Genomic DNA, 56,231 nt, shown 5'->3' on the forward strand with positions numbered 1-56,231 from the left:
CTACGAACGCAAGCCCGAACACTTCCTCGCCTTCACCGCCATCGCAGCGACCCTCATATGTCACCGCCGACTCACCAACTGAAATGACGTCTAAGGAGCTCCATCCCACCGATGACCTCGCTGAAAGAGCGAGTCCGCCGGAGTCCGAGGGCGGAGCGAGGGCCTCCGCCGGTCCGCCCGCTGCCCACGCGCAGGTCTCTGGGGTCGGTGACGCCAGCAGCGCACCGGACCGTGCCGCGTCACCGTGCTGGATCTCGGACGGTTCACGTTCGGCGCTGTCAGGGTGGTAGCGGCACTGATCGGGCTGATCCCCGGCGTTCGGCCAGGTGTGCGACCAGCCCGCGTCGGTGCCCTGCGTAGCAGCAGAGTGGTGCGTTACAGCGATCGTGGACGCGCTGCGCCACCGCGCTCCGACCCGCCACATCTCGCCGTTCCGACCGAGGCAAGGCAACCCGGGCCGACGGGGGCGGACACGCCACGTCGTCGCACAACGGCATGGCGAGGCCGTGCGTCAAGCCGCATGGGAATTTCCGCCGACGGGCAGGACTCATCACCAAGCGTGACAGCCTGAGGTGCGCGGGGGCGGCGGGCTGGTTTCTTGGAGGGACGTCCGACGCCATCGTGCAGGCTGTCGACAAGGTCTGGGGCCGCTTCGACCGGTCAGAGGCGTCCTGCGGCCCTAATGCTGTGACCAGCAAGGTTCACGGGGTTGGTGGTCGCATGGGTTGGATATGGCGTGGCATCCGATCCGACTGCTGGAGGTGTGGTGGCTGAGCCTGTCCGTGTGCGCAGGTTGACCGACGAGGAAGGGCAGAAGCTGCAACAGATCGTGCGCCGGGGCAGCACCAGTTCGGTGCGGTATCGGCGCGCGATGATGCTGCTGGCTTCGGCTGGCGGCAACCGGGTGCCTGTGATCGCAAAGCTGGTGCATGCCGATGAGGACACCGTTCGCGACGTGATCCATCGGTTCAACCAGATCGGCCTGGCCTGCCTGGCCCCTCGGTGGGCGGGAGGCCGTCCCCGCCTGCTCAACCCTGACGACGAGGACTTCGTCGTGGCGACGGCCACCACCCGCCCGACCAAGCTCGGTCAGCCCTTCACCCGCTGGTCCATCCGCAAACTCGCCGCCTACCTGCGGAAAGTGCACGGCCGCGTCATCCGGATCGGCCGTGAGGCATTACGGTGCCTACTCACCCGCCACGGCATCACCTTCCAGCGGACCAAAACGTGGAAGGAATCGCCCGACCCCGAGCGCGACGCCAAGGTGGACCGCATCGAAGAGGTGCTGGAGCGTTTCCCGGACCGGGTGTTCGCGTTCGACGAGTTCGGGCCGCTCGGGATCCGACCCACCGCCGGGTCATGCTGGGCCGAGCAGGGCAGGCCCGAGCGGCATCCCGCGACCTATCACCGCACCCACGGGGTGCGCTACTTCCACGGCTGCTACTCGGTCGGCGACGACACCCTCTGGGGCGCCAACCGCCGCAGGAAGGGCGCCGCGAACACCCTGGCCGCGCTGAAGTCGATCCGGGCCGCCCGGCCCGACGGCGCCCCGATCTACGTGATCCTGGACAACCTGTCCGCCCACAAAGGCGCCGACATCCGTCGCTGGGCGAAGAAGAGCAAGGTCAACCTGTGTTTCACCCCGACCTACGCGTCCTGGGCCAACCCGATCGAAGCCCACTTCGGACCGCTGCGGCAGTTCACCGTCGCCAACTCCAACCACCGCAACCACACCGCGCAGACCCGTGCCCTGCACGCCTACTTGCACTGGCGGAACGCCAACGCCCGACATCCCGGTGTTCTCGCGGCCCAGCGCAAGGAACGTGCCCGCATCCGCAGCGAGAAGGGCATCCGCTGGGGCGGCCGGCCGATGTCAGCGGTGGCCTGACCGCCCAACCCGGCACCGCTAGGAGTTGGCGGCCTCCGCCAGGACGCGGGCGAGTTCGCGGGGGCGGGTGGCCATGGGCCAGTGACCCGAGTCGAGGTCCATATACTCAAGGTGGGTAGCGCGAGCGAGTTCAGGACTCTCACCGGCGGCGATCCACTCCTTAGCCTGAGCCGGGGTGAACTCGGGGCAGACAACCACCACGGGGACGTCGAAGCGGCGCTCGTTGGTCAGGCGTACGACTCCCCTGGCGACCGCCTCAGGGACAGCAACCGCGGCGGACGCGACGCGGTCGCGGGTCTGCTGGTCCAGGTCGGCGGCGTCCGCGCCCTCGAAGGGATCCCAGCCCGGGAAGGGCATAGCACCGGCCTCGATCGCGAAGTGATCGGCGTAGGCTCGCCCGTCGGCGGCGGGGAAGCCGCCGATCAGGGCGACCTTGGCCACCTTCTCCGGTCGCGCGTCGGCGGTCAGCCAGGCCAGGGTCGATGCTGCGGAGTGACCTACCACCAGCGGCTTTCCGGGCGCGGCGTCAACCGCGGCAAGCACTGCTTCCAGCTGGTCGTCAAGCGTGGCGGAGGCGGCGCCGTCGCCTTGGCCCGGGAGGGTGAGCGGCACGGGATGGTGGCCGAGCGCGATGAGTTCCGGCACGACGTCGTCCCAGGCGGATCCGTCAAGCCACAAGCCAGCGATGAGCAGGATGTCCACGGTGGTTCTCCCGAAGAGGAGTTGGATCTGGTTGCCGGCACGCTATCGGGAGGCTCTGACACCGGGCTCTGGTCAGAGCCCGGTCCGTGAAGACGGCTCGCCCAACCCAACCCGGCGAACCTACGCGGTCACAGCACTAGCTGGATACCCCGCGCTGCCCGCGAACTGCTCACCACCGAACCCGAGCAGCTTGCCGCGATTCTGCGTCACCACCTGGCCGAGGAACCCCCGATCTCCCTCGGCGTCATCAACGGGCCGGCCGGACCGCTCTACAACGTCTCCTCGGGGGTGCTCATCGCACCCACCTCTTTCGGATCCTGGGCCTGCCCTGGATGATCGCGAAGCTCTATGCCCGCATCCCACCCCGCCGCTTTGTCGCGGCCGAAGTACTTGCGGTTCGTGCCGCAGGGGTTCGAGACGGGTGAGAACGGTCAGTTCCGGCATGTTCGAGCCCGCACGCTCAAGTTCAAAGTCGACGATCCCGGCATCGAGCGCTTCACGCCGGAGCAGGTCGACCTCATGATCCGCCTGGCCCGGCACGCCCGGGACAAGTTCTTGATCGTGCTGATGCGGGCGACCGGGATGCGCATCGGCGAGACCCTTGGACTGCGCCGGGAGAATCTCCATCTACTGTCCGATTCACGGTCGTTGGGCTGCCACTCCAAGGGGCCGCACGTCCACGTCAGGCGGCGTCCGGACAACGTCAACAACGCACTGGCCAAGTCGGTTAAGTCGAGGGTCGTTCCGGTCGGTGAGGACGTGACGCTCGCCTACCGCGATTACCAGTGGGAGCGGGCGGAAGTGCCCGCGGCCGATGAGTGCGACATGGTCTTCGTGAACCTGTTCCGGGCTCCGCTGGGCCGGCCGATGAGTTATCCGAACGCCAAGCAGCTCTTCGATCGGATCGCGAAGTGGGCGGAGATCGTTGCCCGTCCGCACATGCTGCGGCACACGGCGGCGACCGAGTGGATCGCCGCGGGGGTTCCGCAGGACGTGGTCCAGACCCTGTTGGGACACGCTTCTCCGGCGTCGCTCGCTCCTTATCTGCACGCCAGCGACACCCGCAAGCGCGAGGCGGTCGAGCGCGTCGCACGGGAGGTCCGGTGACCATGCAACGGCCGGAAGCACAGGTCATCTCGCTGCCGCCGGCGGCTCGTGGTGATCGAGACGGCTGGCTTCGATGGCTCACAGACAACGTCCGCCAGGGTTGGCGTCCGGGCGAGTGGGACCAACAGGCTTGGCTGTTCACCGCCGACCCGGACAGTTCTCGCAATACGATCTGGAAGTGCCTGGTCGCTGCCTGCCCGCGGGGCACGAATGCGCGTCGTCAGGGGCTTTGTGATGGCTGCAGGAAGGCTTTCAAGACCGGCAACCATGCATGCGCGAGCCGCGAGGAGTTCATCGCCACGTTCGTCCCCGACCGCAGGATCAGGGGCGTCGACCCGGTCGACTGCATGGCCGAGCGGGACGGGGTCCGCTGCGGCAGAGTGCAGCAGACGCACGGGCTCTGCCTGAGCCACTACACGCTCTGGTTCCGGTCCACGGATCTTCCGATCTCTGAGTGGGCCGTGTCTGGTCTCACCCGCCCGTTTCCGGTCCCGGCTGCCTGCACGGTGCTCCGTTGCCCGAACAAGTCGCTTCACGAAGCGATCCCGGTCTGTCACCTATCACGTGCGGCGATGGGAGGCCGAGTTCCCGTCCCGCAGCCGTGAGGAGGCCGCGGCGATCCGCAGCTGGGCCACCACCCAGTCCCCGGTCCTGGACACCTACAAGTTCTCGCTCATCTCCTTGAGTCCGGTGCTGCGGCTGGAGTTTCTGCTCGGCCTGCAGCGGCGGGACGACCTCGGATGCAAGATCGAGCCGCGGCAGGTTCGGCGGGTGGTCCGCGAGCTGGCGATGCGTCCGGAGGCCACCTTGGCCAGAGAGGCCTGGCTCGAAGAGCGTTTCCCCAGCGCCCCCAACGCCCGGGCGATGGCACGGGAGGTGACCTGGGCGGTTCAGCACGCCTACGCACGGTTCAACGGCCGCGATCCCTGGGCCGATACGCGTCTGGACCTGCGCGAGGCCGGGCTGAAATCCACCTCCCGCACCGGCCGGCGACGCAAGGCCGGGGTCGTCGACCTGTCCTGCATCTCGCAGCTGTGGTTACGGCGCCTGCTGCGCGAGCGCGTCCAGGCCGAGCGGCCCAACAGCGCCCAGTTCGGAGCCTGGTTCAGGACCGTCGAGCTGGCCTCGGCCGCGCTCAACCGGCTGCCCGGAGGCGGCCACGAACTGTCCGGTCTCGGTTTCACGCATGTCCAGGCCGTCTATGACGAGATCCGCTCCGCACGCAGGCAGGACGGGCGGATCTATGGCTGGAATCAACGCCTCTGCTTCCTGGGGCACTTCTTCGCCCTGGTGGAGTTCGGGCGCCTCGCCGAACTCCTGGAAGGGCTGCCCGGCACCTTCGCCCGGCATCCGTCCCACCGCATCGCGGCTGAGGACGACAACGAGGACGAGCTCGGCAAGGCCGTACCCGAATACGTCATCCGCCAACTCGATGCCCACCTGAACGCGCTCGCCGTCGGCCTCACCTATGGCGATCTGCACCCCGACGAGATCCAGATGATGTTCCACACCCTCTACGTGATCATGAGGGACTCCGGCCGACGTCCTCTGGAGATCATCTCCCTGCCCCGCAACTGCCTGGAACGGGACGGAGAAGAGGTGTCGTTGATCTGGAACAACCACAAGGGCCAGCGCATGAAGCGCCGCCTGCCGATCACCGCACAGACCACCGAGACGATCGCCCGCTGGCAGCGGACGCGGGACCACATCGCCGCCCCGGCCACCAGCGACGAGTACCTGTTTCCCGCGATCACGGACCGCAGCGGCTGGGACCACATGGCCAGCAGCACCTTCAACGGCGCCCTGCGCACTTGGGTGGACTCGCTGCCTGCCATCAACAGCGACGCCCTCGACGCCGACGGCAAGGTCATCCCGTTCGACCGCTCGTTGATCTTCCCCTACGCGTTTCGTCACGCCTTCGCTCAACGACACGCCGACGCGGGCACCCCGGTCGATGTCCTGCGCGACTTGATGGACCACGAGGACATCTCGACGACCATGGGCTACTACCGCGTCACGCTGGAGCGGAAGCGGGCCGCGGTCAAACTCCTCAGCCAGCAGGTCATCGACCGAAACGGGACGGCCCGGCCCTGCTCCTCACAGACCTACGAACACCGCTCGATCGCGGTCCCGTTCGGCGGCTGCACCGAGCCCTCGAACGTCAAAGCCGGTGGTCACGCCTGCCCGATCCGCTTCCAATGCGCCGGCTGCGGCTTCTATCGCCCCGACCCGTCCTACCTGCCCGCCATCGAAGATCACGCCAACAGCCTGCGGGCCGACCGCGAACGAGCCCGGGCCATGGACGCCGCGGACTTCGTCATCGACAACCTCACCTCCGAGATCACCGCCTACGAGGAGATCGCGGAAAAGATGCAGGACCAGCTCGCCGCCCTGCCCGCCGATGAACGCGCAGAACTGGAGGACGCCGCGGTCATGCTGCGTCGGCTCCGGGCCGGCGGCGACCGCGTCCTGCTGCCAGTCACCGTGATCAACCGCCAGGAAGGGAACCCGTGATGAGCGCCCGCACGCCCGCGGAGGTCCTCGCGGCCTCACGCCGCCGAACCAGCGTCACGAAACGCCAGCGGGTCTTCGGCACCCTTCAGTACATGCTCGACGAGGGCGAACAGATCACGTTCAGAGAGCTCGCCCGCCGGGCCCGGGTCTCCACCTGGCTGGTCTATGCCGACGGGGTCCGCGGACACGTTCAGGCCGCCATCGACAAGCAGGACACAGGTCCCGTCCGCGCCCGTTCCAACGGAGAGCTCGCCTCCTCGGCCAGCCTCAAGGCCGACCTGGCCATGGCCCACGAAGAAATCAGAGCCCTCCGGGACAAGTGCGAGCGCCTGCAGTCCGGCATGCGGCACAACCTCGGCCAGCAGCTCGACCAGATCACTCAACGCCCCTTGGCGGAGCGGATCACCGAGCTCACCGATGCCAATCGGAAGCTGGAAGCAGAACTCGCCGAGCTGCGGCCGCTGAAGAAGAAGGCCCGCGCCCTGGAGGCCGACTTGGCGGCCGCCCGCACGAGCCTGCGGCAGATGATCCGCGACACCAACCAGGGCGACAAGGCATAAGTGCCTGTTTGCGATGTCGGCTGATCCATCGTGGCAGCGAGTACCGGTTCTTCGCGATTCATCGCATGAAACGGTCCGCCGACGCTGTCGGCTATGGTGAAGGCATGTGTTGCTGCGCTGCCATGACCACCCGTACCGCTGCTTAGCGGCGGTACCCGCGGTTGCCCATGACCGCGGCCTCGTTGCTGACCCCGGGCCGGGGCCAGTGCCACGACGCACCGCCGGATCAGTGTCCTGCCGGCAGCCACTCGCTTGTTTCTGTGCTGCCGGGCCATCCTGCCTGATCAGGGAAGTCATGTCTCAGTCGCAGCGCTTCGGTTCACAGAACGAAACCCCATCCCCTTGCCCACATGAAGCCAGCCCCATCGTCGCGCAGGATCCGCCTGTTGCCACCTTGCTCCTGATGGTCGGGCTCCCCGGAGCCGGGAAATCCACCCGGGCCAAAGAGCTCGCCGCAACGCACCGGGCACTGCGGCTGACCCCAGACCACTGGATGATCCCGCTGTTCGGCGATTCGATGGCCTACGGAAAGCGCTGGGTGCTCGAAGGGCGGCTCATCTCGGTGGCCCTCCAGGCGCTGCGGCTGGGGACCAGCGTCGTGCTCGACTACGGGCTCTGGGGCCGCGATGAACGGTCGGCACTGCGCTGGCTGGCACGCTCGGCAGGGGCAGCATGTCAGGTGGTCTACGTGCCCGTGGACAAGGACTTCCAGCTCGCCCGCATCGCGCACCGCCAGGCGACGACACCGCATCAGACGTTTCCCATGAGCGAGACCGACGTAGACCAATGGCGGGAGCAGTTCCAGGTGCCTGACGTCGCCGAACTCGCCGGGGGCGAGATCCCCAGCCCGCCGGCGGGCTGGCCGGGTTGGCCGGAGTGGGCGGAAGACCACTGGCCCTCGTGCACCGACAGCTAAGACGTCGCGCGGATAGGTGCTCGGCGATGACGAGCTCCCCGTGTCCTGCGAACCCAGGCGAACGGATTCACGAGTGCCCCCTCCCTGGTAGCGTTCACGGCATGTCTGCTGCTTCGTGTGCGGCCGCTTGTGCCGCAGTGACCAGGACGTCCCGCTAGCGGCGGGGCGTTCGACTCACACTCTTCCTGGGCGTCCAGCCGCTTCGTGATCAGACCGGAGCGGCACGTTCGTGCTGCTCGGAGCTTTCTCTGAGCAACGGAGCACCTGATGCTTTCAGGCATCGTTTCTTCACGCGGGCACAGCCCGTCCCCTGCACGCGCATGGCTGGTGCTGTGCGCGATGTCCATGCTGCAGTTCTTCATCGCGGTCGACGTGACCGTGGTCAACATCGCCCTGCCCTCGATCGGCGCCGACTTCGACGTCGACGGGCACACTCTGACCTGGGTCGTGGTCGGTTACACGGTCACCGGTGGCGGGATGCTGATGCTCGGTGGCCGGCTGGGCGACCTGCTCGGGCGGCGGCGCGTGCTGCTGCTCGGCACCGGCCTGTTCGGCGCCGCGTCCCTGCTGGCTAGCCTGGCACCCACTTTTGCCTTGCTGGTGGTCGCGCGCCTGCTGCAGGGCGCCGGTGAGGCCATCGCGCTGCCTGCCGCGATGGCCACCATCGTCTTGATGTTCCCCGAAGGCCCGCGCCGGTCGCGGGCCCTGAGCGTGTGGGCCGCGGTGGCCAGTTGCGGTCTCGTGCTCGGATTCGTCCTGTCCGGAATCATCACCGCCCACCTGGGGTGGCAGTGGATCTTCCTGATCTCGGTCCCGTTCATCCTGATTGTGCTGCTGGCAGCCGTCTTCCTGGTCGAGGGCGGCCGGCCGGTGACCAAGGATGCCCCGCCGCTGGACCTTCCCGGCGCGCTGTTGCTGACCGCTTGCCCGCTGCTGTTCACCTTCGGCGTGGTCCAGGCTGGTGAACCCGGAACGCCCGCATGGATGGTCCCGGGGGCGCTGGCCGGGGCGGTGGCCGCCGGGGCCGGGTTCGTGCGCATCGAGGCACGCTCGCGTAACCTGCTGCTGCCGCTGCACTTTTTTGCCAACCGCACGCGTGTGGCGGCCAACCTGACCACGATGCTGCTGAGCGGGGCGTTGTCGACCTCGTTCCTGCTGTTCACCTTCTATCTGCAGGACCGGCTGGGCATCGGCCCGCTCGGTGCGGGCCTAACGATGCTGCCACTGGCTGTCTCGCTGATCGCATTCTCGATCTTCGTGCCTCGTCTGCTGGGCCGCTGGGGAGCACGTGCGTGTGTCCTTGCCGGCATCGGGTTCACCGCGGCCGCGATGGCCGCGATCGCGCTTAGTTCGGTTCTGCAGGCAGGCGGGCTGGCGATGATCCCGGCCATGATTCTGATCGCGGCCGGGATGGGGTTCGGCATCGTGGGGCTGCAGTACGTCGCAGTCAGCGGTGTCACCGAGGACGACGCCGGGATCGCCTCGGGCGTCCAGCGCGCGGCCGACCAGTTGGGCGGTGCGTCCGGGGTAGCAGTCTGTGTCGGGATCGGGTTCGCTCCGACCCTGCACTCCCTCGATCCTTTCCTGGTCGCTACCCTGCTGGCCGCCGTGGGGCTCGTGACCGGTGCGGTCGTGGCCTGGCGTATGCCAGCGCCTGCTCCCGCAGAGGACCTGCACGGACACGCTGGATAACCTTCGCCCTGCCGGGGTGTGCCGCCCTGACTGCCAAAGCGGCACACCCCGGCGGGACTTGCTGGTCAACGTCTTCCACAGCCGAGCGAAGGTCACGTGCCCGTCCTGCCCTCATCCATCAGAAGACTCACCCTCATGGCCTTCGTCTCGATCGGTGCACCTTGGTCGGAGCACATGATCAGACGAAGGCCGTGCTCACGTACTGGGAACTCCCGCACGGCGATCATGTTCGAGGCACCGTTCGAGGCCATCTGCACTGAGCCATCCCCGAGGCAGAATGAGGTCGCTATGGACATGCATACCTTCCAGCTCGCCGCTCACGACCTGGTCCTTCGCCAATGGACGAGTGACGATCTCGATGTCATGCAAGAGCTGTTCGACGACCCCGATGTCGCCTATCGGACGCCCTTGGAGTCGCCGTTCGACCAGGCCGCCGCGCTGCGATACCTGCACAACGTGCATCAAGCCCGACGCGGGAACGAGCGGATCCACCTGGCATCACCACCGACGGGCAACGGGCCCTGGGAGAAGTCCTGCTCAACCAGGTCACCGGCAGCATCGGCTACATCGTGGGCGCCGCCCACCGGGGACAGCGGCTGGCAGTGCGCGCTGTCCAGGCCGTGACCGCGTACGCGCACGCTAGTGCTGCCCTGCCGCGGGTGATCCTGGAGATCGAACCCGACAACCACCCCAGCATCGCGGTCGCGCGATCCGCCGGCTTCCGCCCCGCTGACTCAGCATCCGAGACCGTCACCGACAAGGGCCGGACCTACGAACTATTCACCTGGGAACATCACCCGATGGCCATCCGAGGTTTAAAGACAAGCTAACGAGGCCGGGTGCTGCAGAAAATGGATCGTCAAGGCGGACCAGGGCTCCTACCGTTCCGCCATGCAGATCGTCGTGACGCTGGATTGTGTCGACACCGAAGCGCAAGCGAACTTCTGGCTCGCAGCGCTCGCCCCGCTGGACTACCGGCGCGGATTCCACGGACCCCCTTACCTGAGCCTGGTGGGGCGGACTCCAGCACCAACTCTCCTCCTGCAGCACGTCCCAGAACCCAAGCAGGGGAAGAACCGCATGCACCTTGACCTGGACTTCGGGACCGTAGACCTGGCCTCCGAGGCCAACCGTCTCGAACGACTCGGCGCCGAGCGGCTCTCTGAAGAAATGAGCGAACACGGCTTTCGCTGGATTGTCCTTGCCGACCCGGAGGGCAACGAGTTCTGCGTCTTCAATCCCCCGCGCTCACGCCCGTGACCTTGCCTCCCTCGCCAGCATGACAAGCACAGAGCTTCGGTACCGACCGCAACCGCACCTCACAGATCAACGCTGTGGCCCCGCCTTCGGCGGGGCCACTGCCACAACCAATCCGCCTCGACGCAGAGTTGACGCTCCAGGTTGACCTTCCACACGTCACGTCCCTCACCACACGACACCCTGCTGACCAGCAAGTATCAGAGCGAGATCTAGATAAGCCCGCTGGGTGCCAGGTAGTAGCCCTCGCCGATCTTCAGGGGGTCGACGGAGTCCAGCGGCACGAACGCGACGATCTCGATCGCCTTGGCGGTCGGCAGCGGCAGGTCCCGCAGCTCTTCCTCGCTGATCGGGATGATCTGGTCCTTGGTGAGCTGGTAGCCCTTGCCGATCTCGCTCTGGTCGATCTCCCGGTCTTCGGTCTCGCAGTACTTGCGCACCCGCACCCGGCTCATGTCCTCCAGGTGGTACTGGTGGAATTTGATCGAGTGGTCCTCGGTCGCGCTGGCTACGGAGATCGGCACGGTGACCTTCTCTGAACTAAGTTGGCGCCCCGAACTGCCCACAGTCGTCATTTGTGTGTCCGGCGCGGCGCTTTGGGCGGGGGAGCGCAGGTGGAACGCCTCCTCGGTGGCGGCGCTGATCTGCTCCGGGCTGTGCGGCGTCGTACGGCCTTCTCGGTAGGGCCCGCGGCCCAGAGGGCGGGGTCGCATTGAGCCGATCCGATTTCGCCCGGAACGGTCCGCTCCGCCACCCCCTTCACAGGGGCCTCACAGGATGACGCAGGTCTGTGCTCTTTCCGGTTCGCCAGCCGGTTCTTCCGCTTAGCCCTTCGATTTCGGCCACGCGTTCGACTGGCGGTGTACGGGCAGCGGCGGCTGTGCCTACGGTGGCAGCCGCGCTGAACGGTCCAGACCAACGGCATGTGGCGTCCCACGACACTGGGTGACGTTCTGCCAGGCCACGAGCCGCGGATCGGCTGGACGACGAGCGCACCGCACCGGGATTCGACCCACCCGGTGCGGTCCAGTACGGCACGGAGAGCAGCGTCACGGCACTAGGCCCGCACCCTCCGCTGTCATCCCGAGGGCGCCGGCCTCCCCCTTTTAGGCCCGCGCTGCTCTCCGTGCCTCCATAGGGGCAAACACGAGGGGAAACTGTGTACTTAAGAATCAACGGTACGTCCCGTAAACGTGCCCGCACCCGGGCAAGGCGTGGCGCCGTCGCGGCCTCGGTCACCCTGGCTCTGGCAGCGGGGGTAGTCCCCGCGATGGCGGCCGAACCGGGGCCGGGCAAGCCGTCCTCGGTGTGGGGCAAGGACGGTGCGAAGGCCGAGATGCCGCCGGTGAAGGTCGGCACGACGGAGGCCCCAAAGTCCATTCGGGCGAAGGCGCCCACGGCAGAGTTTGCCCGATGGCTGGCCGCGCAGAGGGAACGCGCGCATGCCGCGACCGGTGACCCGCAGCGCGCCGGGGGTGCGCTTGCGGCAGTGGTACCCAAGGGGCAGGGGCAGGTGCCCTGGCACCTGATCTCGGATGTCCGGGTGACGGACTCCCTGGTGGCGCGCGTCAACTACTCCACCGGCAATCTCATGCTGGCGGCGACCGACTTCCAGATCGCCGGCGTCAGCCAGTCACTGCAGCTGTCACGGACGTACAACTCGATGGACGCCCCCTGGGGGAAGGTCTCGCAGCGCTGGTGGCAGGGGTATGAGCGCTACCTGCAGATCGAGAGCGACAAAGTGGTGCTCTACGACGCCACCGGCGGCTCGGTCTCCTTCGCCAAGAAGGCCGACGGCACCTTCACCACCCCCGAGGGCTACCGCCTGGACCTGAAGAAGACCTCCAGCGGCGAGTACACGCTCACCCAGCGCGCATCGGGCATGAAGGACACCTACAGCGCGGTCGGCACTCTGGTGAAGGTGAGCGACCGCAACGGCGGGCACGTGCTCGTGGACCAGCATGACGAGGGCGGCGAGCACAAGGGGTTCAAGCTCACCGAGTCCCGCTCCGGCCGCTGGATCGACCTGGTCAAGACCGACGCCTCGCAGTGGCAGGCCAAGGACAACTCCGGCCGCACCGCGGTCTACGACCTCAACCCTGCCGGTGACCTTGCCAAGACCACCGACACAGAGGGCAAGGCCACTGCCTTCGGCTATGACTCGAACCGCCGCCTGACGAAGATCACCACGCCTGAAGGGCGGGTGACCGTCTTCACCTACGACAGTCACAACCGGGTGACGTCCATGAAGCGGGCCACCACTTTCGACGGCTCGGGGGAGACCGGCCCGACCTACCTCTACGACTACTCGTCAAGCACCCCGAACACCGCGGGCACCACGACGGTCACCGACCCCGTTGGCGACACCACGACGTACAAGTACGCGGCCGACGGTGAGATCACCAAGGTCACCGATGCCTTGGGGCGCTCCCGCGACCGTACCTATGACGCGAACCGGAACGTTGCAACCGCGGTCGATGCCATGGGAGTCGGGGGCGCACCGGGCAACGTGACGACCTACGGGTGGGATGCACGCTCGAACCCGACGACAGCGAAGCTGCCGACCGGCGCTACTTCCTCACTGTCCGCCTACCAGACCGTCGCCGGCGCGGACGTGCCCGGGAAGCTCGACACGGCGGACGGCGTCTCGGTCAGTTACAGCTACGACTCGGCGGGCAATACCACCAAGGAGACGGTCTCCGGCCCCGAGGGCGGCACCCGCTCCTTCACGTACAACCCCGCCACCCCCACCTGCGGCGGCTTCGAGGGCCAGCGCTGCGAGGTGAAGGACGCCAACCAGAACGCGACGAGGTTCTCCTACGACGCCAAGGGCAACCTGTCCAAGGTCACCCCGCCCAAGCCGCTCGGCGAGACCAAGTACACGTACGACAGCCTGGGTCGCACCGAGACCGTCACCGACGGCCGTGGCCTCAAGACGGTCTACGTCTACGACAACCGCGACCGGATCACCAAGGTCTCCAGCACCAACGCGACCGTGACCTACGCCTACGACGCGGACGGCAACCTCAAGCAGCGCTCGGATGCGACCGGCATCACCAAGTACGACTTCGACCCGCTCAGCCGGGAAACGGTCCGCACCCTGCAGGACGGCTCCCAGACCGTGCTCACCTACACGGCCGACGGCAACGTCGAAACGTACAAGGACCCCTCGGGCACCGTCCGCTACACCTACAGCAAGACCAACCGGCTGGAGTCGCTGACCGATCCGTTCGGCCAGAAGACCGGCTACGAGTACAACGCCAACGACGCCCGCACCAAGATCAGTTATCCGGGTGGGACGGTTCAGTCGATCAGCCTGGACAAGGCCAACCGGGCCACGGCTATCAAGGCGACATCGCCCAAGGGCACCCTGATGGATCTCGCCTACACCTACACGTACACCAGTGGCACCACCACCAAGGACGGCACGAAGATCCGCACGCGCACCGACGCGGCGACCGGCCTCAAGCGCACCTACGACTACGACTCAGCCGGGCGCCTGACCTTCACGAAGGAGACCAAGGGCACCACGGTCAACAGCAGCTGGCTTTACTGCTACGACAAGGCGGGCAACCTCACCTCACAGGGCACCGCGGCCGGCTGCCCCGGCGGCTCCACCTACTCCTACAACGCCGCCAGCCAGATCACTGGCAAGAACGGCTCCTCGACCAACTGGTCTTACGACCAGGACGGCAACGAGACCGCAGCCGCCCCGACCCCCGAGACAACCCGTACCGGCGGCCAGTGGAGCGACTTCTCCCAGCAGACGTCGATCACTCACGGCGGCACCACGTACAAGGGCCGCTACGCCAGTACGGACAACTCCGAGCGCACCCAGTTCGGCGGCACCGCCTTCCACCACGGCCCGCTCGGCCTGGCCTCCCAGACCGCCGGCGGCGTGGACACGAACTTCACCCGCGAAGCAGGAGGCACCCTCAACTCGTTCCGCACCAAGGACAAGACGTACTACTACCTCGCGGACTCCCTCGGCACCATCGAAGCCGTGGTGAACGCCGACGGCGAGAAGGTCAACACCTACACCTACAGCCCGCGCGGCGTCACCACCGCCAACGAGAAGGTCTCCCAGCCCTACCGCTTCGCGAGCGGCTACCAGGACCCGACCGGGCTCTACCACTACCAGGCCCGCTTCTACGACCCGAACCTCGGCCGCTTCACCCAGCCCGACCCGTCCGGACTCGAAGCCAACCCGTACCTCTACGCCTCCGGCGACCCCACCAACATCATCGACCCCACTGGACTGTTCGGATGGCCGGACATTGGGGAGGGCCTCGGAGCGTTCGTCGGAGGCGTCATCGGTGTGGCAGCCGTCGCCGCCGTGTGCTCCACGGGCGTTGGGTGCATCGTCGCCGGAGCAGTCGTGGTCGGCGTCAGTTCTGGATCCGGCGCGGCCATCGGATCCGCTCTGCTCGGTGGAAACAACGAGGACCGGTCCGATGCCTTCATGAACGGAACTATGTGGGGAGCGCTCGGCTCTAGTCCAGCTGGAGCCTGGCTCGGACGCTTCCTGTGAGATAAGAGGCACATAGACGAGGGCCTGCGAGCGTACTCCGCCTCGCAGGCCCTCAGTAGCACGAGAGGAAGGCCTCTATGAGGAAAAACTGGCCCAGCCTGCGCCGCCGTTGGCGTGGCGCATTGGTAACGAGCATCTTCGGATGCATCGTGGCAGGACCGCCGGAGCTTCTCGACTCCGGTATCGGGTGGAGCGTTCTGCTGTCCGCGCTAATCGGCGGTGTCGCAGGAGGCGTTGTCGGCTTTACGTTTCCCTCGCTCCTGGCCCGCCGTGAGAAACAACGCCCCCTTCCGCCGCCGCCACATCCTCCAGTCCCGCCCCCTCCTCCATAGGCGGCGGGCAGTGTCGTATCACCCAGTTTTTACTGACGCTTCCGCTTGTCGTACGTCGGGCGGCGAGGCCCAGCAGACGTAGGGCCGCGCCTGCGCGCCCTTGGCGGACAGCGCATGCTGCGGGGTCAACACCTGCTGCACCTCGGCTGAGACATCTCAGGACACGGCCGTGAGCGTCACCGAGGCCAAGACGGCCTCGGGGTGCGGCTACCGGGACTAGCAACGGCCTCGCCTTTCTGCCCCGTCACCCGGACCGCCGAGGTGAGTGCCGTCCCGGCCGGCAATGTCCCGGAAGGTCGGGATACCGAGATCCACGGTGGTGCTCCGGCGAGCCAGTTCGGCATCCAGCTGAGCGATCTTGTCCTGGGCGCCGGAAAGGCTGACCTCAAGTCCTTCCAGCTCGCCGAGCCAGCCTTCGCGTTCGGCCTCGGTGATGCGGGCTACCAGGTTGTCGCGGATCTCGACGAGTCGGCCGCGCTGGTCGGGCTCGGGGCGGAGCATCGAGCAGCGGACGCAGGCTTCTCTGAACCAACGAGAGTGTGCCCTGTGATCAGGTGACGGGACCATCAGTCCTGAAGGGGAGGTCCGGTGTGGGGCAGCCGGAGAACGGGTGCGAACGGCGCGGGTGTTAGTTTCCTTCCCGTGTTAAAACACCAGGATGAGACCAGGGCGGCCTACGACGGGGTCGTCGAGCTGTATGCGTCGATGTTCGCTAATCGGTTGGAGACGCAGCCGTTCGCGCGGAACATGATCGGTACCTTCGCCGAGCTCGTGAGTGGCACGGGGAACCTGCGGGCAGCCGACGTCGGGTGCGGACCCGGGCATCTGACAGCCATGCTGCACGACTTGGGGCTGGACTCCTTCGGACTCGACCTCTCCCCGGCTATGGTCGCCCACGCCCGGCGGGCCCATCCGACGCTGCGGTTCGACGAAGCGCGAATGGAGGCCCTGCCGATCGAGGACGGCGCGCTCGGCGGAGTGCTGGCCCACTACTCGATGATCCATACCCCACCTGGAGAATTGCCCGCGCTGCTCGCCGAACAGGTGCGTGTCCTGACGCCAGGGGGCCTGCTCCTGGTGTCCTTCTTCGGGACCGAGGGACCGGAGCCGGTCCGCTTCGACCACAAGGTGGCGCCCGCCTATAGCTGGCCGGCGGAGCAGTTTGCCGAGTTGCTGACCGGGGCCGGACTCGTCACGGTTGCTCGGTTGCTCCACGACCCAGCGTCCGAGCGGGGCTTCCTCGACACCCATTTGCTGGCCCGCCGCCCGTAGAGCGTGGCCCGTGGCCTGGGTCGGGGTGGTGTAGATCATCCGCGTGGATGAGGCTCGGCTAACTTGAAGGTCCTCTTGCCGTACTGATTCGTGTCGCGATCTGGCTGAAGCGGGGCATGCCGAGATCAATCGCTTGGCGTTGACGGACTTGCTTTGCATCGAGCTGGGCGAGCTTCTCCTCTGCGCTGGCGAGGCTGACTTGGAGTCCTTCGATCTCACCGAGCCATCCCTCCTGTTCAGCTTCGGTGATTCGGGCGATCAAGTTGTCGCGGATCTCGGCAAGCCGTGCCCGTTGGGCCGGGTCAGGTCGGAGGAGCGAGCATCTGACACAAGCGTGCTCATGGATGCAGGGCGATCCGAAGGCGCGTGCACAGGTGCCGATGGACACCTTCCGCTTCTCGAAGTGGGCGAGGAAGGCGTCCCACTCCTCCTCCGTCGGGATCCGGTACTCCTCGCCGGGGCGGGAGGCCCGCCGACGGGCGATGAACGCCCGGTGCGCCTCGATCGTCTCGGCAGGGTAGACCGCTAATGGTGGAGTCGGGTATTGGAACTGTCCGAATGCCTCAGCCATTGCGGACCCATGAGGTGAACTCGTCGGCGACGCCTGGTGGGTTGGCGGCCTCGGTCTGCCGGGCGATCGCCTCGTAGTACTCCAGCTCGTGAACGATCACCGGCACGGTTCGGCCGACAGATCTTTCGATGACGCCGGTCGTATGGAGGGTTCGGGCGAGCTGGCAGCAGGTCTGGTTGAAGTGGGACTCGATCTGCGCGGCGAGTGGCCCGATGACTGCATCCCAGTCGGCGAGGTCGGTCGGCTCCTCGTACCAAAATCCAAGTTCGGTGATCCACTCCTGGCGGGCGACGGCGCCGCCGGGGTCGCTGGTCAGGTCGCCGACCACAGTCAGCTCGTTCTGGATCCAGAAGGCGTAGTTCCAGCGGGCTTCTGCTTGGTCAGAGGCGTCCTGGATGCTGCGTCGAGCCTGAGCTTCAGTGTTGTAGCCGACCGTCAGGGTCGGCTGACGGGGGTCGTCGTCCTCGTTGTCGATGAGGAAGGAGAAGGCGTAGATGTCGCCGGCATCGGCGGCCGGGATGGATGCGAGGGCCCTTTCAACGAGGTGCTGAAGGTGATCGTTGAACGTCATGGTCGGCGGGGTCCTGTCGCTTTGGGCCGTGAGTCCCACTGGTCGCAGTACTCGATGTGGATCTCGCGCGCGTCGCCGAGAATGCCGTCGTTGGAGTGGAGTTCGGTGCAGAAGTGCGGATAGCTCGGATGGACGGGGACGTATCCGGGGCCGTTCCGGGCGACGTCGAGGAAGTGCCGGGCGGTGTCCCTGAACACCTTCGCGCTGCCGGTCATGAACAGAGTCTCGGCGTGGAGATGCTGGTGAAACAGGTCCCGGTTCTCCCGGTAGTGCCGTGCCTCGTGATCAATCACGGCTTCGCCGGTGCGTCCTGGGCCGGGCAGCGTCACTGTCTGTGGACGCCCAGGACTGAGTCGCCCGCGCACTTCCTTCCAGCGTGAGGGCGCGAACTGGAGCGAGTGGTGCAGCAGCACGAGATCAAGCTGTCGCGTGCCCTCTTCTGGCAGCTCGCGGGAGGGGCCACGGTTCCCACGCATCGGCAGGTGGACCAGTGAGCGCGGTGAAGAGGCGGCAAGCGTCCATAGCCCGCCGATTCGCTGCGCGGCATCCTGATCGAGGTAGGCGTCCAGGTGCCGATCATGGTCGATGAGCACTGCGTGGACCAGAGGTCGGGCTGGCCGGATGACCTTGAACTCCACGGACCCGAGCCGTGCTTGGTGGATGGTGATCGGTAGCTTCATTGGTTCTCCGGGACACGACGGCTGACATCGGCGGCGTAGGCGGCCCAGTCCCCAGCGGATGCCTTCTGCCATTGGACAGCGACTTGGATGTGGATGCCGAGCATCCGGGCGAGGATGGCGGCGGGCAGCTCGGCGGCGAGAGTGAACAGGGCTGTTGAGCGGTCCTGTTGGGGCCGAATGCCGATCTTGTGCAGCCGCAGACCGACCTGACTGTCGCTGAGTGGACGCCCTGGTTGTCCGCCGGGGAAGAGCCAAGGGACGTCGTCCGGAGTGCCGATCTCGGCCTTGCCGCGTCGGGTCGCGACGAGCTCGCGGACCAAGGCACCAAGCGGCATCGGAAGGATGACGGGCGAAGCTCCGAAGGTGATCGCGACGGTCTCGCCAGTGAAGTCGACGTCCTCGACGGTGAGTTGACTGATGGTGGAGATCTTCTGCGCGTAAAGGGTCAGCAGCAGCCCAGCGACTCGGTCGGCGGTGGGCAGCGTGTCCTCGTTGAGGAGGCGTCGTGCGTCCGCCCAGCGTTTCTCGCTGTCGATGGTGCCCTGTGGGCCGGTCCAGCGGACGGCGCCGCAGGTGAGGCCGTGGGCATGGCGATGCTGTACGGACCAGCGGACGAAGTGGCCGGTCTCGTCGCGGTAGCGGAAGGCGGCATCGGTCATCCAGCGTTCCAGGTCGGCCTGTGTGCAGACGCCCAGGGTGAGACCTTCGCCGGCGAGCCAGGTGAGGAAGTTGTCGGCGGCGCTGACGTGGCAGCGCACGTTCATGTCCTGGAGTTGGCTGGTGTGCTGGTCGCCGAGGCGGCGGCGGAGACGGCGCAGGTGGTGCCAGACTGCGTAACCGTGCAGGATCCGGCGTTCGGCGAGGTCTGTGCGAGCCTGGACGGTTGTGGTGATCCATTTCTCCAGGGCGACGAGTCGTTCGTCGCGCGGCGGTAGGACGCCTGTCGCGACGAGGACGCTGCGAAGGTGAGCCAGCACCTTTCCCGGCGGGACGTCGTCGAGGCTGTCGTGGGTGACGGGATGCTCGTCGCGGCCTATGCGTTCCAGCAGGTCACGGACCTGCGATCGGGAAATCCAAGCCAGGGCGGTGTCCGGCCGCTCGGCGCTCGTCAGTGCTTCGTGGAACGGCGCAAGCTCGGGGGCGATGGCCTCCTCGGCGCTGGCGCCGAGGAGGCGGCGGAGCTGCTGGTCGAGGACGCATCGCTGGCAGGGGTGGGAGCCGAGCTGCCAGGTGGTCGCGCAGGTGGGGCACCGGCCCCAGAAATCGGGGTCGGGGTTGGCGCACTTCGCGCACAACGGTTCCTCCCAGGTTCCGCCGCGGACTTGGGCAACCGTGCCGCAGCTGCAGCAGGTAGCCCAGCGCTGCTGGCAGCGGTCGCACCAGGGCTGCCCGGTGGCCCGGGAGATCTCGCAACGAGCGGTGCGGCCGCAGAGCCCGCATTCCCTGACCGTCTTCGGCACGCAACTCGGGCAGCGGACGCCGTCGTCGAGCCGGACTGCAACAGGCTGACGGCGCCCGCAGCCGACGCAGACCTCCAGGTTGGCCGGGTCGCGGATCAGGCAGGTGGGACACAGCGGCTGACCGGCAGCATCCCGGGTGGCAGGTTCACGGACCGCACCGCAACGGGTGCAGGGGACGGCCGCGTGTCGAGCGAAGCAGGCCCGGCAGACCCGCTTCCCGTCCAGGAGCTTCGACAGCGCCTTCACCCCGTGACAGCGCGCGCAGGCTGGGCTGACCACGGTGGTGGCGCCGCTGGCGACGAGTTCACCGATGAATCGCAGCACTGCCGGAGTGGGGGCCTCGTGGCCGATGCTGGTCAGCAGTTCGGGGCGGGCGATCACCGCCCAAGCCAGTCGACGCTGTCCGGCCAGCCGCTTCGTGGATCGTTCTAGAGCCGTCCGGATCGTGTCCGCATCGAGTGCGGGGTCGATGCCGATGATCAGGCGGGTGAGTTCCTTGAGCGGATCGCCGTCGGTGTCGGGGCACTTCGCGCACCGGGGCTGTCTGTGCCGGTCTCGGCTGACGACTCGTCGCTGCTGGTGGCAGCCCGCGCAGACTGCGGACTTATCAAAACAAGGTGAGCATCCCCATCGGCCACCCGAGCGGCTGCCGACGTAGGGGCGGGGGCGCCCATACTCCCCGCAGTGGGGCAGGGCGGTGTCCTGGGCGCCAGCCTCGCGCAGGGCCATCAGCAGCTTGGCGACGCGGAACGGCGCCGGTGGCCTGCCAGTCCGCAACAGCGCGGGGTTGTCGTGCAGGGCCTGGGCGAGGTTGCGGCGGCCGGCTCGTGTGCGTACGAGTGTGCAGACGATGTCGCGGATACGGGCCGTATCCAGGTGCGTTTCGACGTTGCTGACCAGCCGCACCACCAGGCCGACCGGGTCCGTCAGGACTTCGTCGGCCAGTTCGGTCACCGGTCGACTCCAGTGATCCGGGCCCGCCGAGGCCGCAGATCACCGACCCCCTCGGAGACCGCGGTCCCGCCCGCGGCGGCCTTCTTCGGCTTCGCCGCGGCACCGGCCCCGCTGACGGGCTCGATGAGGTCATCCATGGTGCAGTCCAGGATGTCCAGCAGGGCCATGAGGATCTTCAGGCTGAGTCGCTCCGGTCGCTCGACGACGAGCCGATAGACCTGGCTCGTGGACAACGTGATGCCGCGTTCCTTCAACGGCGGGAGGAGGTCGGTGGTGGAGAACATCCCGCGATCCGCCATCACCTTGCGCAGGTGCCAGTGGTAGTCGAGCTTGGCGGCCATCATCGAGTCCTTCCTCGTCAGACGCCGGCGAACGCCGGGGCCAGGGCCTTGCTCAGGGCAGTGTTCATGAAGTCGTCGCTGACGTGCGTGTGGATGGCCGTGGAGCTGTCACAGTCGTGGCCGACTTGCTGCTGGATAAATCGACGGTCGATCCCGTCCTCGGTCAGATGCGTGACGTACGAATGCCTGATTGAGTGCGGAACTAGATCTTTTGAGAGTTTTAAGGCATCTCGGTATGCCTCGAACCGGTCATTGATGGAGCCATGCGTACGGAGTCGGGTCCGAAGGCCGTGCCGTAGTACACCTGCTCGTGTACCCGGTCGGCCAAAAGCCGGGCCTCGTCCAAATGGACCAGCGCCGCCTCCTTGTTGCGCGCGCGGCCGGCGATGACAGCTGCTCGCATGTGGAGCGCCCCCCGTGCTGCGGCTTGGTCTTCGCTGTCCGGGGGAGGGGCCGAGTCCAGGGCCTGCTCCAATGCACGGAGCCCGGTCGCATAACGGTGAGAGGCGAAGAACGTCTCGGTGCGTACCTAGGCAACCGATGCCGTTAGCAGGGGATCGTCGGCTTCAGGGACAGCCCACCGCATGAGTTCGACGAGGCGGGCAGACAGGTCGTGGGCCCCGAACTTGAAGGCGACGGCGTCCGCAGAGCGGTATGCCCTGATCAGAAGCTCGGCCATCGCAGACCGTTCCCTGAGGGCAAGATGGAAGGCCCGCGAGAGTTCCATGAGTAACTCGGGAACCTCGCGGGCGATGCGTGTGTACTGAGCTGCCGGTCGACAGCGAGCAACCTCGTCGACAGCTGAGTGCAGCTCCCGGGTGGGACGAACTGGACCGTCGTCGGGAAGGTCGTATGCCGCAATGGCCGCCGAGAGCGCCGGAAGCGCATCGTGGACCCGTGTGTGGGCCGAGCTACGGTCGCTGCGTAGACGAACGGGGTCGATGCCGAGGGCATCCGCGATGGCGTCGAGCGTGGCGTCGCTGACGCCACGCTCGATCTTCCGGATGGCGCCCAACGCGACGCAGGCTGCATCAGCCAGCTGCTGCTGTGTCATCTTCGGACGTATGACGCTGCGGTAGTAAGCGATCCGTGCGCCGACTCCGCCCTGGCTACGCATGGGCATACCGACTCCACTTCCCGTATCCCTTGCGAACCGTACCCGAGCAAATGCACTGGGTGCACATGCCCGGTTACTGCCTCTGCGGCCCGCCCCGCGTTCAGCCTCTGTGTCGTGGACGACAGCGGCGAGCTGAGTGAGGCTGTCGATCCGCCAGTCCGACGCCTCTGCGACGTCCGGAGAGTCGGCCCACAGACAGCCCCAAGGGCCTCGTCGGATGTGTGCCGTGCGGAGCCCCGCCGTCTTTGCCGGGAAGATGTCGTTCGCCGGGTGGTCACCTACATACAGGGTGACGTCCGGAGCGACCTGCGCCGCCGACAGCACTTCGTTGAAGAACTCGAGTTGGGGCTTGGCCACACCCAGCTCTCCTGAGGTGAGGATGAGGTCCGCCGGTAGTTGCAGTGAGCGCAACAGCTCGCCCGCGCGAGTCGTCTGGTTGCCCGCGATTATCACGCGTGTACCCAGCTCTCGGAGCGAGGACAGCGCAGGACGGACATCCTCGTAGAGATCAGTCTCGTCCAAATGTTCACCGCGACCGGCGGCTTCTCGGGCGTGGTACTCGGCGCCCACGTCGATGCCTGGCCGTGCGAGGCGGATGGCATCGGCGTTATCGCGGCCCTGGGCGACTACCGCTCCGACGAGCGCAGACAAGGTGTGTCGGGGAATGCCCAGCCAGTCTGCCCAGGACGCCCAGTAGCGATCGTCGCGAGTAATCGTCTCGCCGACGTCAAACACAATGTTCTCAATCATCCCTGGAGCGTACGATGCTGCCCGGCTCGAAGCGTAGGCCGCTGGCATTCCTTGATCGCGCGCCGGACGAACGGCAGATAAGGGTGGACGATGGGACTCCACCGAGCCAGGTCGTCCTGCCGCAGACGGTCGGATACACGCCTGTCTTCTCGGCCGGTGAGGACCGCGACGGGTGGCCGGCGCCGTCGCCGAAGTAGGGCAGTGCTGGCCTTGGAGAGTACGACGGCCGCATCCCGCCATCATGCCTTGGCTGCTAGTGAATTCTCTGCTGTTCCAGCCACCTGAAGACCTCACTTCTCTTGTACAGAACCTTGGCGTTCCTTCCTCGTCCGAGCTTGTAACCCCGTAGGCCTAGCTTTGCAGCCTCCTTGTACATCCAACTGGTGGACATATTAAGCATTGCGGCGACCTCGGAGGTGTCCATGAGTACAGACTCAGCCGACTTGCGGCTCGATTGAGGAATTTCTGTTCCGTTTGCTGACGTGCGCTGGTATTCGGTCAGGGTCGCTCCTTTAAGATGGACGGGCCTCGTCGTGGCATGAATGACTGGGTTCCTGTATGGCGAGGGCCTCGCCTCAGAGTGGCTGGCGGGGCTACTTCCAATGGGGAGAAAAACCGCCGGTTTGGCCAACCGGCGGTTCGCGGCTATGTTCCGCCTCCCTCGGTCTGAGGAGCCGACGCCGGCAGATGAGCATGCTGCTGCGGCCCATAGTCGGCCGTAGATCAATTGGTTGGGCCTTGTGGTGCTGCGACGGCCCCTTGACGACGTCCGCCTGAGCCCGCAGACGGGTCGTAGGAGCCGTTGCCTTGGTCGGCCGACATCGCTGTGGCGGATGCCTGATAGCGCGGGGGCGAGGTCGCCAAATCGACCTGATTACTCGTCAGTAAAGTCAGCAAGTGGTCAGCATGAGTCCTGCCAAAGCCTGCGAAGGCTTGCCGAACCTGCGAATCGCCGCGGGGGTGCCCAGGTGTGCCTAAGTCGTGAAGGTGCAGGTCAGGGCAGACGGCCAACTGCCCGGCGATGCCCCGCGATGCATCCTGCCCGCTTCCGATCAACCCCGTTCACCCCCCGCCCGCTTCCCTGCACATTCCTTTGGAAAATGCCAAAGCGTTCACCTGCACCGAGCACACACCGTAGTGTCGTGCTCACGTTCGCGGGAACGGCCGTGCAGGGGAGGGGATTCGGCGTGCCCGGAATTGACGAGAGTCTGCTGGAGGCCATGCGGTTGCCAGGTGCGCGAGGCGCATCGGTGGTCGACTGGATCAGTGGTCTCGCCCTGGGCGCGGTGGGTGACGCACCGGGCGATGACCTGGAGGCGACGGCGGCCGAGACCGCCGAACTCGCCCGTCTCGCCACGGAAAGCGGCCTCCTGGCACCGGCCGGTGGCGACGAGGGAGAGGTGTCCGGCAAAGAACCACCCGTACAGGACTTGATCATCACGAACGCCGACTCGTACCACCTGCTCAGGTTCGTCAGCACGACGTTCGACAGCACCGTGTTCGTGCACTTATGGCTCGACCGCAGTGACGGCAACCTGGCCCTGGCCCGCATCCGGCTGGCCGAGATGGCGGACAGACTGGTGCTCGGATGACCACGCCGACCCGCGCCTCACGCACGGACGAACCGGCCTCGGCCCTGCTCGGCACCCTTGCCGAGCAGGGCGCGAGCGGCGCCCTGTCCACCGAGTCGGGCATCGTCTACCTGGCCTCGGGGCACGTCGTCCACGTCGAATCCGCCGTCACACCCGACCTCGGCGACCTGCTCACCCACAGCGGTGCGCTCGCCCCGGACGGCTGGTGGGCCGCGATCGACCAGGCCGGCCGCGGCTGCAGGGTCGGCAGGCAACTGGTCGACAGCGGCCAGCTCGCCGCCGGCGCGCTGGAACTGTGTCACCTGGGCGCCCTGTTCGACGCGGCGTACTTCGTCCTCGCCCACGACGGACCGGCACTCCGCTTCCGCCCCGGAGTCACGCACTGGCTCGGCGCGGTCCGCTCCGTACCGGTGCACGCCGTCCTGCGCGAGTCGAGACGCCGCCGCGAACTGCTGCACCGCATATGGCCCGAACCCTGTGTCGACCTCGTCCCGCTCGCCCGGGTGCCCGACACGGACCCCTCGGACCTGCCGGCCCGCCGCAGCCGCACCCTCGCCCAGGTCGACGGCGTCCGCACCGCGGCCCAGATAGCCACGGTCCTCGCCTGCCGCACCTTCCACACGCTCGTCGAACTCCGCCGCCTGGCCGCCGCCGGCATGGTCGTCCCCGTAGCCACGGCCCCCGTCCCCGCTCCAGCCCCAGCCTCAGCCCCAGCCCCCGTGTCCGCCGAGCCGGGCCCCGCCCCTCGTCCCGTGGTACCGGACGAGCCCGACACCGCACTGCTGCGACGGCTTCTGCACGCCTTGGAGGCACTGTGATCCGCGCGCGAAGACAGCGTGCCGAAAGGAGAATGCTCATGGCCGTCGAGACCGACGTCCTGGACGAACTGCGTCGGCTCCGCACCCGTGTACCCCGGCTTACGGGCTCCCTCGCGGCCACCGTCGACGGACTCGTCCTCGCCCACGACGTGCCGGAGGCCGAGCCGGAGGGACTCGCGGCGCTCACCGCCGCCGCCCTCGGCGTCGCGTACCGCCTGACCGACGCCGCCGGCCGCGGTGACTTCCGCGAACTGCTGGTGCGCGGTTCCCGGGGCTATGTCGCGACCTACGCGGCCGGATCCACCGCCGTCCTCACCCTCCTCGCCGAGGACCGCGTCAACGTCGGCCGCCTCCACCTGGAGGGCCGGCGCAGCGGCGCCCGCATCGCGGATCTGGTGGCCACGCGCGTCGGACCGGGCACCGGCCGTCACGCCGACCGGCCCGCGCCCGCCGAACACCTCGCCGCAGCGCCCCCGGCCACGGCCCGCCCCATCGGCACCCTCCCGGTCCGCACACCGCAGCGGCCCACGCATCAGCCACGCCCGCAGACCGGTATCTGAGCCACCCGAACCACCTGAACCTCATGACGACCCACCGAAGCAAGACGGAACGAAAGGAACCGAGCGCATGGCCAACACCGAGACAGCGCTGAAGGAATGTCTGAGCTCCATCGAGGGGGCTACAGCCGCAGCCCTCGTCGACTACACCAGCGGCATGGCCCTCGGCACCCTCGGCGGCACCAAGGACTTCAACCTGGAGATCGCCGCCGCCGGCAACACCGACGTCGTACGGGCCAAGCTGCGGACCATGGAGCATCTGGGACTGAAGGAGGACATCGAGGACATCCTGATCACCCTGAATTCCCAGTACCACCTCATCCGCCTGATCAAGGGGCGCGGAGGCAGCGGGCTGTTCCTCTACCTGGTGCTCGACGGGAGCAGGTCCAACCTGGCGATGGCCCGCCACCAGCTCCGCCGTATCGAAGCCGACCTGGAGGTCTGAGCCCGCACCACCCCGAACCGGCACCACGGGAGCCCTCCGGACGCAACACGGGTCGGAGGGCCCCGGCCCGCGGTCGGCCGCGACTAACGTTGAGGCCATGACGGCACCCCTGGACGTGCTGGTGGTGGGCGCGGGCCCGACCGGACTCGCGCTCGCGACGCAACTGCGCGCGTACGACACCCCGTTCCGGATCGTGGACCGCTCACTGGACCGTGCCCGGGAGTCACGCGCGCCGGCCATCCAGCCCCGGACCCTGGAAATGCTGGCCGGATTCGGCGTGACGGACGACTTGGTCGACCGGGGCAGCACGGCGGTCCGGCTCCACCTGCATCTGCCCCGACGGGAGCTGCAGGTGCCGGTGTTCGACGTCGGCTGCGAGGACACTCCGTACCCCTTCCTGCTCTTCCTCCCGCAGTCGGAGACCGAAGCCGTCCTGACGGCCCGGCTGGCCGATCGGGACGTGACCGTCGAACGAGGCACGGAACTGGTGAGCACCGAGCGGGAGGGCGGGTACGTCAGCTGCCGACTCCGGTGCCCGGACGGCAGCCAGGAGACCGTGCGGGCGCGCTACGTCGTCGGCTGCGACGGGGCGCACAGCACGGTGCGTACCCAGGCGGGCATCGCCTTCGAGGGGCACGCCTATCCGCAGACGTTCTTCCTCGCCGACCTCGAGGTCGAAGGGCTGGAGCCGGGTGCCGCGCACACGTACATGACCGCGGCCGGGATGCTGTTCTTCTTCCCGCTCGGCACACCGGCCACCTGGCGGATGATCGCGATGCGCCCGCCGGGTTCCCGTGAGGGCGAGGTGACACTGGACCTCCTCCAGCAGCTCGCCGACGACTGGACCACCGACCGCACCGGCCGCGATCACCAACGGCTGATCCTGCGCGATCCGGTCTGGATGACCGCGTTCCGCATCCACAACCGCGGCGCCACCCGCTACCGCAACGGCCCGTTCTTCCTCGCCGGGGACGCGGCGCACATCCACAGCCCGGCCGGGGGACAGGGCATGAACACCGGCATCCAGGACGCGCTCAACCTGGGCTGGAAGCTCGCCCACGTCTGCCGGGGCGCGGCGCCCGAGGAACTGCTCGAGACGTACGAGGCGGAGCGCGCCCCGGTCGGCCACGGCGTGCGCCGCGTCACCGACCGCGCGTTCGCCTTCGGCACGAGCGGCACCCCGGCCCTCCGGTTCGCCCGCACCCAGCTCGCCCCTCGTCTGGCCCCGCTGCTGCTGCGCACGACCCGCCCCCGCGCGCGACTCTTCCGCACGGTCTCCGAACTCGACGTCCACTACCGCCGCGGACCGGCCTCCACCAGCGGACCGCACCGACCACGAAAGGGCCCGCAGGCGGGAGACCGGCTCCCCGATGTCCCGCCCGGACTCCACGAGCGCACCTCCGCAAGGGGCTGCCACCTCCTGCTCACCGGCCCTGCCCACCTCTGGTCACCGCATGTGCCGGAGCACGGACGCCACGACCTGCTCTGCGTGCACCACCTCGGCTCTGACAGCCCCTGGCCGGACGTCACCCACGCCCTCGTACGCCCGGACGGATACGTGGGATACGTGGCGCGCGGCAACGACCTGACCGGTCTGCGCGCCTACCTCGAGCGCTGGCTGCCGGGCCTGGTCCTCTAGGTCAGTGAAGACCGGCGAGCCACTCGATCAGGAGCCGATTGGTCTCGTCCGGCCGCTCCTGCTGCAGGAAGTGACCGCAGCCGGCCAGGATGTGAGAAGCCGTCAGGCCGGGCAGAGTCGTCGGGTACGCCTCGATCGCGTCGGCCAGCCATGTCGTGGACGCGTCCAGGCCGCCGCCGATGAACAGGGACGGCTGGGTGACGGGAGCGCCGGCGAGGCCGGCCAGGTCCTCCCAGTCCCGGTCCATGTTCCGGTAGCGGTTCAGGGCGCCGGTCATCCCCGTACGTTCGAACTCCCCGGCGTAGACGTCCAGGTCGGCCTCGTCCAGCCAGTGTGGAAGCCGGCCGACGGGGAAGCGGTCGCGCAGCTTTCCGCCGCGGCCGACGAAGTGCGGGTCGGGGGCGCCTGCTTTGGGCATCGTGTCGGCGGACAGGGCGGCGGAGAAGCCCGCTAGCCAGCCGCGCACGTCCGGCTCGATCTCGGCCTCGGCCCGGCCGGGCTCCTGGAAGTAGGAGACGTAGAACTCCTCGTCGCCGCCCATCCGGGCGAAGACCTCGCCGGGCCTCGGGCCGCCGGGCGGGGTGTAGGGCACGCTCAGGAGCCCCACCGCGCGGAACACCTCGGGCCGGAGCAGCGCGGAGGTCGCGGCGATGCTCGCACCCCAGTCGTGCCCGATGACCACTGCGGACTGCTCACCCAGTGCACGCACTACGGCGACGTTGTCCTCCACCAGCTCCCGCATCCGGTACGACTCCACCCTCGCGGGGCGGGACGAGCGCCCGTAGCCGCGGACGTCGACGGCCACCGCGCGGTAGCCGGCGGCGGCCAGCGCCGGCAGTTGGCGGCGCCACGCGTACCAGGACTCGGGGAAGCCGTGCAGCAGCAGAACCAGCGGCCCGTCTCCCTGCTCCACGAGGTGCGTACGACCGGCCGGTGAAGGCACCAGACGGTGGCTCGGGCCGGTGGCGGACGTCTGCGGCATGGATCCTCCCGGGGGACTCGGCTCCCTCGATCATGCTGCGCCCGGCGGGAAGAACGTGAGGCCTGTTGCCGGAACGGCAACAGGCCCCCGGCTCATGCCATGTCAGCCGTGGTACGTGATGTACCCGTTGCCGTCCTTGTCGGAGCCGCTCTTGGTGTACGAGTGCACGTCGGCGCGGCTGCCGGACGGCTTGTACACGTAGATCGTGTCCTTGTCGTTGTTCCACATGAAGTTGCAGTTGTCGCGGTAGACGACGTTCTTCGTGTCGGAGTCGGACCCGTTGCCGCCGCGCAGCTTCACGTAGTCACCGGGCTGAAGGGTGTGACTGGCGGTGAAGGTGAACTTGTTGCCCGCGGCGTCCTTGACGACGTAACCCTTGAGATTCACGGTCGTCGACCGCGAGTAGTTCTCGATCGTCAGGTACTCCTCGGCGGTGTTCCCGCCCGAGCAGCGGTTGGAGTCGCGGCCGGGAGCGTCGTACTGGATACCCCGGATCTTCAGCGCGGAGCTGTACTCGGCGGCCTGGGCCGGAACCGCGGTCAGGGCGATCAGGGCTCCGGCGGCGGCAGCCGTGGTGGCGACAAGGCGTATGTGCATGGACGTTCGTCCCCCCTTGCAAGGCCTTCTTGTGAAGGCCGCGTGATGATTCGGTGAAGCACCCGGATCGTACACGCTTCAAGCACGCATAAGGGCGGGTCCGGTGACATTGCCACCGGACCCGCCCCAGGGGCCTACAGGACGGGCGTCAGGCGCCGCTCGCCCGCAGCATGTCCTCGCGCTCGACGAGCTTCACGCGCTCGCGGCCTTCCGGCTCGCCCAGCGCCTTCTCCGCGGCGTCCAGCTTGTACCAGCCGTCCCAGGTGGTGAAGCGGACGTTCCGCTCGGCGAGGAACGCGTCCACGGCCTCGGGAGCGGGGGTGGCGGGCGTCTGCAGCCGGCCGTTCGCGTAGTCGTCCAGCAGGTTGGACACCGTCTCGTTGGCGTCGCCCTTGGTGTGCCCGATGAGGCCCACGGGACCGCGCCGGATCCAGCCGGTGACGTACGTGGACTGCAGGTGCTCGCCGGACTCCTGCATGACCCGGCCGCCCTCGTCGGGGACGGTGCCGGAGTCGATGTCCCAGGGCAGCTTGGGGAGTTTGTCGGACAGGTAGCCCACCGCGCGGTAGACCGCGCCGACGTCCCAGGTGTTGAAGGTGCCGGTGCCCTTGACGTTGCCCGTGCCGTCCAGCTCCGTGCGCTCGGTGCGCAGACCCGCGACCTTGCCGTCCTCGCCGAGAACCTCGACCGGCGACTCGAAGAAGTGCAGGAAGAGCTTGTGGGGCCGCTCGCCGACGTCGCGGATCGCCCAGTTCTCCAGGGTCTTGGCGACCATGTCGGCCTGCTTGTTGCCGCGCCGGGTGGCGATCGAGCCCTCGTCGTAGTCGATGTCCTCGGGGTCGACGATGACCTCGATGTTGGGGGAGTGGTCCAGCTCCCGCAGCTCCATCGGGCTGAACTTCGCCTGCGCCGGGCCGCGGCGGCCGAACACGTGGATCTCCTTGGCCCGGTTGGCCTTCAGACCCTCGTAGACGTTCGCGGGGATCTCCGTCGGCAGTAGCTCGTCCGCCGTCTTGGCCAGGACGCGCGCGATGTCGAGGGCGACGTTGCCGACGCCGAGCACGGCGACCTTCTCCGCCTCCAGCGGCCAGGTGCGCGGCACGTCGGGGTGGCCGTCGTACCAGGACACGAAGTCCGCGGCGCCGTACGAGCCGTCGAGCTCGATGCCGGGCAGGGGCAGCGCCCGGTCAGCCGTCGCGCCGGTGGCGAAGATCACACCGTCGTAGAACGCGCGCAGGTCGTCCAGGCTGATGTCGGAGGGGTAGTCCACGTTGCCGAAGAGCCGGATCTGCGGCTTGTCGAGGACCTGGTGCAGGGCCGTGATGATGCCTTTGATCCGCGGGTGGTCGGGCGCCACGCCGTAGCGGATCAGTCCGAACGGCGCCGGCATGCGCTCGAAGATGTCGATGGACACGCCGGGGTCGGCGGCCACCTCGGACTTGAGCAGGGCGTCGGCGGCGTAGATCCCGGCGGGGCCGGATCCGACGATGGCTACCCGCAGGGGGCGGGGCATGGTCAGGTTCCCTTCGAGCGGCGACAAGCGATCTCGTCGGGAAGCCTAAACTAAGGCAAGCCTAAGTCGGTACGCGGGTCCGGTCTATGAGCTCATAAGGCAACTTTATGAGCACCCCCATGGCTGCTTATGGCAGCGGCTGTTCCGCCCAGATCACCTTCCCGGCGGGCAGATAGCGCGTCCCCCAGCGTTCCGCGAGCTGGGCGACGAGGAACAGGCCCCGCCCGCCCTCGTCCGTCATCGTCGCGTACCGCAGATGCGGCGAGGTGCTGCTGCTGTCGAAGACCTCGCAGATCAGGTTGCGGTCGCGCAGCACCCGGACATGGATGGGGCCGTCGCCGTACCGGAGCGCGTTGGTGACCAGCTCGCTCAGGATGAGCTCGGTGGTGAACGACAACTCCTCCAGTCCCCACTCGGTCAGCTGCCGGGTGACCGCAGCCCGTACCTCGCCCACGGCCGCCGGGTCGGACGGCACCGGCCACTCGGCGACCTGGCCGGCGGCGAGCGCCCGGGTGCGCGCGACGATCAGGGCGATGTCATCGCTGGACCGGGCCGTGAGCTGCGAGTCCAGCACGACCCGGCAGGTGTCCTCAGGGGACTCACCGGCCCGGCCCAGTGCGTCGCGCAGCATGTCAAGACCGACGTCTATGTCCCGCTCCCGGTCCTCGACCAGCCCGTCGGTGTAGAGCACGAGCCGGCTGCCCTCCGCCAGCTCCAGCTCCGCCGTCTCGAACGGCAGACCGCCGAGCCCAAGCGGGGGACCGGCGGGCACCTCCGGGAACTCGACACTGCCGTCCGGGTGGATCAGCGCCGGCGGGGGATGCCCGGCCCGCGCGACGGTGCAGCGCCGGGAGACCGGGTCGTAGACCGCGTACAGGCAGGTCGCGCCGGTGACCGGGGCGCTGCCGTCCTCCTCGGTCTCGTCCTGGTCGATACGGCCCACCAACTCGTCCAGCAGCGCGATGAGTTCGTCCGGCGGGAGGTCGAGGGCGGAGAAGTTGTGCACGGCGGTCCGCAGCCGCCCCATCGTGGCCGCGGCGTAGAGCCCGTGGCCGACGACGTCCCCGACCACGAGCGCGACCCGGGCCCCCGACAGCGGCAGTACGTCGAACCAGTCGCCGCCCACCCCGGCCTGCGCCGGCAGATAGCGATAGGCGATCTCCAACGCCCCCTGCTCGGGCAGGTTCCGGGGGAGCAGGCTCCGCTGGAGCGTCACGGCCATGCTGTGCTCGCGGGTGTAGCGGCGCGCGTTGTCGATCGAGACGGCGGCCCGAGCGACCAGTTCCTCCGCCAGGACCAGCTCGTCCGGGTCGAAGGGCTCAGGCTTCTCGAAGCGCCAGAAGCTGACCACGCCCAGCACCAGGGTGCCGGCCCGCAACGGCACGGTGATCAGGGAGTGGATGCCGTACTCCACGATCTGCGCGGAGCGCTCGAGGTCCTGAGCCTGCCAGCCGGGGGCCTCGCCCAGCCGGGGTTCCAGGACGGCCTGCCCGGTGCCGAGGCTGTGGCCCTGCGGAGAGGACTCGACGAACCTGATCCGCTCGCCGACGGGGTAGAGCGGAGCATCCTTGCGGATTCCGCTCAGCGCCGTACGGCTCAGCGCGGCCGCCGCGTCCGGCTGCCCGCCACCCAGCACGGCGTCGAACAGGTCCACGGTGACGAAGTCGGCGAACCGGGGCACGGCCAGCTCCGTCAGCTCCTCGGCCGTACGGGTCACGTCCAGGCTCGTCCCGATGCCCACCCCGGCGTCGTAGAGCATGTTGAGCCGTTCCCGCGCGGTCTCGGCCCGGCCGGACAGGGCACGCAGCTCCGTGGAGTCGCGCAGCGTGGCGACGCTGCCGGGCGGGCCGCCCGCACTCTCCGTCGTGCGCTGGTTGACGGCCAGAAGCCGGTCCCCGACGAGGTGCACCTCGTCCGTGGCGACGCGCCCCGAGGCCAGCAGGTCGGCGGTGCCCGGGTCGAGCCCCAGGCCGAGGATGTGCCGCCCCTCGGCGTCGGCGGGCAGCCCGAGCAGGCGGTGCGCCTCGTCGTTGGCGAGCAGCAGGGTGCCCGAGCCGTCGAGGATGAGCACGCCCTCGCGGACGGCGTGCAGCACGGCGTCGTGGTGTTCGTACATCCGGGTCATCTCGTGCGGCCCGAGCCCGTGGGTCTGGCGCAGCAGCCGCCGGCTCACCAGCGCGGCGCCCGCCGTCGCCAGGGCCAGGGCGACCGCGGCGGCGGCCAGCACGAGCGGCAGCTGACGGTCGGCGGTGCCGCCGACGTTCTCGGTCGTGATGCCCGCCGACACCAGGCCCACGACCCGCCCGTCCGGGTCCTTCACCGGCACCACGGCCTGCACCAGATGGCCGATCGTGCCCTCGATCTCCTCGGTCACCGGCTCCCCGGCCAGCGCGGGCGCGATCGTGCCGACGAACTGCTTCCCGATGCGGTCCGGCTTGGGGTGGGTGTAACGGATGCCGTCGGTGTTCATGACGACGACGAAGTCGACCTTCGACTGAATACGGGCAGCTTCGGCGCGCGGCTGGAGCACGGCCGTGGGATCGGGGCCCTCCAGCGCCTCGACCGTGCCCGGCGCGTTGGCGAAGGTCTCCGCGACGGCGAGCGAACGGTTACGGGCCTCCTGGGTCGTGTCGTGCCGCACCTGCAGCACCAGCGCCACCACCGCGGCCACCACCAGCAGCAGCACGATCACCACGACGAGCAGGAACACCTGTCCGGCGACGCTGCGTCCGCCCACGACCGACCGCAGCCCCGCCATCGGATGCCACCGCGACGGACCCGCCTCTCGCCGCTGCCGTGCGGACGGCGCAGCGCCGGGCCGCAGGGGCGATCGAGTCCCGGATCGACCCAAGAGTCGGACCATGTGCCATGTCTACACTGCCCGGCCCCGGGAGGCGAGGGGCATCACCCATGGTGACAGGGGGCCCTCACGGTTTCGTCACGTCTTCCGGCGCCTGCCGTGAGCACCCGGGTGCCGTCTCCGGCCGAGCGCGCACACTCACCTTGGCCCGATCGGAAACCTTCCGCAAAATCTCGACGGCCTCAGGCCCTGGATCTCAGGGTCCGAGGGAGCGCGCGAGCTCGTTCGTGGCCCGGGCGATCTCGGTGTCCTCGTCGTCCATCAGCCGGCCCAGCTCGCCGCGCCGGGCACGCACCGCCTGGCGCGCCGCACGCTCCCACACCACCGGGTTCTCCCGGTGGTTCAGCAGCTTCGGATAGACGGCGGCGGTGCTCTCCCACTGCCGGGCGTCGGCGATGTTCTTGAGCAGCTGGATGATCTGGGCGCGGCAGGACACCTGCGGCAGCTTCGCCAGCTCCCAGAGGAACGGAACCGTGGCGGCAGTGGCCTGCTCCACGACGAAACCGAACTGGCAGATCCGTTTCCGCAGGTCGTCGAGTGCGGAGCGGGCGGTGTCGGGGTCGCCCCAGGCGATGCCGTTGAGCAGGAGGGGAATGGCGGCCGCCGAACCGGTGGAGTCCTGGATGTCGCCCCACGGCACGCGGTCCATGGCCGTGAGCGGGGTGGCCCGGGCCACCCCGGTCGGGAGGTCGGGGCGCTGTGGGCGCTCGCTGCTCGGGTGTTCCGTCGAAGCGCTGCGCATGGCGAGGGGCCTTTCCGCGGCAGTCGTGTCAGATGGGTGGACGGGTCGACAACCTGGCCCAGACCGTCTTGCCCGCCGGGGGACGGGGGGTCCAGCCCCATTCCTCGGACAGGGCGTCGACGATGCACAGGCCTCGGCCGTGCTCCTCGAGAGAGGAGCCGTCGGCGGGCGTGTGCACGGGCGGATGGTCGTCGGGGTCGGAGACGGTGACCAGCAGATGGGTGGGATCCAGGCGGAATCCGAGCCGGACCTCCGGCGCACCCGATGTCCCCGGAGCCGCGTGCGTCGCGGCATTGGCGGTGAGCTCGGTGATGACGAGGGTGGTGTCTGCACAGCAGTGTTCGAGCGACCAGCTGTGCAGGGTGGCACGGGTGAAGGACCGGGCTCGTGCGAACCCCTCCCGGCTGCACTCGACGCGCAGGGCGGCCGAGGCGGACAGGGCATCGGACGGCCCCGGCATCGCGACCGGCATCGGGGTGGTCCCGTACGGCGTCGCCTCGTACGGCGTCAGGCTGTGCGGGCCGGGCGGGAGACCGCGGCTGGTGCCGGTTGCTGCGCTCGCGTGTGCCGCGGCGCCACTGGGCGGCCGGAGCACGTGCTGCGCAGGTGATGACACGTCATCTCCCCGATGCGACATCAGGACGCGGCGCCAGCACAGGGGTTGACGCCGCAGCTATTATCCACGCTGACGGCGCTCGCGTGCAATTGCACGCGAAATTGCGTGAAAATCAAGCCGTTATGGGTACGCAAGCCGGGACGAGTGCGGCCGGAGGACGCGGCCGGTCTCGGCTGGAGGGCCGGGCACACCGTGCGCGGCGGGGTACGAGAACAGCGAGGAGACTGCGGTGCCACCAGTGCAGAACGGAGTGCGGGCAAGCATGCTGGACGCCCGCTGGATCAAGAGCCGGCACAGCAACGCCGAGGGCAACTGCGTCGAAGTCGCCCCTCTCGTCGACGGCGGGATCGCGATGCGCAACTCCCGTGATCCCGACGGGCCCGCACTCGTCTACACGGCGGCGGAGGTGGCGGCGTTCCTGGCCGGTGCCAAGGACGGCGAGTTCGACCACCTGCTCTGAAGGGGGCGGGTGCGATAGGGTAAATCGCCCTTGTGTCCGGTCTGCTGGGAGTCAGGATGTCCGCCGCGTCGCCTCGCATCTCCCGTCTGGAACCCTACCTGGACAGGCCGGAGCCGGCGCCGACTCTGCTGAAGATGCTGGTCGGTGTGCAGCTGGCCGGCTTCCGTGAGGACGCCGGACTCGCCCAGGACCAGGCGGCGCGCGCTGTCGGGTTCAGTCCGGCGAAGCTGTCCCGTATCGAGTCGGGCAAGGGCCGTCGCCCTCCGACGGAGAACGACGTCCGTGCGCTGCTGCGGCTGTACAACACCGACGACTACGAGGTGTCGGTGCTGCTCAAACTCCTGCAGCGGGCCGGCGAGCCGGGCTGGTGGCAGCGGTACGACAAGCGGCTGATGCCCGAGTGGTTCGACCGGCTGGTCGGACTCCAGGAAGCCGCCGCCACCATCCGTACCTTCGAGATCCAGTACGTACCGGGCCTGTTGCAGACACCCGCCTACACCAGGGCCGTGGTCGAGCGAGGCCTGCCCAACGCCCCGGCGGGAGAGGTGCGGCGGCGCGTCGAACTCCGTGAGCAGCGGGCCCGGTTGCTGTCGCGGCCGGATGCCCCTCAGCTCTGGGCGATCATCGACGAGTCCGTGCTGCTGCGCGTCCTGGGCAGCACCGACGTGATGCGGGAACAGCTCGCCCATCTCGTCGAGACGGCCGGACACCCCAACGTGACCCTGCAGATCGTGCCGCTGAGCGTCACCAACGCCTCGGCGCCGGCCATCCCGGTCACGTATCTGCGCTTCGGCGGCCTCGATCTGCCCGACGTGGTCTACCTGGAGCACATCAGGAGCGCGAACTTCCTGGAGGACCGCGACGAGACGGAGGAGTACCGGATCGCGCTGGACCGGCTCGCGGACGAGGCGCTCAAGCCCCGGGACTCCCTGGAACTGCTGCGTCAGACCATGGAGCAGCGCTACCCGTGACGTGCGGCGGCCTCTCGCGGGACGACCGGGTCCCGCGAGAGGCACTCCAGCGTGCGGCGCCCCCGCTACTTCTCCAGCGGCATCCGTCCCACGCCGCCGAACTCGATCCACTCGTGGGTCAGCTGACGCGGCGCCACCTCGGTGTCCGGACGCCAGGTGGACACCTCCACGAGGCCCGGCTCGAGGATCTCCAGATCCTCGAAGTACGTCTCGACGTCCTTCGGCTCACGTACACGGCCCCAGTGCCCCTGGGTGGCCTGGTCCATGAAGTTCGTGACGAAGTCACGGACTTCGGCATCCTCACTGACCAGCTGGCACATCACCAGGAAACTGCCGGGCGCCAGCCGCTCCCGGACGCGGCGGGCCACCGCGAGCGGCCCGTCGGTGTCGCTGTCCGGGATGCAGTGGAACACCGAGTTGAAGAGCACGCACACCGGCTCGGAGAAGTCGATCAGCCGCTTGGTGTCCGGGTGGTCGAAGATCAGATCGGTCTCGCGCATGTCCGCGTGGATCACGGTGGTGCGCTCGTCCTGCTCCAGCAGGGCGCGGCCGTGGACCAGCACCATCGGGTCGTTGTCGACGTACACCACGTGGGTCGTGGGGTCGATGCGCTGGGCGACCTGGTGCACATTGTCCTGCGTCGGCAGGCCTGAGCCGTGGTCCAGGTACTGCCGGATGCCGTACTCCTCGGACAGGGTCCGCACGACGCGCTGGAGGAACCGCCGGTTGTTGAGGGCCAGGCGGCGCGTGCTGGGCACGACCTTGTCGAGTTCCTCGCACGCGGCGCGGTCCGCCGCGTAGTTGTCCTTGCCGCCCAGGTAGTGGTCGTACATGCGCGCTGCCGTCGGCACGGTCGCGTCGATCTCGGTGGACAACTGCTTCTCGGAGTGCATCGTTCCCCCTGCAAGGCGCCGCGCCAACGGACTGGCTGGACAGGAAGTACATCCTAGGGAGCGGGAGTTGGGCGGTGCCAGCCTCTCGGCACAGGTGCCCCCGATCGAACGACAAGATGATTTCCCGCGATTCCCCCTCGTGCCCGCTGTGTAACCCTTTGCGACCTCTGCGTCACCAGTGCTTCGGCGGGGTTGGAGGGGTTACTCGCCGGTGGAGTGTCGTTCTCCCCTGGAAGGTGGGGCCGTGGACACTACCCTCCGGCAGCTCCGCTGGACCGGCACCATGATCGAACAACTGGCCCCTCAAGCCCTGACCGGTGCCTGACCCAGGCCGTCACCGGCGCTGCGCGGCGATCATGGCCCGGTACCAGTGGTAGCTGTCCTTCGGTGTCCGCCGCTGCGTGGCGTAGTCGACGCGGACGATGCCGAAGCGCTTGTCGTAGCCGAAGGCCCACTCGAAGTTGTCGAGGAGGGACCAGACGTAGTAGCCGCGGACCGCCACGCCGGCGTCCATCGCGGCCCGCAGCGCGGTGAGATGGTCGCGCAGGTAGGCGATCCGGTCGCTGTCGTGGACGGCCCCGTCGGCGCTCACCTCGTCGTCCTCCGCCGAGCCGTTCTCGGTGATGTGGAGGGGCGGCAGGGCGTCGCCGTAGCGCTCCTTGAGGCCGACCAGCAGATCCGTGAAGGTGCCGGGCGCGACGGGCCAGCCCATGGCGGTGTGCCGCACCCCGGGCAGCCGTACCTCCTCGTAGCGGTTGTCGGTTGCCACGCGCAGCGCCGGGTCGCTCTCGCGGTACGGGGCGTCGGCGACGACGATCGGCCGGTAGTAGTTGACGCCGACGAAGTCCAGCGGCTGGGAGATCAGCTCCAGGTCGCCGTCCCGCCGGAAGTTCTGGCCGGTGATCGACTCGCCCCAGGTCTCCTCCTCGCCGGCCGGGTAGCGGCCCGCCAGGATCGGCTCGGTCCACACCAGGTTGTGCAGGGTGTCGGCGCGGGTCACGGCCGACCGGTCGGCGGGGGAGTCGGTCGCTGGGAGGTTGCGGTCGAGGTTGAGGGTGATGCCCGCCTCGCGCACGCCGGCCGCCCGCAACGCCCGAACGGCCAGGCCGTGCCCGACCAGCAGGTGATGGGCCGCGGCCAGCGCGCCCCGGCCCTCGCGGGCGCCCGGGGCGTGCCGGCCGACGGAGTAGCCGAGGAATGCACTGCACCACGGCTCGTTGAGGGTGATCCAGCGCGGCACGCGGTCGCCCAGATGCGCGGCGACGACGGACGCGTACTCGCCGAACCGCTCGGCGGTCTCCCGTACCCGCCAGCCACCGCGGTCCTCCAGGGCCTGCGGCAGATCCCAGTGATAGAGCGTGGCCGCGGGCTCGACGCCGGCCGCGAGCAGTTCGTCGACCAGCCGCGAGTAGAAGTCCAGCCCCTTGGGATTCACCGCCCCGGACCCGTCGGGGACGATACGTGGCCAGGCGATCGAGAACCGGTAGGAGTCCACGCCCAGCTCGCGCAGGAGCGCCACGTCCTGCGGGTACCGGTGGTAGTGATCACAGGCGACATCGCCGCTGTCCCCGTTCGCGACCAGGCCGGGGGTGTGGCAGTAGGTGTCCCAGATCGACGGCCCACGGCCGTCCTCCTGCGCCGCGCCCTCGATCTGGTACGACGCGGTGGCCGCCCCGAACACGAAGCCGGGCGGAAAACTCGGGAAGTCAGTCATGTGCACACCATGCCCGTTCGACTTCTCGAACCAGAGAGCCGCCGGGCAGGGCGATACGGCCGCGCCCTTTACGGAAATCCAAGATGGTGATCTGGTAATACTCAGAATTGGTCGAAGTTCGAGAGGAGATCCGCGGCCGCTATTCTCACCGGGTCGGGCCGATTCTCCAGGAGATGACCATGGACGACTACTACGACCTCGGCACCTACAGCCGCCCTGTGACCACGTCCTCTTCCGCAGCTCAGCTCTGGTTCGATCGCGGACTGCTGTGGACGTACTCCTTCCACCACGAGGAAGCCGTCGCCTGCTTCGAGAAGGCCGCCGAGGCCGACCCGGAGTGCGCGATGGCGTATTGGGGTATCGCCTACGCGCTCGGTCCGAATTACAACAAGCCCTGGGAATTCTTCGACGAAGAGGAGCTGGTGCGAACGGTCGACCGCACCCACACCGCCGTCGAACGGGCCCACGACAGGGCCGCCAAGGCCACCCCCGTCGAACAGGCCCTGATCGCCGCGCTGCGCGCTCGGTATCCGCAGTCGGAAGCCGTCGAGGACTGCTCGGTCTGGAACGAGCCCTACGCGGACGCGATGCGTGCGGTGTACGAACTGGCACCCCACGACCCGGACATCGCCACCCTCCACGCCGACGCCCTGATGAACCTCACCCCGTGGCAGCTGTGGGACCTGAGGACCGGGCAGCCGGCCGAGGGCGCGCGGACGGTGGAGGCCAAGGCCGTACTGGACGGCGCCCTCGCCACCGAAGCCGGCGTGGGGCATCCGGGGGTGCTGCACCTGTACATCCACCTGATGGAGATGTCCCCGACGCCGGAGCAGGCCCTCACCGTCGCCGATCGCCTGCGCGGCATCGTGCCCGACGCCGGGCATCTGCACCACATGCCCTCGCACCTCGACGTCCTGTGCGGCGACTACCGTCGGGTCGTCGCGGCCAACAGCGAGGCGATCGCCGTCGACGAGAAGTACCACCGGCGCGCCGGCGCCATGAACTTCTACACCCTCTACCGGGCGCACAACTACCACTTCAAGATCTACGGGGCCATGTTCCTCGGCCAGGCGCAGGTCGCCCTCGACACCGCCGCCCAGCTGGAGGCGGCCGTCCCCGAAGACCTGCTCCGCGTGCCGAGCCCTCCGATGGCCGACTGGCTCGAAGGTTTCCTGGCCATGCGCGTCCACGTGCTGATCCGCTTCGGCCGCTGGACCGACATCCTCGCCCTGCCCGCCCCCGCGGACCCCGAGCTCTACGCTGTGACCACCGCCATGCGGCACTACGCCCGCGGCGTCGCCCTCTCGGCCACCGGCGAAACCGAAGCCGCGGAGGCGGAGCGCGAGCTCTTCCGCGAGGCGGTGAGCCGGGTCCCCGAGACACGGATGCTGTTCAACAACACCTGTCACGACATCCTCGCCATCGCGTCGGCCATGCTCGACGGAGAGCTCGAATACCGCAGGGGCAACCACGACCTCGCCTTCGCCGCCCTGGAGCGCTCCATCGAACTGGACGACAGCCTCCCCTACGACGAGCCGTGGGGCTGGATGCAGCCCACCCGCCACGCCTATGGCGCACTGCTGCTGGAACAGGGCCGCGTGGCGGAGGCCGAGGCCGTCTACCGCGCGGACCTCGGCCTCGACGCCACCCTGCCCCGCGCCCAACAGCACCCCGGCAACGTCTGGTCCCTGCACGGCTTCCACGAATGCCTGCTTCGGACGGGCAAGACCGGCGAGGCCGCCCTCGTCGCCCAGCAGCTGAAGATGGCGACCGCACTGGCCGACGTCCCCGTCGAGGCGTCCTGCTTCTGCCGCCTGGACACCGGGCCGGGCCCTCGGACGGACGACGACTGCTGCCACTGACCCCTGCCCCGCCGGGCGCGTCCGGCACGACCGTCCCGAACGCGCTGGCCGCGCTGGACGCACGGTCCCATGGGGTACTGACTTCCGGTCAGTGGCGGCACTGATCGTGGTGTGCGGCGCGCCAGGTCTCGCAGTTGTAGGTGGTGATGGTGACGTCCTTGGCCGGCAGATAGAGCGGGCGCTGATTCCTGTAGTCGTAGAGGACCACCGTGTTCGGTCCGCGCCCGATGTAGAGCAGCCGGCTGGGTTCGACGCTGGTCAGGTCGAGCCGTCTGTCGCCGTCGTCGACCGTGAGCCGAACGTCCGCGGGATACGCGCGGACGGACAGGAGGGTGACAGGGCCGATGTGGAGGGGCTCAACCCACTTGCCGCCCTTGACATTGTCGGCCATTTCGTCGGCCACGTAGGAGACGAGGGCTCCCACCAGGAGGATGCCCATGGCGCAGCAGGCGAGCATGGTCAGAGCGCGGCGCTCACGGCCCCACAGGAAGGCCCGCGCCCTATCGGTGCGGCTACGAAGGCCGGGCCGTCCCCATCGGCGTGCCACCATCAGTCCGACCGCGACGGCGGCGAAGACAGCGGCCGATGTGACGATGCTCAGTGCCGCGAGGCCTGCGGAACCGCTCAACTGCGTGGAGTATTCGATTCCCACGTCGCCGGGGGCCATTCCCAGTTCACGGTAGAACTGGTCGTACTCCACGGTGAGCAGTCCGAACAGCAGGGCGCTCGCGACGGCAAGGGCCGGTAACAGGGACTTCTCGATCCATGTGTTCCACTCCGGCGGTTCTGAGGCCAGCGCCGAGGCCGACCGACTGGTGGGCGAGGTGGAATTGGAGCTTCCTGCCTGCTGCGGCACCTGGGCCGGTGGGTCGGAGGAACGAGGCGTCGCATTCATGCGGGAACCGTAGTGACCGCCCTTCGGTGTACCCATGCGATCGACGCAGCGGCATTTCAAACCACACGTTCAGGTGATCCGGCCTTGGCGTCCGTGACAGCCGTCAGTCACGACGCTGCCGCCGAGGCCGAAGGTAGCTCATCTGTCTAAGGTGCTTTGAGGTCCTGCCTCGTAGCTTCCCCTCGCGGGGGTACGGCCAGTGTGGCCGCCGCGAGGAGCAGCACCGCGGCGGCGATGACGAGCAGCGCCCGCCCGGTGCCCAGCGGCACCAGCAGCAGCGTGCCCAGCACCCCGCCGGCGAAGATTCCGCCCACGGTGGCCGTCCACCGCGTCCGGGCGAGCCGTTGCCTGGCCGACATCCCGCGCAGCGTCGCCCGAGGGCGCTTCAGTACGTCGTTGATCAGCTCGGCGATGGCTGTCTGGCTCAGCAGGGTCGGCATCCCCGGCACGTGGACCCGCAGCGCGGTGGAGGCACGCACCCCCATGGCCAGCGCGACGAGGGCGACGATGCCGTGATCGGAACCGGCCGCCTCGGTGCCGTGTCGCCACCAGGCCATCGCACCGGCGCACACCAGCAGCACGGCCTCGCTGACGAGCCCGGCCTGGAACCAGGCCCTGCCCCGCTCCGCGAGCCACTTCAGTACGACCGCTGCGATCGCCGCCCCGACCATGAACGCGCCGATCGCGGTGGCGGGCCGCGCAACCGGGACATCACCCTCACCGGCGAGCGCGAAGGACAGGAAGAGCACGTTGCCGGTCGCCAACGCGCAGAACACCTTCCCCATCGTCAGAAAGCTGACGGCGTCGACGGCACCGGCCAGCAGGGTGAGGACCGTCATGATGGCCACCCGCCGGGCATCGGTCGCGAGGGCTGGGGACGCGTCGCACATTCGGCCAGTGTGAGCAGCACCGATGAGCTCCCGGCGCACCACCACCCGGACACGCCGCTGAAGGCTACGAGCGGCCTACTGCGCGAACGTGACCGACAATGCGGTCTTGTTGAAGATCGGTGCGCCCGAGGACGAGAGCGGTGTGAAGGAGGAGGAAGGCCGTCCTCCGCCGCGCCCTGCCGGACGTGTACCGCGCCGACACCCTCGAGATCCATGCCTCGGGGCCGATACGCCGTTCACCGGCTGCGCCGCCCGGCGGAGCTTGCCGAGTCCCTCGACCGGGCGGGGCTGCGCGCGAGGGAGGTCTCGGCGTTCAAGCCGCGCGACGCACGCGGCCTGGTGCGCGCGACGCACCGACGCAGGCGTGGCAGGCTGACCGACGGCCAGTTGCCGAAGCTCGCTCGGCGCACCCTGTGTCCTACATTGGCGCCATGAGTCACCACTCCGAAGCGCCTGTCGCGCCCGTCAAGGCCTTTGAACCCCCCTACTACGTAACTGTGTTCACCACGGTGCGAACCCAGGACCAGGGCGGCTACGGCGAGACCGCCGCCCGCATGGAAGAACTGGTGAAGGATGTCCCCGGGTTCCTGGGGATGGACCATGCGCAGACTCCTGGTGGGCTGGGCATCACCGTCGGGTACTTCCGCGACGGCGACGCCCTCACCGAGTGGCGTACGAACGCCGAGCACCGCGCGGCGCAGAAGCGCGGGCAAGCCGAGTGGTACCAGAGCTACACGCTGCATGTGGCGAAGGTGGAGCGGAGCCACGGGTTCGCACGAGCGCAGGCCCCGCAGAGCCCGGCAGCGGGCTGACACACTCCGGCCCTCACGCAGGTTTGGCGGTCCCAGCAGAGGTCACTCGGCAGGTGACCCCGAAGTCGGACACGACTTGGAGTGAGCGAATCGTGGCTGGAGAGCAGAAGTCCAAGGCGAAGGCCGAGCAGGCCAAGGGAAAGGCCAAGGAGACGGTCGGCCGTGCGGTGGGTAACGAGCGGCTGACGGCCGAGGGCCGGGCGGAGCAGTCCAAGGGAGACGCCCGGCAGGCCAAGGAGAAGACCAAGGACGTCTTCAAGCACTGAGTGCGAGGGGCCCTGCCACGGCAGGGCCCCTGTCATGTGCCCGTCGGGAGCCCCGCGGTGCTCGCGTCACCGCGGCGGACCCGGCAGACGATCACGGCCGTGAGCCGCTCGTAGGGAATCGGCCCGGCCTGCCGTGAGTCCCAGCTGGTCGCGCGATGGTCGCCCAGGACGTACACATGTCCTGGGGGCACCCGGCCCGTCCCTCCGCCCGGCACCGGAACCACTTCGCCCGGGAGGGCCGCGACCCGCTTGACCATGCACGTGGGCGGCGCGGACTCGGGGGTGCGCCGGACGGGCGCCGGCCTCAGTCTGATCGCCACCACCGTTCCGCGTCGCACCACCCGCATCCGGGACAAGAGGTGGATCAAGCGAACCGGCAGCCTGGCGGCCAGCAGCCGGTCCCCGTCTGTGAAGGCCGGCCGCATGCTGCCTCCGCTGACATCGAGCAGTACGCAGCTCCCGCGCAGGACGAGGGCGAGCGCCCCGACCGCCGTCAGCACGAGTGCGGCCGGACCCGTCAGGCTCATCGGCATCACGGGCACGCCCCCTCCGCCTCGGCCGGCTCGTCCCGGTAGCCGCTGGACTGGAGGGTGAACAACCGGTGGTAGGTTCCGCCGCGCGCCAGGAGCCCCCGGTGGTCGCCGAGTTCGCGGACCCGTCCGTCCTCCAGGACGGCGATGACGTCGGCGTCCTTGACCGCGCCGAGCCGGTGGGAGATCAGCACGCTGGTCCGCCCGGCACGGCGTTCGCGCAGCCGGGCGTGGATCTCGTACTCGGCCGCCGGGTCGAGGCCCGAACTGGGCTCGTCCAGGATCAGCAGATCCGCGTCCGTACGAAGGAACGACCGGGCGAGGCCCATCCGTTGCCACTGCCCACCGGACAACTGGACCCCGATCCCGGCACCGTCGCCCTCCCCGGAGCGGAAGGTGCGGCTCAGCATGGTCGCGTAGCCGCCCGGAAGCCGGGCGAGATCCTCGTGCATTCCGGCCAGCCGTGCCGCCTCCTCGCAGCGCCGGGGTGCCTCGAGCGCGGTCAGCTCGCTGATGGCGATGTTCTCCCTGGCGGTGAGGTCGTAGCGCATCGGGTCCTGGAACGTGGCGGCGATACGTGCGCGCAGTTCGGCCGCCGGGATGTCGCGCAGGTCGGTGCCGTCCCACAGGATGCGTCCCTGTGTGGGGTCGTAGAACCGGCACAGGAGCTTGACCAGCGTGGACTTCCCGCAGCCGTTGACGCCCGCGAGGGCGAGTGCCGTGCCGCGTTCGATACGCAGGTTCACGCCCCGCAGGACCCAGGGCAGTTCGTCCTCGTAGCGGAACCAGACGTCCTGGATCTCGATCGCCTCGCGCAGCGGTCCCGCCGGGCGCGGCCGGTGCGGGGCGGGGAGGTCGGGGCCGAGCCGGACGACGGTGACGTAGTGGTCGAACATCACCAGCGAGTGGTGCGCCTGGCCCAGTTCACCGGCCAGTCCGCCGATGCCGCTCTGCACGGCGGGGATCGCGGCCAGCAGCATGGAGACGTCGCCGACGGTCATCGCCCCGCGCGAGGCCGCCCCGACCGCCCACAGCAGACCGGCCCCGGCGAGGACGGCGGCGGCGGTCTGGAGCGCCGACTGGATGCGCAGCTCGCTGCGGTCCATCCGTTCCCGCAGGGCGTCGGCGGCACGGCGCTCGCTCATCATCCGGCCCCGGAGAAAGCCCCCGGCCCCGAAGAGCCGGATCTCCTTCGCGGCTTCGACGCTGGTCAGCAGGGTCGCGTAGAAGATCTCCCGGCGCTCGGAGGGGCTGATGTCCCAGAACGTCCGGGCGCGCCTTCGGCTGAGCGTGATCTCCGCCCAGAGCACCGGAAGGCCGGAGAGGGACACCACGGCCGCCAGGAACGGGTCGAGGACCGCGAGGGAAGCGACGAACCCGGTCAGCAGCACCGCGCTGCGGGTCAGACCGGCCGCTCCCTCGACCACCTGGGACGGGGCGAGTCCCCCCGCCTGCTGGGCGAGCCGTAACCGGTCCAGGAACTCCGGGTGCTCGAACCGGCGCAGACCGGTGAAGGTGTCGACGGCCGCGTGCAGGTCCTCGTGGGCGCGCAGGCTGGTCGCGCGCATCATCCGGGCCCGCAGATAGCCGGTGAGCTGAGGGGCTACGGCCACCACCGCGCTGATGGCGGCCAGGGACGTGGCCGGAGCGGCGATGCCGGCGGTGGACGTTCCCGAGGTGAGCGTGTCGAGGATGTCCTTGACCAGCCAGGTGGCCGCGACGGGCGCGGCGGCCGAGACCAGGGTCACGGCGAGATGGCTCGCCAGCACCCACGGAGACGAGCGGAACGCGAGCCGGAGCGCCAGGCACAGGGCACGGCCCAGGTCCCGGACACCGGGAGCGCCGGGAGCACTGCCAGGGCGGGCGGACGTACGGGCGGCGGCGCCGGCTGGCGGGCCGCTCATGCCGACCCGACCGGCGAGGCGGTGAGCGCGGCCCTGCCCACGGCCAGCACGGTGGGCGCCGTTCCGCCCGCGGCCGAGACGGCGAACTGGGAGGGGAAGGCCGTGACGTCGAAGGCCGCGGTGCAGGGGCCGTCGGGTTGCTCCACCAGCACCCGTGCGACGGGGGAGAGCTGACGGGCCATCGTCTCGGCCTCGGCCGTCTCCTCCGCCGTCTCCTCCTGCGTGGCACCGGGCGACACGACGACGGCGATCACCTGGCGACGGCCGCCCATCGCCCCGGCCTCAGCCACGAAGCCCGGCAGCTTGTTCCGGCACGGGAGGCAGCCGGTGGTGAAGAACGCCACCAAGGCCCCGTCGGCGAGGTCCCTCTCGGTGAGGGGAACGCCCTCCACGCAGCGCGTGGCGAAGGAGCCCACGGCCGCCCCCACGGGGATGCCACCCGTGTCGGCCCCCGTGGTGCCGTCGGGCCGGTCGCGGAGTCTGCGGAGGACGGCGAGGGTCAGCAACAGATCCCAGGTGCACAGGGTGGCGACAGCCACGAGGGCGGCGGCCAGGTAGATCATGGCGGGCCTCTCCGGATAGGCGGTTCAGAAGACGACTTGGTGACTTGACTGCTTGGCGACTTGGCGTATCACGGTGGCTCAGATGGCTCAGATGGCTCAGATGGCTCAGATGGCTTCGTGCGGACGGGCGGTGGGGGCAGCGGCAGAGGCAGGGGCAGGGGCCCGACGCGAGGGACGCAACAGCGCGGCCACTTCGTCCCCGGTCACCACGACCACCGCACACACGGCGCCGATCAGCCAGGCGGCGAACCAGCCCTGCCAGGACAGGGATCCGGCGCCCGGTACCCCTGGCGCGGCCACTACGACGGCGACGAGCAGCACGGCGTTACGGACGAGTTGGGCCCGCCCCGGGGCGTGGTCGCCGGACCCCCCGAAGCAGCGGCACGCGACCGCGCTGCCGTCGCGCACAGCGCGGGCGACCACGTACGTGAAGCCGGTCAGCAGGACCGCCGCCACCGACAGCCCCGCGCTGCCCCACCCCGGCACGAGGAGCGCCGGTACGGTCACGCCCTCCAGGGCGACGATCCCGGCAGCCGCCCAGATCGCCCAGGGGCGGGGCACGCGCCCGAGTGCCACGACGGCGTCCGTGAACCCCGCGAACGACGCCCGGCCGCGGGTCTTGCTCGCACAGGCCACCGCGAGGACGAACGCGAGCAAGGCCTGGCACGTCGCCGAAAGGAAGATCACGGATGCTCCTCGTGTCGGGATGGGAGAGCGGCGGCCGGGCCCCTCCCCCTTAGGGGCCCGGCCGCCTGGAAAGGCCGGCCTTACGACGTGCAGCCGCACCGCACGAACTCGCGGCGGTTCAGATCGCACGACCAGACGCGCTGCGTGTACTGGTTGTGCGAAGCACAGGGCTGGTTGCGGATGCAGCGGTACCACCACTCGCACGCCCCGGCGGTCTCCCGCGGCAGCAGGCGGTCCAGCATCCGGTCGGCGAGAGTGCGAATCGACTTCATCGGGCGATGTCCCTTCGTCAGGTGATCCCCGTGACGCACGGGGCGGTTGATCCGGCCGGTCGGCCTCGGACGGCTCGACCGGGCAGGGCACCCAGCCTGGGTGGACGGGCGTTCGGCGCACCAGGGAGTTGGGCTGTCCCGGACGCGACGGCGCTGTCCGGGCTGGTCGCGGGGCTGTCCGGGTCCTGTCCGGCACCGTCGCGGAGCTGTCCGGGACACGAGAGTGACGGGACGGGGATTGGCAGAATTGCGGATTGTCCATTGCCAGGGGCACGACGAGGATGGCCGGACATGGGGAGACAGCGTCCGTTGCCGCACGAGGCGCGCAGCGCCGCCGAGTTCGTGGTCTGCATGCGACGGCTCAAGGAACAGGCCGGCCTGACCTACCGGCAGTTGGAAGCGAACGCGGAGCGGCGCGGTGACGTGCTCGCGCGGAGCACCGCGGCCGACGCGCTGCGCCGGGACTCGCTGCCGCGTGCCGAGGTGGTCGTCGCGTTCGTCCGCGCGTGCGGGGGAAACGAGGACGTCGCCGTCTGGCTGGAGACCAGGGACCGGCTCGCCGCCGCCGAGCCGCCGGAAGCGGAGGGCGAGGCCACGCCCGTGGACGGCGGGTCGTCGCCCGGGCACGACGGGCGGACACCTGCGGACGGCGGGTCGGTGCCCGGGCACGACGGACAGACACCGGTGGGCGGCAGGTCAGCGCACCTGGACGACAGCTCGACGGACACGGGCGATGCCTTGGCACATGCCCCCGACGGACCGACGTCCGCCCCGGCAGCCGTCCCGGCAGCCACTCCGACACCGGAACACCCCACCAGCCCCCCGGCCATACGCGCGGGCGCCGGCTCGGTCGCGGGACGGATCAAGAACCGGCGAGCCCTGGCCGTTTCCATCGTCGCCGCGCTCCTGCTCGCCGCCGTCGGAGCCTGGGAACTGCTGCCCGGCGATGGGGGCGGCCGGGGCACGGGAACGCGCGCGGCCGGTGCCGGACCACGCCTGGATCCCTCCTCGGTCCCCTCCTCATCCACCGACGTGAAGGGCCCGCCACCGGGACCTTCCCGAATCCGCCCGGCCCTGGCGCCCAAGCTGTGCGTCACCGAAGGCCACGACCGAAAGGGGCGCTACCGGAGCCAGGTCGCCGTCCAGCGCCCTTGTGGCGACGCCACACCGCCTGACCTGGAACTGGTGTCGGTCGGCACCACAGGCTCGTACTACATTCAATGGCGTCATCCGGTGTATGGCGACGGCTGTCTCACCGCGCTGGGCAGCGGCCATGTCGTCGAGGGACTGCTCGAACCCTGGCCCTGGGAGAGCTGCTCGGCGGACCGCACCAGCCAGCACTTCTTCTTCGACCCCGCCGGAGGCTCCGAGGCCGACGGCTATCGGATCCACGTGGTGCAGAACGGGATGTGTCTGGGGACCAAGGGCGCCGACGACCGGGCGGCGGGCGCCGAGATCGCCCAGCAGCGGTGCACGGGGGCTCGGGACCAGGAGTTCCTGGTGGACGCGGTCGAATGACACCAGCCGTCAGACCGTGACCGAGGGTGCCGCCTCCAGAGGGAAATGGCATGCCGCACCGTGGAGAGGCGCACCCGGCGGAGGTTCGGGTACGGCTTCGGCGCACAGGTCCCGCGCCCGAGGGCACCGGGTCCGGAACCGGCAACCGGACGGCGGGTCGGCGGGGGAGGGGATCTCGCCGGTGAGCACGATCCGTTGCCGCCGGCGCCCGCTCCCGGCCACGGGCGAAGGGGCCGCCGACAGCAGCGCCTCCGTGTACGGATGGCGCGGCCGCTCGTAGACCTCCTCCGTCGGGCCCGTCTCCACGATCCCGCCGAGGTACATCACGGCGACCCGGTCGGCGAGGTGCCGCACCACGGACAGGTCGTGCGAGATGAACACGTAGGACAGCCCCAGCTCGTCCCGCAGATCGCACAAGAGGTTGAGCACCTGTGCCTGTACCGACAGGTCCAGTGCGGAGACGGGTTCGTCGCAGACGATCACCTCGGGTTCCAGCGCCAGGGCCCGCGCGATGCCGATGCGCTGCCGCTGCCCGCCGGAGAACTCGTGCGGGTGGCGGCCCGCGTCCGAGGCACGCAGGCCGACCATCTCCAGCAGTTCGCCCACGCGCGCCGCCCGCCGCGTAGGAGGGACCAGGTCGCGATGGGTCAGCCAGGGCTCCCCGATGAGATCCGCCGCGCTCATGCGGGGGTTGAGCGAACCGAACGGATCCTGGAAGACCATCTGCACCTTCCGCCGCCACGCGAGCAGTTCCGCACCCGACAACGCGAACGGGTCGACGCCCTCGTACCGCACGGTGCCCGCGTCGGGCCGCTCCAGCAGCAGGAGGACCCTGGCCAGCGTGGACTTGCCGCAGCCGGACTCGCCGACGAGGCCGAGGGTCTCCCCGCGCGCCAGGGTCAGGTCCACCCCGTCCAGCGCCCGGAGTCGGGTGCCGCCCCGTATGGTCCTGCGGACCGTGAAGCTCTTGGCCAGACCGGTGGCCTCCAGCAGGGTCCCGCGTTCAGGCATCGGCCAGTTCCTTCCCGAAATGGCAGGCGGCGGCCCGGCCGGTCGCGGTGCCGGTGAGCGCCGGGCGGTGGGTGGCGCACCGCTCCTGGGCCAGGGGACAGCGCGTACGGAAGGCACAGCCGGCCGGCACCGCGGCCGGGTCCGGCGGGCTCCCGGGAATCGACGTCAGGCGGGAGCCCCGGTGCTGCTCGGCCGGCACCGACTCCAACAGCCCCTGGGTGTAAGGGTGGTGGGGTCGGCCGAACACCTCGGCCACCGGCCCGGTCTCCACCACCGTCCCCGCGTACATGACGGCGACCCGGTCCGCGTGCTCGGCGGCGAGCCCGAGGTCGTGCGTGATCAGGACGAGGGCCGTCCGCTGCTCGCCCCGCAACTCGCCGAGCAGGTCCATGATCTGCGCCTGCACGGTGACGTCCAGGGCCGTCGTGGGCTCGTCGGCGATCAGGACCTTCGGCCGCAGGGCGACCGACGTCGCGATCAGCAGGCGCTGCCGCATGCCTCCCGAGAACTGGTGCGGGTACGCGTTCGCCCGGGAACGGGCCTCCGGGATGCCCACGCGTTCCATCAGATCCACGGCCCTGGCCCGCGCCGCGCGCCGGGACATGCCCTCGTGGATGCGGAACGGCTCGGCCAGCTGCGCTCCGACCGTGTGGACGGGGTTGAGCGCGCTGAGCGCGTCCTGGAAGACCATGGCCAGACCCGGTCCGGCCAGTCGGCGCCTGGCCCGTGCTCCGAGCGCGAGCAGATCCTCGCCGTCGAGCCGGACCCGCCCGCCCACCACCTCGGCGACCGGGTCGAGCAGACCGGCGACGGCGTGCGCGGTCATGCTCTTGCCGCACCCCGACTCGCCCAGCAGCACCAGCGTCTCGCCCGACCGCACGGCGAAGCCCACGCCGCGGACGACATGGACCGGACCGGCCGGAGTGCGCACGTCGACGGACAGGTCCTCCACCACGAGGCTCGCGCCCGCCGTACGGTCGCCGACACCGACACCGACACCGACACCGACACCGACACCGACACCGACACTGGCCTCGGCCCCGCTCCCCGTCGCCGAACCCGTGCTCCCACCGCCCGCCGTGCGCGGCTCCTGGGAACGCCGCCGCCCGAGCCCCTGCCGCCACCGCTGCCCCGGATCGGTCGTCAGCCGGGCCCAGGAGGCGAGAACGGTCGCCGACACGGTCGTGACGACGATGGCGAGGCCCGGAAAGAGCGCGATCCACCATGCGCTCTGCAACTCCTGCCGGCCCTGGGCGACCATCAACCCCCAGCTCACGTCCGGTGGTTGAATGCCGATGCCCAGAAAGCTCAGAGACGACTCGGCCAGCATCACGAAACAGAAGTCGAGCGCGGCGACGGTGAGCAGCGTGGGCAGCACACTCGGCGCGACATGGCGCCGGACGGCCGCCCAGCTGCTCGTGCCGAACGTCCGGGCCGCGTCCATGAACAGCCGGCTGCGCAACTCCGCGGCCTCGGCCCGGGCGGTGCGCAGATACACCGGGATCCGGGCGACGGCCAGCACCAGAACGATGCTCGCGGCACTCGGCGAGAACACGTACAGCACGACGACGGCCAGCAGCAGGGAAGGGAAGCTGAGGATCACATCGGCCACCCGCAGCGACACGCTCTCGCGCCAACCGCCGTGATAGCCCGCCCACATGCCCCACACCGAGCCGATGACCAGCGAGCAGAGCACGGCGGGCACCGCCACGGCCAGCGTCGTCCCGGCCGCGGCCAGCAGCCGCGCCGCGACGGGCCGGCCGAGGGAGTCGCTGCCGAGGACGAAGGCCCAGCCGTGGTCGAGACTGAAGGGCGGCCGGCCAGGGTCACGCAGGTTCTGACGGGTCGCCAGGTCACCGGCGAGGAGCGGCCCCAGCACGGCACTCAGCGCGACCAGGAGCAGGAGCAGGGCCGCCGCGCAGGCGAACCGGTCCCGGAGCAGCAGGGCGAACCACCGCCGCCGTACGGTCGTGGCGTCCGTGTGGGATGTGGCCTTCTGGAGCATGTCCCGTCCTTGGCTCATGCCGCCGCCCGCTGCCGGACCCGTGGGTCGAGGAGCGCATGGCAGAGGTCGACGAGGATGTTGAGGGCGAAGATCGCCAGAGCGGTCACGAGCACGGCCGCCTGAAGCACCGCGAAGTCGCGCTGCAGCACCGAGTCGATCATGAGCTTGCCGATACCGGGCCAGCCGAAGATGGTCTCCACGACGACAGCCCCGTTGACCAGCCCCACGGCCAGGTCGCCCGCGACGGTCAGCGCCGGCGCGGCGGCGTTGCGCAGGGCGTGCCCGAAGACCACCCGGAGTTCGGAGGCCCCCTTGCCGCGCGCCACCTTCACATACGGGGCGGACAGCGCCGAGACCATGGCGCCCCGCACCACCTGGACCAGCACGCCGAACGGGCGGATGAACAGCGTGGCCACGGGCAGCACCCACGCCGCCGCGCCGCTCGTGCCGGAGGTGGGCAGCCAGCCCAGGGTGACCGCGAAGACCAGCACGCCCATGATGGCGATCCAGAAGTCGGGGACGCTGGCGGCCGTGGAGGACAGGAAGCTCGCGATCCGGTCGGTCGCCGAGTTCGGGCGGTAGGCCGCCAGACTGCCGATGACCACCGCGCCCACGATGGCGAGCAGCATCGTCCAGCCGGCCAGTTGGAGCGTCGCGGGGAAGGCCCGCAGGACGGCCTCGCCCGCCGGCTGGGCGGTGCGCAGCGACTCGCCGAAGTCGAGGTGGGCGACCTGGGCGAGATAGTCGCCGAACTGGGTGATCAGCGGTTCGTCCAGGCCGTTGCGGGCGGCGAACTCGGCCCGCATCTCGGGCGTCGCGCTCAGCGGCAGATACAGGTTGGCGGGGTCCCCGGTGAGGCGGGCCAGGAAGAACACTCCGAGGACCACCACGAGCAGCGGGATGACGCTGGAGACCGCGCGGCGGCGCAGCAGGGTCAGCACGTGAGGTCCTCCCTCAGTCCGCGCGGCGCATGTCGGCGAGCCGCATCTCGTCGTTGGTGGCCGAGTCGGGCCGGTAGCGGACCTTGGGGGAGAGGGCCAGCAGTCCGGTCATGTTGGCCATGACGGCGTCCCGGACGACCTCGTCGTTCTGGTGGGTGAACGCCTCCGCGAACGCCTGCTGCCGTTTCCCGCCCGAGGCGAGCTGCGCCTCCTCGATCAGCGTGTCGAGTGCCTCGGTTCCGTAGCTGCTCTGGGCACCCTCGCTGCCGTAGATCTGCCCCATCGTGAAGGCGGCGTCGCCGGCCTGGTTGCCGTGCTGGGCCTGGAGCAGGGTGGGGCCGGTGTCGCCGGCGGGGAAGGGGCGCAGCAGGTACTCGAGCCAGGCGTTGACGTCCAGCATCTTGATCCTGACCTTCAGCCCGGCCTTGATCAGACCGTCCTGGACGACCTCCATCGCCTCGGCGGCCTTCGGGTAGATGCCGTTGCGGCCGACGAGGGTGATGGTGGTACCGGTGCGGACTCCGTCGGCACGGGCCTCGGCGACGAGTCTTCGGGCCCGTTCCGGGTCGTACGGCCATGGCTCGATGCGCGGGTCGTAGCCGGTGACGCCCTTCGACACGAGCTGCCCGCTGGGCCGGCCGGCGAAGACCGCGGTGACCAGGCCCTCCCGGTCGATCGCGTAGTTGACGGCCCGTCGGATCCGGATGTCGTCCAGGGGCGGCTTCGTGGCGTCCATCCGCAGGTACGACACCTCGTTGGTGGCGAACTCGACCGCGCGGTCACCGGCCCCGTCCTCGGGCGCGAGCCCGATCGCGACGTCCGCCTCGTTGTTCGTCACCATGGCCGCGCGCACACTGCCCTCGGCGCGCCAGACGTAGGTGGCGGCGGCGAACTCGGGAGCCTTGCCCCAGTAGCCGGGGAAGCGTTTCAGCCGCAGGTGACGGCCCTGGTTCCACTCGTCGATCCGGTAGGGCCCCGTGCCGACCGGCTCGCGCACCCGGGAGTCGGGGTCGGTGCTCGTCGGCACGATCTCGACGAAGGACAGGCGCAGCGGCAGGATCGGGTCGGACTTGGCCGTGGTGACCCGGAGCGTGGTGTCGTCGACGGGCGTGGCGGTCAGCTCGCTGTCCGCGAAGATGTAGCCGTCGACGTTGCAGTCGATGCCGGAATCCGTGGCGCGCTCGATGGAGAACGCGGCGGCGGCCGCCGTGAAGGGCGTCTTGTCGTGGAAGGTGACGCCCTCGCGGAGGGTGAAGGTCCACGAAGTGGCCGAATCCCGGGTCCACTTGGTGGCGAGGGCGGGTTCCAGGCGCCCGGTGGCCGGTTCGCGCTCGGTGAGCGCCTCCGTGATGTTGGCCCGTGTGACCCGGCCCGTCGCGGTCAGCGAGGCGTCACAGGGTTCGAGGGTCGGCGGTTCCTCGGGCAGGACGATGCGCAGGGTGTCCGGACCGCCGCCGATCGGGTCGGCACCGGCCACCGAGCAGCCGGAGACGGCGAGCAGCGCGGCGAGGGAAGCGACGATCGGACGACTGCGGATGGTGCCTAAACCGGTCACTGCGCCTCCGTGCTCGCTCACGTACACAACAGAGAACGTCGTTTAGATATGTGGACGGCGTATGGATGGTCATTATTGAGGTGGCGAGGCGGAACGCGTCAAGGGGTGTGCGTCGGTTCCCAACTCGCCCTACCCCTTGACGTGTTGATTGCCGTCCTAAAACATTCGGGAAACTCGATTGGTTCTGCGCGGTTCTGTTCGCTCCCGAAGGGAATCCATGTCCAGCAGACATCGCCTCGCCCCGGCCCTGGCGGTCGCCGTCCCCCTGGTACTCGGCGCGGGACTCGTGACCGTGCCGCCCGCCGCTGCCGCTGTCGCCGAACCGCCCGGCAGCGCGGTCACGGTACGGATCGACCCGTCCTACCGGCAGCAGGAGTTCGAAGGGTGGGGGACGAGCCTCGTCTGGTTCGCCAACATCACGGGCCGCTACCCGGAACCCATCCGCCAGAAGCTCGCCGACATGCTGTTCGGCGAGGACGGCCTCCGCCTCAACATCGCGCGCTACAACATCGGCGGCGGCAACGCGCCCGACGTCCGCAAGGACTACATGAAGACCGGCGCGACGATGGACGGCTTCTGGAAGGCCCCGGCGGGCACCACCAGGGAGGACACCGACTGGTGGAACCCTGACGACCCCGAGCACTGGGACTGGTCCGCCGACCCCGGGCAGCGCTGGTGGGTGGACCGGGTCAGGAGCAAGGTCACCAAGTGGGAGGCCTTCAGCAACTCGCCGCCCTGGTTCCAGACCGTCAGCGGCTATGTCTCGGGAGGCTTCGACGCCAACACCGACCAGATACGACCGGACCGCGTCGACGACTTCGCCGCCTACCTGGTCAAGGTGACGGAGCAACTGGAGAAGAAACACCGCATCAAGTTCGACACCCTCGCCCCGCTCAACGAGCCCAA

Annotated in this window: 53 protein-coding genes and 2 pseudogenes (1 of these 55 running past the window's edge); 24 read left to right on the forward strand and 31 right to left on the reverse strand. The window is 69.2% G+C overall.

The window, feature by feature from the left end; genetic code table 11:
• The first annotated feature begins 766 nt into the window (after window positions 1-766).
• On the forward strand, window positions 767-1,888 hold the full coding sequence (locus ACIBK5_RS36450) for an IS630 family transposase (RefSeq protein ID WP_399026811.1): 1,122 nt from the start codon (window positions 767-769) through the stop codon (window positions 1,886-1,888).
• Window positions 1,889-1,906: 18 nt separating this feature from the next.
• On the opposite strand, the gene ACIBK5_RS36455 is transcribed toward ACIBK5_RS36450, so the two are convergent.
• Entirely contained in the window at window positions 1,907-2,590 is a 684-nt protein-coding gene (locus tag ACIBK5_RS36455; RefSeq protein ID WP_399026581.1) for an alpha/beta fold hydrolase, read from the reverse strand.
• A 348-nt stretch (window positions 2,591-2,938) separates the two neighbouring features.
• Between ACIBK5_RS36455 and ACIBK5_RS36460 the strand changes: the two genes are divergently transcribed.
• The 8 genes from ACIBK5_RS36460 to ACIBK5_RS36495 all read left to right on the forward strand — a co-directional run bounded on the left by ACIBK5_RS36460 (window position 2,939) and on the right by ACIBK5_RS36495 (window position 10,639).
• Window positions 2,939-3,697, forward strand: a complete 759-nt coding sequence (locus ACIBK5_RS36460) for a tyrosine-type recombinase/integrase (RefSeq protein WP_399026583.1) — start codon at window positions 2,939-2,941, stop codon at window positions 3,695-3,697.
• A 564-nt stretch (window positions 3,698-4,261) separates the two neighbouring features.
• The gene (locus tag ACIBK5_RS36465) at window positions 4,262-6,211 is read left to right on the forward strand and encodes a tyrosine-type recombinase/integrase (protein ID WP_399026585.1); all 1,950 of its coding nucleotides are present in this window, start codon (window positions 4,262-4,264) and stop codon (window positions 6,209-6,211) included.
• Entirely contained in the window at window positions 6,211-6,771 is a 561-nt protein-coding gene (locus ACIBK5_RS36470) for a DUF6262 family protein (protein WP_399026587.1), read from the forward strand. The genes ACIBK5_RS36465 and ACIBK5_RS36470 overlap by 1 nt, the downstream gene beginning before the upstream one ends.
• Window positions 6,772-7,174: 403 nt before the next feature.
• On the forward strand, window positions 7,175-7,687 hold the full coding sequence (locus tag ACIBK5_RS36475; RefSeq protein WP_399026812.1) for an AAA family ATPase: 513 nt from the start codon (window positions 7,175-7,177) through the stop codon (window positions 7,685-7,687).
• Window positions 7,688-8,026: 339 nt separating this feature from the next.
• Entirely contained in the window at window positions 8,027-9,379 is a 1,353-nt protein-coding gene (locus ACIBK5_RS36480; protein ID WP_399026814.1) for an MFS transporter, read from the forward strand.
• Window positions 9,380-9,667: 288 nt separating this feature from the next.
• Entirely contained in the window at window positions 9,668-10,003 is a 336-nt protein-coding gene (locus ACIBK5_RS36485; protein ID WP_399026833.1) for a GNAT family N-acetyltransferase, read from the forward strand.
• Entirely contained in the window at window positions 9,949-10,209 is a 261-nt protein-coding gene (locus ACIBK5_RS36490) for a GNAT family N-acetyltransferase (protein WP_399026588.1), read from the forward strand. The genes ACIBK5_RS36485 and ACIBK5_RS36490 overlap by 55 nt, the downstream gene beginning before the upstream one ends.
• Window positions 10,210-10,270: 61 nt before the next feature.
• Window positions 10,271-10,639 carry a VOC family protein gene (locus ACIBK5_RS36495; RefSeq protein ID WP_399026590.1) on the forward strand — a complete coding sequence of 123 codons (369 nt, stop codon included), beginning with the start codon at window positions 10,271-10,273 and terminating at the stop codon, window positions 10,637-10,639.
• A gap of 212 nt (window positions 10,640-10,851) precedes the next feature.
• Here the strand turns inward: ACIBK5_RS36495 and ACIBK5_RS36500 are convergent.
• Window positions 10,852-11,211, reverse strand: a pseudogene (locus ACIBK5_RS36500) (Ku protein); the annotation flags it as partial.
• A 695-nt stretch (window positions 11,212-11,906) separates the two neighbouring features.
• On the opposite strand from ACIBK5_RS36500, the gene ACIBK5_RS36505 reads away from it, so the two are divergent.
• Window positions 11,907-15,167 (forward strand): RHS repeat-associated core domain-containing protein, encoded by a 3,261-nt coding sequence (locus ACIBK5_RS36505; protein ID WP_399026592.1) that lies wholly within the window; start codon window positions 11,907-11,909, stop codon window positions 15,165-15,167.
• 548 nt (window positions 15,168-15,715) lie between these two features.
• Here the strand turns inward: ACIBK5_RS36505 and ACIBK5_RS36510 are convergent.
• Window positions 15,716-16,000, reverse strand: a complete 285-nt coding sequence (locus ACIBK5_RS36510; RefSeq protein WP_399026594.1) for a hypothetical protein — start codon at window positions 15,998-16,000, stop codon at window positions 15,716-15,718.
• Window positions 16,001-16,141: 141 nt separating this feature from the next.
• Here ACIBK5_RS36510 and ACIBK5_RS36515 point away from each other — a divergent pair, with 141 nt between their 5' ends.
• Window positions 16,142-16,771 (forward strand): class I SAM-dependent methyltransferase, encoded by a 630-nt coding sequence (locus ACIBK5_RS36515; RefSeq protein WP_380978759.1) that lies wholly within the window; start codon window positions 16,142-16,144, stop codon window positions 16,769-16,771.
• A 58-nt stretch (window positions 16,772-16,829) separates the two neighbouring features.
• Here ACIBK5_RS36515 and ACIBK5_RS36520 read toward each other — a convergent pair whose 3' ends face one another.
• The 9 genes and pseudogenes from ACIBK5_RS36520 to ACIBK5_RS36560 all read right to left on the reverse strand — a co-directional run bounded on the left by ACIBK5_RS36520 (window position 16,830) and on the right by ACIBK5_RS36560 (window position 23,639).
• Complete coding sequence (locus tag ACIBK5_RS36520; protein WP_399026596.1) at window positions 16,830-17,342, reverse strand: integrase; 513 nt, start codon at window positions 17,340-17,342, stop codon at window positions 16,830-16,832.
• A complete protein-coding gene (locus ACIBK5_RS36525; protein ID WP_399026598.1) occupies window positions 17,335-17,913 on the reverse strand; it encodes a hypothetical protein in 579 nt (192 codons plus the stop codon). The genes ACIBK5_RS36520 and ACIBK5_RS36525 overlap by 8 nt, the downstream gene beginning before the upstream one ends.
• Window positions 17,910-18,593, reverse strand: coding sequence for a hypothetical protein (locus tag ACIBK5_RS36530; RefSeq protein ID WP_399026599.1), 684 nt, complete (start codon window positions 18,591-18,593; stop codon window positions 17,910-17,912). The genes ACIBK5_RS36525 and ACIBK5_RS36530 overlap by 4 nt, the downstream gene beginning before the upstream one ends.
• Window positions 18,590-21,007, reverse strand: coding sequence for a site-specific integrase (locus ACIBK5_RS36535; protein ID WP_399026601.1), 2,418 nt, complete (start codon window positions 21,005-21,007; stop codon window positions 18,590-18,592). Before ACIBK5_RS36535 ends, ACIBK5_RS36530 begins: the two co-directional genes overlap by 4 nt.
• The gene (locus tag ACIBK5_RS36540) at window positions 21,004-21,351 is read right to left on the reverse strand and encodes a helix-turn-helix domain-containing protein (RefSeq protein WP_399026603.1); all 348 of its coding nucleotides are present in this window, start codon (window positions 21,349-21,351) and stop codon (window positions 21,004-21,006) included. The genes ACIBK5_RS36535 and ACIBK5_RS36540 overlap by 4 nt, the downstream gene beginning before the upstream one ends.
• Window positions 21,352-21,365: 14 nt before the next feature.
• Window positions 21,366-21,890, reverse strand: coding sequence for a tyrosine-type recombinase/integrase (locus tag ACIBK5_RS36545; RefSeq protein ID WP_399026816.1), 525 nt, complete (start codon window positions 21,888-21,890; stop codon window positions 21,366-21,368).
• A complete protein-coding gene (locus tag ACIBK5_RS36550) occupies window positions 21,878-22,471 on the reverse strand; it encodes a helix-turn-helix domain-containing protein (RefSeq protein ID WP_399026818.1) in 594 nt (197 codons plus the stop codon). The genes ACIBK5_RS36545 and ACIBK5_RS36550 overlap by 13 nt, the downstream gene beginning before the upstream one ends.
• Window positions 22,472-22,582: 111 nt before the next feature.
• Window positions 22,583-23,215, reverse strand: a pseudogene (locus tag ACIBK5_RS36555) (HAD family hydrolase); the annotation flags it as partial.
• Window positions 23,216-23,468: 253 nt separating this feature from the next.
• On the reverse strand, window positions 23,469-23,639 hold the full coding sequence (locus tag ACIBK5_RS36560) for a helix-turn-helix domain-containing protein (protein ID WP_359891732.1): 171 nt from the start codon (window positions 23,637-23,639) through the stop codon (window positions 23,469-23,471).
• A 763-nt stretch (window positions 23,640-24,402) separates the two neighbouring features.
• Here ACIBK5_RS36560 and ACIBK5_RS36565 point away from each other — a divergent pair.
• From ACIBK5_RS36565 to ACIBK5_RS36585, 5 genes are all read left to right on the forward strand, one after another.
• Complete coding sequence (locus ACIBK5_RS36565; protein ID WP_399026605.1) at window positions 24,403-24,807, forward strand: hypothetical protein; 405 nt, start codon at window positions 24,403-24,405, stop codon at window positions 24,805-24,807.
• Window positions 24,804-25,625, forward strand: a complete 822-nt coding sequence (locus ACIBK5_RS36570) for a hypothetical protein (RefSeq protein WP_399026607.1) — start codon at window positions 24,804-24,806, stop codon at window positions 25,623-25,625. Before ACIBK5_RS36565 ends, ACIBK5_RS36570 begins: the two co-directional genes overlap by 4 nt.
• A gap of 38 nt (window positions 25,626-25,663) precedes the next feature.
• Complete coding sequence (locus tag ACIBK5_RS36575; RefSeq protein ID WP_399026609.1) at window positions 25,664-26,185, forward strand: roadblock/LC7 domain-containing protein; 522 nt, start codon at window positions 25,664-25,666, stop codon at window positions 26,183-26,185.
• A 67-nt stretch (window positions 26,186-26,252) separates the two neighbouring features.
• A complete protein-coding gene (locus ACIBK5_RS36580; protein WP_382591992.1) occupies window positions 26,253-26,627 on the forward strand; it encodes a hypothetical protein in 375 nt (124 codons plus the stop codon).
• Window positions 26,628-26,724: 97 nt separating this feature from the next.
• Window positions 26,725-28,266: an FAD-dependent monooxygenase gene (locus tag ACIBK5_RS36585; protein WP_399026610.1), complete on the forward strand. Its 1,542-nt coding sequence runs from the start codon at window positions 26,725-26,727 to the stop codon at window positions 28,264-28,266.
• Window position 28,267: 1 nt separating this feature from the next.
• Here the strand turns inward: ACIBK5_RS36585 and ACIBK5_RS36590 are convergent, their stop codons facing one another.
• The 6 genes from ACIBK5_RS36590 to ACIBK5_RS36615 all read right to left on the reverse strand — a co-directional run bounded on the left by ACIBK5_RS36590 (window position 28,268) and on the right by ACIBK5_RS36615 (window position 35,576).
• Window positions 28,268-29,248, reverse strand: coding sequence for an alpha/beta fold hydrolase (locus ACIBK5_RS36590; RefSeq protein WP_399026612.1), 981 nt, complete (start codon window positions 29,246-29,248; stop codon window positions 28,268-28,270).
• 102 nt (window positions 29,249-29,350) lie between these two features.
• Window positions 29,351-29,845 (reverse strand): lamin tail domain-containing protein, encoded by a 495-nt coding sequence (locus tag ACIBK5_RS36595; protein ID WP_399026614.1) that lies wholly within the window; start codon window positions 29,843-29,845, stop codon window positions 29,351-29,353.
• A 148-nt stretch (window positions 29,846-29,993) separates the two neighbouring features.
• Window positions 29,994-31,358, reverse strand: coding sequence for an FAD-dependent oxidoreductase (locus ACIBK5_RS36600; RefSeq protein ID WP_399026616.1), 1,365 nt, complete (start codon window positions 31,356-31,358; stop codon window positions 29,994-29,996).
• 127 nt (window positions 31,359-31,485) lie between these two features.
• Window positions 31,486-34,116, reverse strand: a complete 2,631-nt coding sequence (locus ACIBK5_RS36605; RefSeq protein WP_399026618.1) for a SpoIIE family protein phosphatase — start codon at window positions 34,114-34,116, stop codon at window positions 31,486-31,488.
• Between the two features lie 298 nt (window positions 34,117-34,414).
• Window positions 34,415-34,960 (reverse strand): hypothetical protein, encoded by a 546-nt coding sequence (locus ACIBK5_RS36610; protein WP_399026620.1) that lies wholly within the window; start codon window positions 34,958-34,960, stop codon window positions 34,415-34,417.
• Window positions 34,961-34,988: 28 nt separating this feature from the next.
• On the reverse strand, window positions 34,989-35,576 hold the full coding sequence (locus ACIBK5_RS36615; RefSeq protein WP_399026621.1) for an ATP-binding protein: 588 nt from the start codon (window positions 35,574-35,576) through the stop codon (window positions 34,989-34,991).
• Between the two features lie 229 nt (window positions 35,577-35,805).
• Here ACIBK5_RS36615 and ACIBK5_RS36620 point away from each other — a divergent pair, with 229 nt between their 5' ends.
• Both ACIBK5_RS36620 and ACIBK5_RS36625 read left to right on the forward strand, forming a co-directional pair.
• Entirely contained in the window at window positions 35,806-36,036 is a 231-nt protein-coding gene (locus tag ACIBK5_RS36620) for a DUF397 domain-containing protein (protein ID WP_382484102.1), read from the forward strand.
• A gap of 56 nt (window positions 36,037-36,092) precedes the next feature.
• Complete coding sequence (locus ACIBK5_RS36625) at window positions 36,093-37,007, forward strand: helix-turn-helix domain-containing protein (RefSeq protein WP_399026624.1); 915 nt, start codon at window positions 36,093-36,095, stop codon at window positions 37,005-37,007.
• Window positions 37,008-37,072: 65 nt separating this feature from the next.
• Here the strand turns inward: ACIBK5_RS36625 and ACIBK5_RS36630 are convergent, their stop codons facing one another.
• Together ACIBK5_RS36630 and ACIBK5_RS36635 are read right to left on the reverse strand one after the other, a co-directional pair.
• Window positions 37,073-37,900 (reverse strand): SAM-dependent methyltransferase, encoded by an 828-nt coding sequence (locus ACIBK5_RS36630; RefSeq protein WP_399026626.1) that lies wholly within the window; start codon window positions 37,898-37,900, stop codon window positions 37,073-37,075.
• Window positions 37,901-38,234: 334 nt separating this feature from the next.
• Window positions 38,235-39,614, reverse strand: a complete 1,380-nt coding sequence (locus tag ACIBK5_RS36635) for a GH1 family beta-glucosidase (RefSeq protein WP_399026627.1) — start codon at window positions 39,612-39,614, stop codon at window positions 38,235-38,237.
• A 179-nt stretch (window positions 39,615-39,793) separates the two neighbouring features.
• Between ACIBK5_RS36635 and ACIBK5_RS36640 the strand changes: the two genes are divergently transcribed.
• Window positions 39,794-41,476, forward strand: a complete 1,683-nt coding sequence (locus ACIBK5_RS36640; RefSeq protein ID WP_399026629.1) for a hypothetical protein — start codon at window positions 39,794-39,796, stop codon at window positions 41,474-41,476.
• 88 nt (window positions 41,477-41,564) lie between these two features.
• Here ACIBK5_RS36640 and ACIBK5_RS36645 read toward each other — a convergent pair whose 3' ends face one another.
• Together ACIBK5_RS36645 and ACIBK5_RS36650 are read right to left on the reverse strand one after the other, a co-directional pair.
• The gene (locus ACIBK5_RS36645; protein WP_399026631.1) at window positions 41,565-42,371 is read right to left on the reverse strand and encodes a hypothetical protein; all 807 of its coding nucleotides are present in this window, start codon (window positions 42,369-42,371) and stop codon (window positions 41,565-41,567) included.
• Window positions 42,372-42,517: 146 nt separating this feature from the next.
• Complete coding sequence (locus ACIBK5_RS36650; protein ID WP_399026633.1) at window positions 42,518-43,261, reverse strand: YoaK family protein; 744 nt, start codon at window positions 43,259-43,261, stop codon at window positions 42,518-42,520.
• A 213-nt stretch (window positions 43,262-43,474) separates the two neighbouring features.
• On the opposite strand from ACIBK5_RS36650, the gene ACIBK5_RS36655 reads away from it, so the two are divergent.
• From ACIBK5_RS36655 to ACIBK5_RS36665, 3 genes are all read left to right on the forward strand, one after another.
• Complete coding sequence (locus ACIBK5_RS36655) at window positions 43,475-43,696, forward strand: hypothetical protein (protein WP_399026635.1); 222 nt, start codon at window positions 43,475-43,477, stop codon at window positions 43,694-43,696.
• Window positions 43,693-44,073 carry an antibiotic biosynthesis monooxygenase family protein gene (locus ACIBK5_RS36660; protein ID WP_399026637.1) on the forward strand — a complete coding sequence of 127 codons (381 nt, stop codon included), beginning with the start codon at window positions 43,693-43,695 and terminating at the stop codon, window positions 44,071-44,073. Before ACIBK5_RS36655 ends, ACIBK5_RS36660 begins: the two co-directional genes overlap by 4 nt.
• Window positions 44,074-44,165: 92 nt before the next feature.
• On the forward strand, window positions 44,166-44,339 hold the full coding sequence (locus ACIBK5_RS36665; protein ID WP_399026638.1) for a CsbD family protein: 174 nt from the start codon (window positions 44,166-44,168) through the stop codon (window positions 44,337-44,339).
• 32 nt (window positions 44,340-44,371) lie between these two features.
• On the opposite strand, the gene ACIBK5_RS36670 is transcribed toward ACIBK5_RS36665, so the two are convergent.
• The 5 genes from ACIBK5_RS36670 to ACIBK5_RS36690 form a co-directional block, all read right to left on the reverse strand.
• Window positions 44,372-44,872 carry a S26 family signal peptidase gene (locus tag ACIBK5_RS36670; RefSeq protein ID WP_399026820.1) on the reverse strand — a complete coding sequence of 167 codons (501 nt, stop codon included), beginning with the start codon at window positions 44,870-44,872 and terminating at the stop codon, window positions 44,372-44,374.
• Window positions 44,872-46,773, reverse strand: a complete 1,902-nt coding sequence (locus ACIBK5_RS36675) for an ABC transporter ATP-binding protein (protein WP_399026640.1) — start codon at window positions 46,771-46,773, stop codon at window positions 44,872-44,874. Before ACIBK5_RS36675 ends, ACIBK5_RS36670 begins: the two co-directional genes overlap by 1 nt.
• Window positions 46,770-47,336, reverse strand: coding sequence for a hypothetical protein (locus ACIBK5_RS36680; protein ID WP_399026642.1), 567 nt, complete (start codon window positions 47,334-47,336; stop codon window positions 46,770-46,772). The genes ACIBK5_RS36675 and ACIBK5_RS36680 overlap by 4 nt, the downstream gene beginning before the upstream one ends.
• 105 nt (window positions 47,337-47,441) lie before the next feature.
• Complete coding sequence (locus ACIBK5_RS36685; protein WP_399026644.1) at window positions 47,442-48,023, reverse strand: MauE/DoxX family redox-associated membrane protein; 582 nt, start codon at window positions 48,021-48,023, stop codon at window positions 47,442-47,444.
• Window positions 48,024-48,103: 80 nt separating this feature from the next.
• Window positions 48,104-48,295, reverse strand: coding sequence for a hypothetical protein (locus tag ACIBK5_RS36690; RefSeq protein ID WP_399026646.1), 192 nt, complete (start codon window positions 48,293-48,295; stop codon window positions 48,104-48,106).
• A 291-nt stretch (window positions 48,296-48,586) separates the two neighbouring features.
• Between ACIBK5_RS36690 and ACIBK5_RS36695 the strand changes: the two genes are divergently transcribed.
• Entirely contained in the window at window positions 48,587-49,813 is a 1,227-nt protein-coding gene (locus tag ACIBK5_RS36695) for an RICIN domain-containing protein (RefSeq protein ID WP_399026648.1), read from the forward strand.
• Between the two features lie 9 nt (window positions 49,814-49,822).
• Here ACIBK5_RS36695 and ACIBK5_RS36700 read toward each other — a convergent pair whose 3' ends face one another.
• Genes ACIBK5_RS36700 through ACIBK5_RS36715 form a run of 4 tightly spaced genes read right to left on the reverse strand, consistent with a single transcriptional unit; the run spans window position 49,823 to window position 55,325 of the window.
• On the reverse strand, window positions 49,823-50,824 hold the full coding sequence (locus tag ACIBK5_RS36700; RefSeq protein WP_399026650.1) for an ABC transporter ATP-binding protein: 1,002 nt from the start codon (window positions 50,822-50,824) through the stop codon (window positions 49,823-49,825).
• On the reverse strand, window positions 50,817-52,829 hold the full coding sequence (locus ACIBK5_RS36705; RefSeq protein WP_399026652.1) for a dipeptide/oligopeptide/nickel ABC transporter permease/ATP-binding protein: 2,013 nt from the start codon (window positions 52,827-52,829) through the stop codon (window positions 50,817-50,819). Before ACIBK5_RS36705 ends, ACIBK5_RS36700 begins: the two co-directional genes overlap by 8 nt.
• A gap of 14 nt (window positions 52,830-52,843) precedes the next feature.
• Window positions 52,844-53,770, reverse strand: a complete 927-nt coding sequence (locus ACIBK5_RS36710; protein WP_399026654.1) for an ABC transporter permease — start codon at window positions 53,768-53,770, stop codon at window positions 52,844-52,846.
• A gap of 13 nt (window positions 53,771-53,783) precedes the next feature.
• On the reverse strand, window positions 53,784-55,325 hold the full coding sequence (locus ACIBK5_RS36715; RefSeq protein ID WP_399026655.1) for an ABC transporter substrate-binding protein: 1,542 nt from the start codon (window positions 55,323-55,325) through the stop codon (window positions 53,784-53,786).
• A gap of 217 nt (window positions 55,326-55,542) precedes the next feature.
• Here ACIBK5_RS36715 and ACIBK5_RS36720 point away from each other — a divergent pair, with 217 nt between their 5' ends.
• Window positions 55,543-56,231, forward strand: partial view of an RICIN domain-containing protein gene (locus ACIBK5_RS36720; protein ID WP_399026657.1) — the 5' portion only. The gene runs 2,479 nt beyond the window's last position; the window shows 689 of its 3,168 coding nt (coding positions 1-689); the start codon lies at window positions 55,543-55,545; its stop codon lies beyond the right edge, outside the window.

It is taken from the genome of Streptomyces sp. NPDC050546 (assembly GCF_044457425.1).
Taxonomy (GTDB): Bacteria; Actinomycetota; Actinomycetes; order Streptomycetales; family Streptomycetaceae; genus Streptomyces.

Bases quoted from the DNA above. Each gene is read 5' to 3' on its own strand.
- ACIBK5_RS36520 (WP_399026596.1), bottom strand. From the start codon at position 17,342: ATGGCTGAGGCATTCGGACAGTTCCAATACCCGACTCCACCATTAGCG.
- ACIBK5_RS36590 (WP_399026612.1), bottom strand. From the start codon at position 29,248: ATGCCGCAGACGTCCGCCACCGGCCCGAGCCACCGTCTGGTGCCTTCA.
- ACIBK5_RS36610 (WP_399026620.1), bottom strand. From the start codon at position 34,960: ATGCGCAGCGCTTCGACGGAACACCCGAGCAGCGAGCGCCCACAGCGC.
- ACIBK5_RS36695 (WP_399026648.1), top strand. From the start codon at position 48,587: ATGGGGAGACAGCGTCCGTTGCCGCACGAGGCGCGCAGCGCCGCCGAG.
- ACIBK5_RS36470 (WP_399026587.1), top strand. From the start codon at position 6,211: ATGAGCGCCCGCACGCCCGCGGAGGTCCTCGCGGCCTCACGCCGCCGA.
- ACIBK5_RS36550 (WP_399026818.1), bottom strand. From the start codon at position 22,471: ATGCCCATGCGTAGCCAGGGCGGAGTCGGCGCACGGATCGCTTACTAC.
- ACIBK5_RS36670 (WP_399026820.1), bottom strand. From the start codon at position 44,872: ATGCCGATGAGCCTGACGGGTCCGGCCGCACTCGTGCTGACGGCGGTC.
- ACIBK5_RS36485 (WP_399026833.1), top strand. From the start codon at position 9,668: ATGGACATGCATACCTTCCAGCTCGCCGCTCACGACCTGGTCCTTCGC.
- ACIBK5_RS36640 (WP_399026629.1), top strand. From the start codon at position 39,794: ATGGACGACTACTACGACCTCGGCACCTACAGCCGCCCTGTGACCACG.
- ACIBK5_RS36585 (WP_399026610.1), top strand. From the start codon at position 26,725: ATGACGGCACCCCTGGACGTGCTGGTGGTGGGCGCGGGCCCGACCGGA.
- ACIBK5_RS36460 (WP_399026583.1), top strand. From the start codon at position 2,939: ATGCCCGCATCCCACCCCGCCGCTTTGTCGCGGCCGAAGTACTTGCGG.
- ACIBK5_RS36540 (WP_399026603.1), bottom strand. From the start codon at position 21,351: ATGATGGCCGCCAAGCTCGACTACCACTGGCACCTGCGCAAGGTGATG.
- ACIBK5_RS36595 (WP_399026614.1), bottom strand. From the start codon at position 29,845: ATGCACATACGCCTTGTCGCCACCACGGCTGCCGCCGCCGGAGCCCTG.
- ACIBK5_RS36530 (WP_399026599.1), bottom strand. From the start codon at position 18,593: ATGAAGCTACCGATCACCATCCACCAAGCACGGCTCGGGTCCGTGGAG.
- ACIBK5_RS36480 (WP_399026814.1), top strand. From the start codon at position 8,027: ATGTCCATGCTGCAGTTCTTCATCGCGGTCGACGTGACCGTGGTCAAC.
- ACIBK5_RS36510 (WP_399026594.1), bottom strand. From the start codon at position 16,000: ATGCTCCGCCCCGAGCCCGACCAGCGCGGCCGACTCGTCGAGATCCGC.
- ACIBK5_RS36645 (WP_399026631.1), bottom strand. From the start codon at position 42,371: ATGAATGCGACGCCTCGTTCCTCCGACCCACCGGCCCAGGTGCCGCAG.
- ACIBK5_RS36575 (WP_399026609.1), top strand. From the start codon at position 25,664: ATGGCCGTCGAGACCGACGTCCTGGACGAACTGCGTCGGCTCCGCACC.
- ACIBK5_RS36600 (WP_399026616.1), bottom strand. From the start codon at position 31,358: ATGCCCCGCCCCCTGCGGGTAGCCATCGTCGGATCCGGCCCCGCCGGG.
- ACIBK5_RS36680 (WP_399026642.1), bottom strand. From the start codon at position 47,336: ATGATCTACCTGGCCGCCGCCCTCGTGGCTGTCGCCACCCTGTGCACC.
- ACIBK5_RS36690 (WP_399026646.1), bottom strand. From the start codon at position 48,295: ATGAAGTCGATTCGCACTCTCGCCGACCGGATGCTGGACCGCCTGCTG.
- ACIBK5_RS36655 (WP_399026635.1), top strand. From the start codon at position 43,475: ATGCCTCGGGGCCGATACGCCGTTCACCGGCTGCGCCGCCCGGCGGAG.
- ACIBK5_RS36570 (WP_399026607.1), top strand. From the start codon at position 24,804: ATGACCACGCCGACCCGCGCCTCACGCACGGACGAACCGGCCTCGGCC.
- ACIBK5_RS36625 (WP_399026624.1), top strand. From the start codon at position 36,093: ATGTCCGCCGCGTCGCCTCGCATCTCCCGTCTGGAACCCTACCTGGAC.
- ACIBK5_RS36560 (WP_359891732.1), bottom strand. From the start codon at position 23,639: ATGGACACCTCCGAGGTCGCCGCAATGCTTAATATGTCCACCAGTTGG.
- ACIBK5_RS36475 (WP_399026812.1), top strand. From the start codon at position 7,175: ATGGTCGGGCTCCCCGGAGCCGGGAAATCCACCCGGGCCAAAGAGCTC.
- ACIBK5_RS36705 (WP_399026652.1), bottom strand. From the start codon at position 52,829: ATGCTCCAGAAGGCCACATCCCACACGGACGCCACGACCGTACGGCGG.
- ACIBK5_RS36650 (WP_399026633.1), bottom strand. From the start codon at position 43,261: ATGTGCGACGCGTCCCCAGCCCTCGCGACCGATGCCCGGCGGGTGGCC.
- ACIBK5_RS36605 (WP_399026618.1), bottom strand. From the start codon at position 34,116: ATGGCGGGGCTGCGGTCGGTCGTGGGCGGACGCAGCGTCGCCGGACAG.
- ACIBK5_RS36630 (WP_399026626.1), bottom strand. From the start codon at position 37,900: ATGCACTCCGAGAAGCAGTTGTCCACCGAGATCGACGCGACCGTGCCG.
- ACIBK5_RS36635 (WP_399026627.1), bottom strand. From the start codon at position 39,614: ATGACTGACTTCCCGAGTTTTCCGCCCGGCTTCGTGTTCGGGGCGGCC.
- ACIBK5_RS36495 (WP_399026590.1), top strand. From the start codon at position 10,271: ATGCAGATCGTCGTGACGCTGGATTGTGTCGACACCGAAGCGCAAGCG.
- ACIBK5_RS36580 (WP_382591992.1), top strand. From the start codon at position 26,253: ATGGCCAACACCGAGACAGCGCTGAAGGAATGTCTGAGCTCCATCGAG.
- ACIBK5_RS36660 (WP_399026637.1), top strand. From the start codon at position 43,693: ATGAGTCACCACTCCGAAGCGCCTGTCGCGCCCGTCAAGGCCTTTGAA.
- ACIBK5_RS36505 (WP_399026592.1), top strand. From the start codon at position 11,907: ATGGCGGCCGAACCGGGGCCGGGCAAGCCGTCCTCGGTGTGGGGCAAG.
- ACIBK5_RS36525 (WP_399026598.1), bottom strand. From the start codon at position 17,913: ATGACGTTCAACGATCACCTTCAGCACCTCGTTGAAAGGGCCCTCGCA.
- ACIBK5_RS36675 (WP_399026640.1), bottom strand. From the start codon at position 46,773: ATGAGCGGCCCGCCAGCCGGCGCCGCCGCCCGTACGTCCGCCCGCCCT.
- ACIBK5_RS36700 (WP_399026650.1), bottom strand. From the start codon at position 50,824: ATGCCTGAACGCGGGACCCTGCTGGAGGCCACCGGTCTGGCCAAGAGC.